The sequence below is a fragment of the Polyangium sp. 6x1 genome, from assembly GCF_029946515.1.
In the GTDB taxonomy this organism is placed as follows: domain Bacteria; phylum Myxococcota_A; class Polyangia; order Polyangiales; family Polyangiaceae; genus Polyangium.
This window is the reverse complement of sequence record NZ_JARZHH010000030.1, coordinates 57,672-114,569: the sequence shown is the minus strand read 5'-3', so window position 1 is coordinate 114,569 and position 56,898 is coordinate 57,672. Positions and strand designations below refer to the sequence as shown.

The following is a 56,898-nucleotide window of genomic DNA, read 5'->3' as shown; positions in this document are numbered from 1 at the left end:
TGCAGAGCGCGTTCGTCGCGGTGTGCTTGGGCGCGCCGTTCTGGCAGACGTCGGTGGTGCAAAGGATGCCGTCGTCGGGGAGGATCGTGTTGTCGACCGTGTTCGCGCAGCCCGTGAGCGCCTGACACGTGTCCACCGTGCAGGGGTTTCCGTCATTGCAAGTGACGGCTGTGCCGCCCGCGCAGGTGCCCGCCTGGCAGGTTTGTCCGGTCAAGCAGAGCGTGGTGGAGCACGCCGCGCCGTTCGGCAGCGTCGTGTAGGTGCACGCGCCGTTGACGACGGTATCGGTGGTGCAGGGGTTTCCGTCATTGCAGGGGGGCGTGTAACACTCGGCCGTGCCGCCGTTGTTCTTGCAGGCCTGGTTCATCGCGAGGCAAGGGTTCGGCTTGCAAGGATCGTCGGTGCAGCCGCCCTGGCCGTCGTCGTGATACCCGGGATCACACGAACAAACCGCGAGCGGGCCGTTCGGCGTGCAGACGGTCTCGTGGGGATCGGCGCACGGATTCGGCGTGCAGGGGTCTTGCGTGCAGCCGCCCATGCCGTCGGGGTGATAGCCCGCGTCGACGTCGCAGTCCGCGCAGGAATCACCGACATACCCCGGATCGCAAGAGCAAACGACGATACCGCCGGCATCCGAGCAGGCGCCGTGCCCGCCGCAGCTCGCGGGCGAGCAGACCTCGTCGACGACGCAGGCGCCGCCCTCGTCGTGATACCCGGCGTCGCAGCCGCACTCCGGCATTCCGCTCGGCGCGCTGCAGACGGTCTGGTTCGGGGTCTTGCAGGGGTTCGGCAAGCAAGGATCTTGCGTGCAGCCGCCTTCGCCGTCGGGGTGGTACCCCATCGCGTCGTCGCACGTCCCGCAATTCGGCGGAGCCCAGCCCGGGTCACAGGCGCAGCTCAGGTTGCCGCTGCCCGCGTCGATACACGTGCCGTGTCCGCCGCAGGTCGTGGGCATGCACGTCGCGTCGGGCACGCAGAACCCGTTCTCGTCGTGCGTCCCGGCGGCGCAGCCGCACACGATCATGCCGCCTTCCACCGAGCACGCGGGTTTGTCCGAGGAGCAAGGGTTCGGCTCGCAAGGGGTATTCGTGCAGCCGCCCTGGCCGTCGGGGATGTAGCCTCCTGCCGTGTCGCAGCCCTCGCAGAAATCGCCCGCGAAGCCGGGATCGCAAGTGCAGACGGGCGCGCCGCTCGATGCGTCGCAGGACCCATGTCCGCCGCACGTGGTGGGCGTGCAGGTGGTATCGGGGACGCACGCGCCGGCCTCGTCGTGATGGCCCGGATCACACGAGCACGTGGCCGCGCCGTTTTCCTCTTTGCATTCGGTGCGATGAGGCTCCGTGCAGGGGTTCGGCGTGCATGGATCGGAGGTGCAGCCGCCGAGCCCGTCGGGGTGCTGCGAGGGCGGGCATTCGCCGCCGGCGTCGGTGCCGGCATCCACGGGCGGTGGAGACGGCGGGGCGTCGTCGCCGCAGCCGGCGTGGAACGTGACGAAGAAAAGGACCCCGAGCAGGGTCCGGAACGATCCCGAGCATTTCATGAATTCGCCTCGAACGGGGAGGGGAGGGACTTGCGGGCGGGATGGTACGGAAACGTTCTGTTCCGTTCAACCGCTTCGTCTGCGTCCCGGTGAGGCGGGGGCGGCGCGGCGCGAGGCGCCGGAAAAAGCAGCAGCTCCGCGCGGCGGGAGGGGCGCCGCGCGGAGCCGCGAAGGCTCGCTCGGCTCAGGGAGACGTGTAGGTCACCGAGAGCTGATACTGGCCCCATTTGTACCCGTACACCGCGAGGAACGCCTGGGTTTGCCCGGCGGGGACGGTCAGGCTGCAGGCCTCGTTCGGGCCGGTCTTGTACGGGCGGCAGGACCATTTCGTGGCCGACGGCTGCGAGCCGAACCGCACGTAAAGATCGGGGTCACCCTTGCCGGTCATCGTGACCTCGAACGTGGTCCCCTCGGCCACGGAGAGCGGGGCGAGCTGCGTGACCTGCCCCTTGTTCACGGTGCCGCTGAAGGTCTGCGTAGAAGGCGTGCCGCCCGGGGCCGGCGGATTGCCGGGGTCGCTCGGATCGCCGGGGTCGCTCGGATCGCCGGGATCGCTGGGGTCACCGGGGTCACCGGGGTCGCCCGGCTGCGGGGCCGGCGAGCCGCCGGGCGCGCCATACAGGGAGACCGCGCCCTGCTTGTCCATGTCGGTGAGCGACAGGGTCTTATCGCCCGTTCCATTGCATTGCGGGTAATGCATGACGGACTTGCTGTCGTAGGGGGTGAGCGCGCGCCACTGGTTGTCCTCGAAGCACGTGCCGGCCTCGGGGCGGGTGTGCTCGTGGCGGAAGCCGAGGGTGTGGCCGAGCTCGTGCCGCAGGATGCCGGTGAGCGTCGTCGGACCATTGTTGCCGAACGCGCCGCCGTCGATGAGCACGTTGCGGCTGCTGCGGGCGTCGCCGGGGAAGAACGCGCGCGCGAGGTACTGGCCGTTGGAATTCGTGGGCCGCACGTCGAAGAGGACGTTGCTGTTCTGCGCGCTGCAGCTCGCATCCTGCGCGGAGACGTGCTTGTATTTGACGTTCGTCACGGCCTCCCAGGCGGCCGTCGCGTCCTTCATGGCCTGGACCGCTGCGTTGTAGTTGTTGCCGAAGGTCGTGCTCACGCAGTACGTGAGGTCGAGCTTCTGCGTGTCGTTCCACTTCGCGTCCTGGCCGCCGTTGCGGTGGACGATGAGCGCGCCGTTGCGAACGTACGTCTCGTAAAACTCCTCCAGCTTCTTGATGTCGTCGACCGGCGTGTCGCCGTCGACGATGTAGATGCCCGTGTCGGGCTCACGATACGTAACGGCCTCGAACGCCTCGAAGCTCGTATACGTGTCGGCGACGGCTTCATCGCCGCTCGGCGCTCCCACGCAGCCGGCGCCGAGAGCGCCGGAGACGAGGACGAAAGCAACCACGGATCGGCTCGCAAAGCCGATGTTCTTCGTACCAGCGCTCATCGTATTTCCTCCATGGCCCCGGCACCCAGGGCGGAGCCATCGGGACATTGATTGTGGATGACGCAAGGAAGCAGAATGCGCAGAGGTGCGTCAATCCAGGCGCACGATTTCGTCCGAGTGCAGACGCACGAAATTCCATTGCGCACCCAAGGGTTCGTCGAAATCATGTATTTATGCGAAAAACTCGTAAAGGCGCGAAGCGGCGTTGCCTGGTCCACATGTTTTGAGGGCGCGAGGCTCTGGATCTCGGGCGTGCGCGGCCGCCACCTCCCGAGGACGACGAGCCCGCCGAGCGTGCGCAGGGACGAGACAAGTCGAGCCCGCGGTTTTACGAGAACGAACATTCGTAGGCAGCTGGCTCCCGTTTTCATCGGGCTCCGTGCCATTGCAATCGTGCGTGCGCCGAGGCTCCCCTCCGGGAAAATGGTTCGAGGTTCGTCGCGTTCACGAGGCAGGCGATGCGGCCTTGCGGGGGCCGCGGAGCGAGGCTAGGGAAGGCGCATGAAGCCCTGGTCCGTGATGCAGAGCCGCCCGATCGTCGCGCGTCGGTGGTTGACCGTCCACGAGCAACGCATCGCCCTGCCGCACGGCGGCGAGATCGACGAGTTCCACGTGATCGAGGCGCCCGACTGGGCGTCGGTGCTGGCCGTGACGGAGGATGGGCAGGTGGTGTTCGTCGATCAGTACCGGCACGGGGCGGCGCGCGTGAGCCGCGAGCTGCCGGCAGGCGTGATCGACGCGGGCGAGACGGCCGAGCAGGCTGCGCGGCGCGAGCTCGAAGAGGAGACGGGATTCGTCGCCGCGACGTGGCTACCGCTCCTCTCGACGAACACGGAGCCGAGCCGGCATACGAACCGCGCCCATTTCTTTTTCGCCGCCGGCGCGCGCCGTGCCTCCGAGCAGCGGATGGATCCCGCCGAGAACATTCACGTGGCGCTGATGGACCCAAAGGACATCGTGCCCGCGATCGAGCGCGGGCAGATCATCCACGGCGTGCACGTGGGCGCGATTTTGCTCGCGGTGCGGCGCGGGCTTTTGTCGCTCGATTGAGGCGAGGGAAGGGCCGGATCACGCCCGGGTGAGCGTGATCCGGCGGGGGAAGGTCACTTCGCGAGGCAGGCTTCGAACTCGGTCTTGCAGACGACCGTCGGATCCTGGCCCGGGCCGAGCCTGAAGAGGCAACGCAGGGCGGCGGACATCTCGTTCGAGACCGTGGGGTCGGAGTTCGTCACGCAGGGCGTCATGCCCTCGAGAGCGCCCATACCCGAGCCGAGGGCTTGCTGCACGCACGAGAAGGATTCGGCACACGTCGCCTTGCCATTGCCCACCCATTCGGCGCCGATGAAGTTCTGCTGGTTGGGGGCGGCCGCCTCGGCGAGGCAGTTCGCGGTCGCCGGCTCGGCCGGGTAATACGAGCCGATGAGCATGCACATCTCGTCGGTCGAGCGCGGCCCCTGGAAGACGTTCCGCATCTCGCCGTTCGAGTAGTCGCACTGGTAATCGAACCACGAGCCGGCCTTGACCTGGAGCCCCGCCCCGAAATCCTTGACCGGCACGTTTTCCCACGTCTCGCTCGTGTAGAAGGGGTCCGCCTCTCCCACGATGGACGCCGCATACCCGACGCCGCGCGCGTGCATGTGCGACTGCACGTTCACGATCGTGATGTCCTTGTGCACCGGGCAGCGCATGCGCGCGCGGCCCTCGCTCATGGCACCGACGTGGATGAACGGGTTGTAGAGGAAGAGGACGTCGCCCTCCGTCTGCACCTCCGTCTCGGGGACCGAGTAGAGGTTCACCCGGACCTCGGGCTCGATCGTGTTCATCGAGGCGTTGATGTAATGCGCGTTCATGAGGAGCACCGCGCCGGGGCGCACCTTCATGGCCACGCCTTCGGGGAAGCTCAGGAAGGACTGGCCGTCGCCGTTCTGCGAGCCCGCGATGAGCTTCTCGACGGCCCAGCCATTCGTGGCGCCGTCGGAGCAGTCGAACACGCCGCTCGTGTCGACGGCCGTGCCGTCCTCTTTCTGGGTCGGGATGTCTTCGTAGCTCGTCTGGTAGAGCAGGAAGTGGTGGCTGCCCTTCGTGAAGCGCACCTGGTCACGGTTCACGTAGAGACCCTCGGCGGGCGCTCGCACGAACATGCAATGCTCGCCTTCGGTGCCGGGATCGAGCTTCGTGATCATCTTGAACTGCACGCCCTCGCCCGCTTCCGGGGGCGCGAGCAGCTCTTCCCCCGGCTGCCCGGGCGGCGCGGGCTCCGAGCCTCCACAGCCCACGAGGGCCGGCAGGGCGAGGGTGAGGGAGGGGATGGCGGTCCTGATTAAGAACGTGCGAAGATTCATGGCCGTTCGTGTTAGTGACCGGCGGTCACAAAGTCAACTCCCGGAAGGTGAAGAATTGTTGCCCGACAGGTGAAGGAATGTTGCCCGCGAGGGGCGCTTGCCTTTCGTGCCCGTTCGCGGTAAAAAGTTCATCGGTCGCGCAACTTCGGGTGTGGGTGGGAATCGGCGGACATGGCGGACCCGACGACGAGTGAGCTCCTCGGGCAGCTCCCCCCGGTGGTGGAGCTTCGTGACATTGGTTTGTCCTTCACGCTGCCCCGCGGGAAGAACCTCAGCCGGACGTGGGTCCGCGCGCTGCGGACCGAGCTCGCGAGCCGCGTGCGCCTCCGGATCGCGCAGGATCGGCTGACCTTGCGGTGTGATCCGCCGATCGTCGTCGACGCATTGTGGCCCGCGAAGAACATGCTGTTCGGGGGCGCGGACGTGCGGTTTTCGGACGCGCGCATCGAGGCGTGGGTCTCTCCGATCGACGGCCCGGGCGAGGGGCTCCTGGATTTCACGGACGAGGCCAAAAAGCAGATCGTGGAGATCATCGCCGCGGGCCTCCGCGGCACGAAGATGGCGAGTCCCGGCTATGATCCGATGCGGGACGAGGCTGCGCTCGCGACGCTCGAGGCCATCGCCGACAATTTCCGAAACGCGCCGTCGAGCGGGGCGTCGGACGTATCCATCGCGGATCTCGGCGATCCCGCGGCCGAGGCGACGCTCGCGCTGCGCGAGGCGTTCGTGCACGAGCAGAACGGCACGGGGCTCTCGGTCGCGGCCGGCGGGGCGATCCAGGTGCAAATCAAGGGGAGCGGGAACCTCGCGGCGATCGCGGCCGAACGCTCGAACCCGGAGCGCGTGCGCGCGGCGAACCTGCAATCGATCACGATCACGAGCGAGGCGCTCTCGGTCGTGCACGGCGGGAGCCCGATCGTGGAGCTCGGGTGCATTCGTATCGATCGCGGCGGGGCCGTGACGCTGTCGCGGCTCAGGCTGCGCGGGACGCTGGAGGAGGTCGCGGGGCTCGAATCACTGGTGCGCGTGGTTGCGGGGGTCGTGCGCTTCGCCGGGTGCGAGGTGTCGCTCGACGCGGGGATCGCGCTCGCGGCCAAGGACCCAGCGTCGGAGGCCTCGATGGTGCCCGGGCTCGTCCGGAGCAAAATCGAGGAGGTGCTGGCCGAGGGCGTGCGAAAGCTCGTGCACGAGCACGCCGAGGCGATCCCGGGGCTCGATCTGCGGGACGTCCTCGCGGTCTGAGCGCTGTCGGAAGTTTTCGCGCGGCCGGGCGATGGTGTACGGTATCGCCTGAATGCAAGCGCGCCGCGCCTCGGCTCTGACGCTCCTCGGGCTCGTGCTCGCGGCGGCGTGGTTTTCGAGCGGCGCGTCGGGCGCGCCGGGCCTTCCGGTCCCGCTCGCGAGCGCGATTCCGAGGCCCGTGGCGCCCCCCGTGTCCCTGGAGGCGCCGCCCGTCGCAGAGGCGCCGCGCGCGACCGTCGCATTCGTCGGCGACGTATCGATGGCGCTCGGCATAGGTTCGGTGATCAAAAAAGGTGAGGAGCCGGCCTTTCCTTTCGCGCACGTGGCCGAGCGGTTGCGATCGTACGATCTGCTCGTGGGGAACCTCGAATGCGTGGTCACGTCGCAGGGGGAGCCCGCGATCCCCGAGCCGCTGGTGGCGCCGCTTTCAGCGCCGCGCTTGCTCCTCGATGCGGGCTTCGACATGGTCTCGGTGGCGAACAACCACACGCTCGACATGTCGGAGGCGGGGTATTTCGAGATGATCGAGCGCCTCGATTCCGCGGGGCTCGGGAATTTCGGGACGACGCAGGCGAGCCCCGGGCGCGAGGCGTTCGTGGTGCGGGAGGTCTCGGGGGTACGAATCGCGTTGATCGGTCACGTGGATCGAGGGATGCCACGGGCGCGGCAGGACGTGCAGCGGGCGCGGGAGCGCGCCGACGTCGTGATCGTGTTCGTGCACTGGGGGATCGAATACGCGCTCACGCCCTCGAAGTACCAGCGCGAGGCGAGCCGCGCGCTGATCGACGCCGGGGCCGACGCGGTGATAGCGGCGCACGCGCACGTGGTGCAGCCAGCCGAGCGGTATCGAGGGCGGCTCATCGCGCACGGGATCGGGAATTTCGTGTTTTCGGGCATGACGCGGACGGGGAGCCACACGGGGACGCTCGTGGAGCTCGACGTGACCCGGGGCGGGATCACCGGGCATCGGTTCCTGCGGGTCGCGATCGACGATCGCGGCGCGCCGCGTTTCGTGGGGGAGCCGAGCGAGGAGCCGCCGCTCGATCCGCCCGGGCCGCGGCCGCTGCCGCCCATCGAGGGGGAATCCGTCCGGTGACGTGGGAGAGCGTTAGCTTCGTCGTCTGAAGCTCCGGGCGAACGCGACGGCGCCGAGGATTGGCAGGAAAAACGAGCGCGCGTCCGCGTTTTCGGGGGCGCCGATCGTGCACGCGCCGCTGGAAGGCTCGGCCGGCGTGGTGTCGCCGCCCTCGCCGCCTTCGCCCCAGCCGCCGCCGCCCGTGCCGCCGGCGCCCGACGTCGACGAGCTCGCGCCGCCGGGGACGACGGGCTGGGGGTCGTCCACGAGATACAGCGCGCCGCGAAGGAAAAGCACAGGCCGCGGGCGGAGCGGCGTTCCCTCGACGAGGGCATACACCTCGGCCGCGGGGCGCACGGCGGCTTTTCCGATGTCGAAGCGCCAGGTCGCCGCGGCGCCCGGCGAGACGAGCCGGCGCACGCCGCCGTCGAGGAGCCAGGTTTGTCCGGTGCCGTCGTCGGCCTGGACGAGCTCGGGTTTGTCGGGGATATCCGGTCCGTCCGGGAGCAGGTCGGCGTCCGCCGCGGGCAGGGGCAAGAGGTCCCAGAATGAAGAGAATCGCCAGGCGTCATATGTGGGGACGCCGTCGACCTTGCGCCGCACGCCCGATTGCGCGGCAGGCGGGCACTGGAGCGTGCGAGGGCTGTTGCCGAGCACCGGATTGCCCTCGCCGCCGGTGTCGATGCCGTAGGCATAGACGTCTCGGGCATTGCCGTCGTGAAAGGCGAGCGGCGAGGGGGCGAAGAAGCCATGCTCGCATGAGCCGATGGCCGCGCAGAGATCGTCGCGATGGACGTTCGCGCGGACGGCGATGGCGGGCGCGCCGGGGGTGCCCGCGGGGACGCCATAATAAACGTGGACGTCGATGGGCTGGTCCGGGACGTCGGGATCCTGGGCCCAGCCGGCGATGGCGTCGCACCCGGCGTTATCGAGGTATCCCGTCGGCTGGACGGCGAGCGCCGCCCGCGGGACGAGGAGCGAGCACGCGAGGAGAGCCGCCGCGGGCCCGAGGGTTCGCAAGGACGAGAGGTGTTGGAATGGCAATGGCACGCGCCTCACACGAGGATGTCGCCGAACGCTTCGGACGTCTCGCCGCCGTTCCAGCCGAAGCTCGGCGTCTCCAGGCCGACGCCGCGAAGCATGGTCACGTGGGCCTTGCTGTAATTGCCGCCGGGGTCGCGGACGTGGACGTTGCGGCGAATTTTTCCATTGGCGCCGCCCGCGAGGACGCAGGGCATCTCGGCGACGCTGTGCTGATACCCTTCGCCGTACTCGGAGAGGCCAAAGACGAGCGCGCGATCGAGCAGCGTGCCGCCCGTCGGCTCGACGACGGCCTGGAGCCGGCCGAGGAACGCCGCGAAGGCCTGCATTTGATACAGGATGCCCGCGCGGGCGTGATCCCAGGCGCCCTCGTGGACGGTGGCGTGAAAATCGTTGGGGACGCCGAGGTTCGAGAAGACGTGGGTCGTCGCGGGCGAGCTCAACATGAACGAGAAGACACGCGTCATGTTGCAGGCGAGCGCCGAGGCGAGGAGCGAGCCCATGATGTCGGTCTTCGCGACGAGCTCGTCGTTCGGCGCGGGTTTGCCCGGGGGCGCGCAGGCGTCGCCCGAGAATTCGAGGCGGCTCTTGACGCTGTGGAGGTGCTCGAGGTGGGCCTCGATGCGCTGCTTGTCGGCCGCGCCGACGCGGGCCGAGAGGCTCTTCGCGTCCTCCATGACCGCGTCGAGCAGGAGCGCACGGCGCTTCATTCCGGCCGTGTCCGCGGCCACGCCGAACAGGAGATCGTAGAGCTGCCCCGGATCGAGGATCGGCGGGTTCAGGTCGTCCGGGCCATTGTACGAGATCGCGTTCCAGTGACCGTAATCGTGGAACCGCGCGGTGCTCGCGCCGAGGATGAGCGAGCGGAAGCGCGGGCTCTCCGGGCCGTAGAAGGCCGGGTGTTTCGCGACGTACTGGTCGAGCGTCGGGCGCAGCGCCGTGAGCGTGTGCGAGGGGTGATCGAATCCCTCGGGGCGAATGCGATCGCCGGTCATGGAGACCATGAAGCCGCGCATGTGCCCGTCGCTCTGGCCCGCCGGGAGATCGGGCACTGCCGTGTGCGGGGTCAATCCCGTGACGACGCTCGGCTGGTAGGGCGCGAGCGGCGCGAGGAGCTCGCTCGGCGCATAGTCCTTGCCTGTCGCGGCGGGCGTCCAGAGGTCGGGGTGGCCGGCCTGGGGCGCGCCGTGGCCGTCGTGCCAGGGCAAACCGCCGCCCCAGAAGAAGATGCCGAAGATCGGCCCCGTGGACGCCGCCTCGGCGTCGCGGGATCCGAGCATCGCTTCGAGCGTGGGCAAGGCGAGGGCGACGGCCGTGCCGCCCACGGCGCCCCGGAGGAAGGTTCGTCGGGAAAGGGGCGTGGTCTTCACGGGCTCTGCTCCTCGCCGATGTAACGGAAGGCGTCGTGCGTGACGAGCTCGATCAGGAGGGTGCGGAAATCGAAGGAGGCGCCGGCGAAGCGCGAGGCGAGGTCCTCGAGCGCGAGCCGTTCGCCCTTCGTTTCGAGGCGTCCCTGCGCGTGACGATAAAGCTGCTGGACCATGCAACGGCCGACGCGGGGCTCGGTCTCGAGGACCGTGGCGAGGCCGCGCGCGTCCGCGAGCGGTTTGCCGTCGAGGTCGCCCGATGAATCGATGGGCAGGTCGCCCTCGAAGACGGTGCGGTAATACCCCGACGAGTCGAAATGCTCGAAGAGGAAGCCGGGCGGGTCCATGAAGGTATGGCACGCGGCGCAGGCGGGGTTCGTGCGGTGCGCCTCCATTTGCTCGCGCACGGTTTTGGGGTCGCCCATCGGCGGATCGAGCGTCGTGTCGACGCCCGGCGGCGGGGCCGGAACCTCCAGGCAGAGGACGCGCTCGCGGACGTATTTGCCGCGCGCCGTGGGCGAGGTGCGGGTCTCGTGCGCATTCATGGTGAGGAACGCGCCGAGCGTGAGCAGGCCCGCGCGCGGGCCGTCCGCGGGCAGCTCCACCGGGACGAACGTGTCCGTCGTCGCGCCGGGCGCCTCGATGCCGTAGAGCGCCGCGAGGTCCGCATTCACGAACGTCTTGCGGGTGCTGAAGATGCTGCGCGCGTCGCCGCGGCTCTCGAAGACGACGTCCTCGACGAGCAGCTCGACCTCGCGGCGCATTGCTTCCCTGATGGTGGGCGTGAAATACGGATATGCGGCCGGGTCGCGCTGGATGCCGTCGAGGCGGCCGAGGTCGAGGTATTGCCGGAAGAATGCCTGCATCGCCGAGCGCGCGCGCGGATCGTCGAGCAGGCGCTCGGCCGCCGCGGCGATGCCATCGCTTTTGTCGAGGTCGCCGTTTTCGGCGGCGTCGAGGAGGGCGTCGTCCGGGCCCTGGTTCCAGAGGAGGAACGAGAGGCGCGTGGCCATTTCGTACCCCGTGAGCTTGCGCCGGCCGGGGGCCCCGTCGTCGGGGACGCCGAGCTCGGCGCGATAAAGGAAATGCGGGGACTGGAGCAGGCCCGAGGTCGCGAGGCGCAGGCCCTCCCACGCGCTCGGATCCGCGAGCGTCTGCGAGATTCCAACCCAGCGAGAGACCTCGTCATTCGTGAGCGGTCGCCGGAAGACGCGCCGGCCGAAGCGGCGCAAAAAGCCCTCGACGCACGCGTCGCCGGGCGCGGCAGGCTCGCAGCCGACGAAGGCGGCGCGCCGGGCCGGATCCGCGAAGACGTAGCGCGTGAGGGCGTCGGCGGACTCCTCGTACTGCTGCACGCCGAACTCGGAGAGCGTCGTGCTCGAAGCGCCGATGTTGTAGAAGAGGAACGGCTTCGTGTCGTCCTCGAGCGGCGCCTTCGGCATGCTCGCGCCGAAGAGCTCGACGAGCGAGCTCTGGTACTGCGCGGCCGTGAGCCGCGGGAGCGCAGGCGCGGCGAGGACGAGCGACTCCGCTTCGGTGGTGTCCTCGTCCGCGTCGCCGATGACGCCGACGCATGCGGTGAGCGAAGCGCCGAAGACGGCGATTGCAGCGGAAAACCCGAGCCACCGCGCTCGGGATCGCCCTGGATGCGGACGTCGTTGGACCATGGCCGTACGCGAAGGGTACAGCGGAGCCGAGGGGCAGGGAAGAGACAAGGTAGGGCCCTCGTCCACGCTTTTCGGGAGGCGCGCGAACACTCCGGTGGAAGAAGTCCCGTACGGCCGGAGGGCTTCCGCGGGGCGCGGATTCGCGTATCGTGCGCGGGTGGCTCCCGTCCCCGTGACGTTTTTCTACCGGCCGGAGCGGCCCGCGGCGTTCGCCTCGCTCTGCGGGGAATGGTCGGCGTTTCGACCGACGCCCATGGCGCGGCGCGAGGACGGCTCGTTCGAGGCGACGATCGAGGCGGCGATCGGGGTGTACGAGTACAAGCTGCACGTGGAGGGCGCGCGCTGGGAGCTCGATCCGGAGAACCCGCGGACGCGGGCGCGGGGCGGGCTGCGGAACAACGTGCTCGTGGTGGGCGGCGCGGACGAGCCGATCCTGCACGCGCCGGTAAGCCCGTTCGTGGGCGTGGAGAAGGAGGGGCGGCTCTGCATTCGCGCGGCGCTGCGTCGTGGGCACGGCAGCGGCCTCGTCGTGCGGTGGGACGAGGGCGCAGGGGCGCGCGAGGAGGCCATGCACGTCGCGGCGGAGGAGGACGAGCACGTGGTGTTCGAGGCGCGGCTGCCGGCGTCGGCGCGTCGCGTCGCGTACGTGTTTCGATTGGAATCGGGGCGGCTCGTCGGGCGCGCGGGCGGGGCGGGGCAATGGTTCTCGATTCCGAGGCCGGACGCGGCCCGAGGCGAGGGGCGGGGCGAGGGCGCGGCGGCGACGTCGATCGAGGGGGCCGCGGGGCCGGGCGCGGCCGGTGACGCGTTTCGCGCGGGCAGCGTGGTCGCGCCGCTGCCCGTGCGGCTTTACGTCACCGTGACCGAGCGGTGCAACCTGCGCTGCGCCCATTGCATCACGGACGCGCCGGAGAAGACGCGGAGCGGGAGCGCACGCACGATGCAGCCGTGGCTGCTCGACGCGCTGCGGGATCCATTCGCGGCGGCCGATTACGTGGGCTTCGTGCACGGCGGCGAGGCGATCGTCGCGCCGATCTTCCCGGAGGTGCTCGCGGCGATCCAAAAGGCCCGCGCGGGTCGTCCGGGCCGCACGGACGTGCATTTGCTGTCGAATGGAATGGCGCTCGACGAGGCGCGGTTCGACGCGCTCTGTGATCTCGGGCTGACGAGCCTCTCTCTTTCGCTCGACGGAGCGACGGCCGGGACGAACGACGGGCTCCGGATCGGCGGGCGGTTCGCGACGATCGTGAAGAACATCGAGGGCATGATCCGGCGTCGCGCGGCGCGCGGGATCGACGTGCGGATCGGGATCTCGGCGGTCGTGACGGCCTCGAATGTGGAGGAGCTCTCCGCGCTCGGGAGGCTCTCCGCTTCGCTTGGGGTCGATTGGTTGAAGGTCGAGGAGGTCTTTCCGTGCACGGCGCGGGCCGAGGTCGAATGGCTCGACCCGCGGGGCGAGCGGATCACGCGCGCGGTCCGCGAGCTCGGGGCGATCCTCGCGCCCGCGGGGGTCGTGCTCGTGGATCACCTCGATCCGCGCGGCGCCTGTCCCTGCATCGCCGGCGACGATCCCGCGCTGGGCGCATTTCGCGCGGCCGACGATTTCGCGAACCGCGCGCGCTTCCTGACGTGTCGCATGGAATGGGAGCAGGCGTGCATCGACCCCGACGGGAGCGTGCATCCCGTGGCGTACGAGGCGTCCGTGATCGGCTCGCTCGCGTCGTCGCCCCTCGTTTCGCTCTGGAACGGAGAGGTGATGCAGGGGATACGTCGCGCGGCGCTCGAAAGGACACCCGCGCCGATCCGGCAGTCCTGCGCCGAGGCGCCTTGCGCCCCGGCCGCGCGGCGTGCCACGATCGCCCCATGAAGCGCTTTGCACCTTTCTATGGGCTCGTGCTCGTTCCTTTCCTCCTTTCGGCCGCGGGCTGCTCCGACGACGAGGGTTCGTCCGGGGACACGAATGCGGGCGAGCCGGCCTCGATGCAAGGGATCACCGCGGCCCACAACGCGGCGCGCGCGTCCGTCGATCCGGCGGCGTCCGAGCCGCTGCCGCCGCTCGTGTGGTCGTCCGAGATCGCCGCCGTCGCCCAGGCCTACGCCGAGAAATGCGTCTGGGAGCACAGCTCGAACGACTATGGCGAGAACCTCTACGCGAGCTCCAATGGATCGAGCGCGGAGCAGGTCGTGTCGAACTGGGTCTCCGAGAAGGCCGATTACATCTACGCGTCGAACGAGTGCTCAGGCGTGTGTGGGCATTACACCCAGGTCGTCTGGGCGAACACGACGAAGCTCGGCTGCGGCAAGGCGAATTGCAGCACGGGCTCGCCGTTCGGCGGCGGGGATTGGGAGTTCTGGGTCTGTAACTACGATCCGCCCGGCAATTTCATCGGGCAGAAGCCGTATTGATCAGGTCGCGGCGAGCACGCGCGCGAAGTCGAGCCCGGTGATCACGCCGACGAGCTCGCCGTTCTCCAGCACGAGCACGCGGCGCGCGCGCGACTCGAAGGCGTGCGCCGCCGCGCGGTAGAGCGGGGTCTTCACGTGCTGCGTGAGGATGCCGTAGTTCATCACGTCCTCGACCTTCGTCTCGGGCGCGAGGTTGCGCGCCGCGAGCGCCTCGACCTGCGTGAAGACGCCGACCGGGTGGCGATACTCGTCGATGATCGCGAGGCCCGTCACGTGCGTGCGGTCGAGCCGCGAGGTGGCGTCAGCGATCGTGGCCGTGACGGGGAGCGAGATCACGGGCTTCGTCATCACGTCGCCGATCGCCCCTTCGAGGCGAAGCGCGCGCACGGAGGAGAGCACCTCCTCGATGCTGAAGACGCCGACGATCTTGCCTTCCTGCTCGACGTACACGCGGTGCACGTGCTCGTCGGCCATGATCCGCGCGGCGGCCGTCACCGGCGCGCTCGGCGCGACCGTGATCACGCCCTTGTGCATGTGCTCCGAGACAGGCTCGGTGGGCAGGTCGATCGGCTGGATGCCCGCGAGCGAGGCCGGCTGCAGCCGACCGATGCGCAGGAGGTCGGTCAGCGAGACGACGCCGAGCGCCTTGCCTGCGGCGTCGACGACGGGCACCGACGAGATGCGCCGCGACGCGAGCAAGTGGTAAGCCTCATCCACGAGCGTGTCGGAAGTCACCGACAGCACGGGGGATTTCATCAGCGTCGAGACGAGGAGGGGAGTGGTCATGGTGGCGGCCCCTGGCAAAACGTTTGCCAAGTCATATACAGGCCCTCCGTCCCCCTTGTCGAGCCCCATCACGCAACCTTTGCGTGCTCGGCGCAACGCGCGCGCGTCCCGAGACCCGGGATCATCGTCGTAATGAGGCTGTGGTCCTCGGTACAGCGGCAGCATTCGAGGGGGATGCGTTGTGGAATGATTTCGAGTCCTCGCATTCATCACGGGCTTCGTTCGTAGCCGATGTCAATGCGCCGACGGTCGTCGGCTCACTCGTTTTTCAAAATGATGCACGACGCTCTCGGAATGGGTGCGGCCCAGATGCTCCGGTGCAGTAACATCGGGCCCGAGTCGCTGGTGCGGCTCGCGAGGGTGTCGGCGTACACGATTCCGTGACCAAGGGCGCGGGGCTCGCTCCGAGCGTCCGCGCGGTGCTCGGTTGGCCGCTCTCGAAATCGAACCAGAGCCGCGACGCGCGCTCGAACGCAGCTGGAGGATCGGACGCATGGCAGGGACGAGGTCCTGGACGGTAGGAAAGCAATTCGGCGCGGTCATCGCGCTCCCCCTCTTGTTTCTGATCCTCATCGGCGCGTATGCCTACGCGACCACCCAGCGTCTCCTCGTGGCCACGGGCGCCGTCGCGCACACGCGCGAGGTGCTGACCGCGCTCGGCGATACGCTCTCCGCGTTCCAGGACCTGGAGACGGGCCAGCGCGGCTACATCCTCACGGGCGACGAGGCGTTCCTCGAGCCGTACCAGAAGGCGAGCCTGACCGTCGACACGGACGTCGCCGAGATCACGCGGCTCACCCGTGACAATGCGCGCCAGCAAGAGCGGCTTTTGGACCTGCGGCAGCTCGTGGAGCGGCAGAAGGGCTACCTCGTGAGCAGCATCGATGTCCGCAAGCGCGAAGGGCTCGAGCCAGCGATCAAGCTGATCGCGGCCGGCGAGGGCAAGCGCTCGATGGACGCCCTTCGCAAGAGCATCGACGAGATGATCGGCGAGGAGCGCGCGCTCCTCGGCACGCGGGCCGCCGTGGTGGACGATCTCGTGCGCACGTTCGCCGCGGTGCTCGTGGGCTCGTGCCTCCTCGCGTTTGTCGTCGTGAGCGGCGCGGGATCGTTCGTCGTCCGCGCGCTCGGCCGCCAGATCGGGTCCGCCGCCGAGCGCATGAGCGCCGCCGCGCGTGAGCTCGAGGCCGCCGCGACGCAACAAGCGAGCTCGACGAACGAGCAGGTCGCGACCTCGCAGCAGGTGTCGGTGACGATCCGCGAGCTGACGGTCACGTCGCGCCAGATCGCCGAGAGCGCGCTGCAGGTGAGTCGCATCGCGGAGGACACGTCCTCGGCCACGCAGTTCGGCGATCAGACCGTGGTCGCGGCGCGCGAGGCCGTCGACGGGACCCGCACCCGGGTCGATCAGGTCGTCACGCACATGCTCGGCCTGAACCAGCGATCCCAGGAGATCGGGGGCATCGTCGACATCATCCGCGAGCTCGCCGAGCAGACGAACATCCTCGCGATCAACGCGACGATCGAGGCCGCAGGCGCGGGCGAAGCGGGGCGGCGCTTCGGCGTGGTCGCCGACGAGATCCGCAAGCTCGCCGAGCGCGTGTCCGGCGCCGCGCGGAACATCCAGCACCTCGTCGAGCAGGTGCGCGGCGCGACGAACGCGACCGTGATGGCGACGGAGGACGGCGCGAAAGCCGTGGAGGCGAGCACGCGCAGGTTCGTGGACGTGGGCGCGAGTTTCGAGCGCATCCGCACGTACGTGGGAGACACGGCGCGATCGTCGCGCGAGATCGAGGCGAGCACGCGGCACCAGACGACGGCGATGGAGCAGGTGAACCAGGCGATGCAGGCCGTCTCGGAGGCAGCGCGCGAGGTGCAGACGAGCGCGAAGCAGACGCTCCAGACGGCCTCGGAGCTGTCTTCCGTGTCGGAAGAATTGCTCCGGCTCGTACGGTCGGCCGAGGATCGCCGGACGGCGCTTTCGTGACGTCAGCGCGCGCGGCGGCGGCCAAGCTGATCTTCGTAGAGCGACGGTGGGTCGAGCAGGTCGCCTTCCTCGAGGCCCTCGACCCAATCGACGGGCATCGTGCCGACGGCCATCGGCAGCGGCGACTCGGTGGTGACGTAGAGGCCCTCGGTCCCGATCACGTACCCCGTGCCGAACTGGAGGGAGCGGAGCGCGCCCTTGCCGCGGTTGTTCCAGAGCACGTTCTCGGTGCCCGTGTGGCCGGCGCCGGTGCTCTCGGCACCGCGGTTCACGATGGAAAAACCGTCGTCGAAGGTCGAGGCATCGATGAGGTTCGCGGTGGCGAGCGAGTGGTGAAACTCGGAGAGCCCCGTGAAGCCGGAGGCGTCGTTCATGTCGGTGAGCGACGCGCCGTTTTTGCTTTGAACACGTAAGAAGACGCAGCCGGTCGTGCCGAAGCCCCAGTTCTGGATGAAGTTGTGCCGCCCGCCGTCGCCCTCGCTGTCCGCGACGAGGATCTCGTTCGAGCGGCGGATCTCGAAGAGGTAGCCGTTTCCGCCGCCGCCGCGGTTCTCCGCGAGGCCGAGCGAGACGCGCTCGATGGTGACGCGCGCCGTCTCTTCGAGGAGGATGCCGCCCGAGGCGAGGTGCGCGCCGCCGCCCGGTCCTTCGGCCGGCGCACCGGGCGAGGGGAACGAGGCGACGTCCTTGATCCAGCAGTCGACGACGCGCCGGAGGTCGATCGCGTGGACCTGCGATTCGGCCCAGGCCTCGGCCCAGGAGACGGCGTTCGACACGCCGAGCGACTCGACGCCGCACTCGCGGACGAGGCCCGTGACGCGCTGCAAGCTCGCGCCGTCGCGGAGCTTGGCCGGGTACCGGAGCGGCACGTCGAGCGTGATTCGGTGCGGGGACGAGGCCTTGTCGACGGCGACGACGGTCCGGCGAAAGAAGGGCTGCCAGGTGTCGTTGAAGGCCGTCCACGTGCCCGTCATGCCGTGCTCCTCGATGAAGGCGGGCGTGATGGTCCAGCCGAGGAGGACGTCGTCGCCCGGCGCGAGGTCCTTGGCGTCGTCGACCTCGACGACGTCGGTGCGCGACGTCGTGTCCGCCGTGAGCGGGAGCTCGAGGTTCGGCTCGGCCTTGCCGAGGAAGGCGAGGTGCGCGTCGTAGCTCATGCCCGCCGATCGCGTGAAGTGGAGCCGCGATTTCGTGGGGCCCGCGCCGCGCAGGACGACGCCGGACGCGGCGACGACGAGCTTGTCGTCCATGCGATAGAGGCCCTCGGGGAACGTGACGATCCCGCCGCCTTGGGCCGAGGCCTCGTCGATGGCGGCCTGCACGGCGAGGGTCGCGTCCGCCTTGCCGGTGGGATCGGCGCCGTGGGCGACGACGTCGAAGGTCGGGGCCGCGGCGGGCGCGCCGGGCGGGGCTTCGGCGTGGTGGTAGCCCGCGTAGGAGAAGTCGTGCAGGAAGTGGCCCTCGGCGTCCGTGAAGGAGGGCGTCCAGTCCTCGGGGTAGAGGGCGCTGCGGAACGAGGAGGGGCCGGCGTCGGTGCCCGCGTCGGGCGCGGGCGGTGGGGTGGCTCCGGGGGGCTCGTCGCTGCACGCGGCGAGGCACGGGAGGAACGCGAGCAAGCCGAGGAGCGGGCGCATGGGCGCCCAGGATAGATCAGGACGTCGGGACGAACGCGCCCGCGATGGAGGCGGCGATCGCGACCGTGACGGGGATGGTGAAGTTGTCGTCGAGGCGTGAGGAGACGAGCTCGGCGATCGCGCCCGCGGCCGCGCCTGCGGAGGCGATGAGCAGCATCGCGGGGAGCGGCATGCCGTGGAAGGCCGTGAGCGTCGCGAGCGCGGCGAGCGTGCCGACGGCGAAGAAGCCGAGCGTGCCTTCGAGCGAGCGGTTCGCGAGGATCTTCGTGCGCCCGATGCGACGGCCGATGAAGCCGGCCGCCGGGTCGGCGAGGCCGAGGACGACGACGCCGAGCTCGGCCGCCTGAAAGGGCGCGAAGAGCGAGAGGCCGACCAGGGCCGTGAGGTACCAGGTGGACGAGTTGATCCGGTGCCGCTCCATCGGGTGGGCGACGCGCGAGAAAAACTTCATCAGCCGCTCGTTGACGGCCGGGCTCAGGCGGCGGGCGATCTCGCAGGACCACGCCCACGCCGCCAGCGATACGCTCGCGGCGATCAGCCAGCCGCGGCTCGGCACGATACGGAGCATGACGAGCGCGAGCAGCCCGGAGGCGATGTGGAAAAGGCTGCGTGTCCAGTTCTCGGGCCGGGCGGGCGGCAAGGGCGCCGGCACGGGCACCGAGGGAAAAGGCACCGCGGGGAGCTCGATGTCGAGCGCGGTCGGATCGACGGTGGACTTGGACAAGGCAACGAAGGCTACCCGTCGCCTCCGCCCACGAGTTTCAGCTTTCTGTCATTTCGGTGGGGCTGGACCCACAAATGGTTCAGGCGCCTCGCGCGAGGCGACGCGCGGCGTCAATGGTGCCAATCGGGATTTTGCTGCTCGACGAGGGGGCCGGGGAGGCTTCCTCGATCAGCCTGCGCACCATGACGTCGGCCACGGTGCTCGGCTCGATCGTGCGGGGCATGACCAGCGCGGAGGCGAGGGCCGCGTTGCGCTTCGGCGCCGCCGCGGGAGGCCAGGTGGCCGCGGGCGAATCGTCGAGCACGATGATGGGCACGCCGCTCGGCTGCTTCGCCCGGAGGAGGCCGAGCACGCGGAGGAAGCACCTCCGGTCGACCACGGCGCCGTCGACGCGCGCGCCATCGAGGTCGAGGAACTGGGCGGCCTGGTCGACGCTCTCCAGCGAGACGACGTCACAGCTGTGCCCGATGCGCAGGACCTTCGCGAGCGCCTCGCGCAGGGCGCTGTCGGCGTCGACGAGCAGCACGCGGAAGGCGCGCGGCGCGGCCTCGGCTTGCGGGCTCCCGGTGAGGGCGTGGGCGCGGCTGATCAGGAACGATTTCGAGTGGGGTTTGCCCACGAAGTCGTCGGCGCCGACGCCGAGGCCGCGGAGGCGCGAGCCGAAGCGCGCGTCGCTCGACAGGATCATGACCGGCAGGCGCACGAGCGCAGGATCGCGGCGAATCTCGCGGAGCAGGTCGATCCCGTCGCCGTCGGGCAGGAGCACGTCCAGGATGGCGAGGTGGAACGGGTCGCGCTCGCGGTGCAGCGCGATGGCGCGCCTTGCCGCGTCGAGCGTGGGCACGGGTGTCACCCGGAAGCCGGCCTCCCGCAGCTCTGCGGCGATGACCATACGAACGGTGGTGCTGTCATCGACGAGCAGGACGTGCGGAGCCATTGGACCTCCCATGAAAACGTACGCAACAGACAGCCTAGCTGGTTTTTACCTTTTGCATAGTCTGTCTCGTCACGTCTACGAGACAATCGGCGAGAAAGTGTACGCCATTCCATTGACCATTCCGTAAGGTCACCCCTCACGTGCGACGAAAGGCTGCGCTCGGGCGTTCAGAGACCCGCGCGACGATGCATGTCCGAAGCAGAAATTCGTCGCACGTGAGGGAAACTCAGACCGTCGGCGCCCAGGGCTTCGGCTGATAGAAGAGGTTCGGCTTGAGCGTGACGTCGGGGTGGAGGTCTTCGTCCATGTGGAACACCGACGTCGCGCTGCCGCCGATCGGCGGGACGACCCAGCTCCAGCGCATGTGCACGCAGCGGCCCTGGCCTTGCTCGGTCTGGGCAAACTGCACGAAATCCTCCGCGGCCGTGTGGTGGTCGACGATCTTGACGCCCGCGCGCTCGAACGAGTGCGTGACGGCCCGGACGAGCTCGATCTGCGCACGATCACGCCAGAGCGAGGAGGCGCGCTGGGTGTCGAGGCCGAGCCGCTCGGCGATCGCGGGGAGCATGTTGTATCGATAGGGATCGCTGAAATTGCGCGCGCCGATCTCGGTCGCCATGTACCAGCCGTTGAAAGGCGCAGCCGGATATTTCACGCCGCCGATGTCGAGCAGCATCTCGGAGACGGCCGGAAGCGCGTACCAGCGGAGCCCGAGCGAGGCGAACCACGGCAGCTCGGGGTGCACGAGCGGTACCTCGCGCACGATGCGGCGAGGGATTTCCATCCAGCGCGGCTCCCGGCCAGGGAGCTTTACGATGAGCGGGAGCAGGTCGAAGCGCGTGCGCGCGCCGCCTTTCCAGCCGAGCTCGAGCGCTTTCGTCGTGAGCTCGACGTTCATCGGATCCCCCGTGACGGTGCCGTCCGGGTTCAGGTAGCCCGCATATCGCAGGAGCTGGCCGTTCCAGATGCGCGGACCCTCGCCGGCGCGGCTCGCCGGGGCGAGCACGGTCATCATGGCGCGGAGGTTTCCGCCGTGCGTGGCGAGCTCGATGTGCTCGACCAGGGCCGAAAGGATTTCGTCCTCGTCCGTGAGATTGCGCATGTCGCGCACTTCGAGGCCGTTCCAGAAGAGGCGCCCGATGCAGCGCGTGGAGTTTCGCCAGGCGAGCTTGGCGCCGAAGGAGAGCTCGTCGTACGTCTGGACATACGTGCCCGTGCGTTCGAGCTCGGCGGAGACCTGGGCCCATCGCACCTCGAAGGCCCGGGGCGCCCCCTTTTCTCGATAAAACTGGGCGAGATAGGCGCGCGCCTCCTCGGCGACGCTCGTGTCCTGCCCCGCGACGACCGGCGGAATGACGCCGAGCCCGTCCTCCCGGTGTGTGCCGTGCGCGAAGGGACAAACCCCGTCCGTCCGTGAGCGGGAGGAGGGCGACGGCGAGGAAGATGGCGCGGAAGACGGCGGCGCGATGGTGCCGGGGGCCGGCGGGAGCATGCCGGAGGCGTGCGGCGCGGGGGCGCTCGGCGGCGCGGAGGGAGGCGGCGCGGCGGGGCGCGCGGACGAGGCCGGCGCATAGGAGATGTTGACGGCCGGCGGTGCTTTCGGGAGGAGGCTCGCGGGGAATGAAGGCGGCAGGTGCAATGGCGGGACGTGCACGGGGGGCGCGAGCGTCGGGGGCGCGAGCAAGGAGGGCCTGCGGCCGGGCTGCGCGACGACGACGCTGCCCGCGATGAACTCCTCGATGTGCAGGTGCGTATCGAGCACGCCTTGTTCGAGCAGGAGCTGGCTCATCGCGCGGAGGTAGGGAATGGGGCCGCAGAGGAACCATTCGGCGTCGGGGTGGGCCTCGACGAGCGAGGCGACCTCCGCGGCGTCGAGCCGTCCCCAGACCTCGGTGAAACGAATGCGGGCCGTGAGGTTCGGGCACGCGGCGGCGAGCGCGTGGAGCTCGTCGGCATAAGGCGCCGAGGCGGGGCTGTGGGCCGAGTAATCGACGTGGACGCGGCGGGCGCTTCCCTTTTCGCGGATCGCGCGGCACGCCGCGATGGCGGGCGTCACGCCGATGCCGGCGACGAGGTAGACGACCGGGCGCTCGTTCGCCGGCATCGTGAAATGGCCGCCGGGCGCGGAGACGCGGATGAGCGCGTCCTCGGGGCGGCGCTCGAAGAGCCAGGTGGAAAACACGCCGCCCGGGAGCCGCTTGACCGTGATCTCGTAATGGCCGCTCGACGTGGGCGCCGAGAGGGTATACGGGCGCTCGATGAGGCGGCCGTCGATTTCGGCCTGGATGACGATGTGCTGGCCCGGCGTGGCTTGGAGGACCTCGCCGCCCCGCGGGACGAGGCGGAACGCGCGTACGCCCGGACAAACGTCCGTGGCGGAGACGATCTCGGCCGAGGTCCATGCGCTCTTGCCGAGCATGTCCGCGATGCGGGGCAGGCACGCGCCGCACGCGCTGCCGGCGCGGGTGCGGTCGCGAATGGCCTCGGGCGTATTGCAGCCGGCGAGGATGGCGCGGCGGAGGTCGCGCCTGCGCACGCGCATGCAGGTGCAGACGATCTCGTCGTCGGGCCGGAGCGAGGGCGGCGATTCGAGGTCGATCGAGCCCGTCTCGGTGAACGCGGCGCATTGCCAGGGCGAGAGGGAGCCGCCTTCGAGGGCGAGCGCGAAGAGCGTGGGCAGATCGACCCAGTCGCCGCGGGCGGTGAACGAGAGGATGCGGCCGTCGTCGGGGGTGACGACGATTTCGCGTTCGAGGCCGCGGCGCGCGTCGATGAACCGGTATTTGCCGCGCTCGCCCGCCGGGCCTTCGAGCCCCGGCTCGCTGACGGCGAGGTGGTGGAGCTCCTCGCCCGGGACGTGGGAGGCGACGGCGTGGCGGCCGCGGGGCAGGTGATACAGCGAGGTGATGCAGGGTTTGCCCAGGAACCTGCCCGCGAAGATGGTGACGAACCCGCGGTGGGGCAGCTCGTACACGCTCTCCAGGCTGTCGAAATACTCGCGCAGCTCGGCGGACTGTTCGAGAATCGCGAGGAATCGATCACCGGGCACGCGGAAGGCCGTGACCGGTTCCTCGGCGACGGCCGTGGCCGCGCGGGACTCGCGGCGCAAGAGGCCGCGCTCGCCGACGCAATGGCCCGCCTCGACGCGGGAGAGGAGCTGCGGGCGCCCGTCTTTGTCGACATACACGCCGACGGCGCCGGAAATGACGACATACACGGCGTCGGCCGGCTCGCCCTGATAAAAAAGCGCCTCGCCGCGCTCGAACGTGACGAGCTGGGCGCCGAGGCCGTCGCCCTCGGATCCGCCGAGCTCCTTCAACGTGCGAAAGAGGCTCGATTGCTGCACGAGCCGGTCGCGGAGCTGCGCCTCGCCGAGGCGCACGAGTGCCTCGCGGCGGGGGTGGTCGGGCGGCAGGGCATTGCGGAAATCCTGGGCGGCGATGCGGGCCACGGCGACGGGGCCCGTCGCGCGTACGGTGGCCGCCCTTCGCCCGCCCGCGCGGCCGAGCAAGGCCTGCTCGCCGAAGAGCGCGCCGGGCTCGAGGCGGGCGAGGCGGATCACGCCGCCGCCCGGCCGCGCGCCAAACACCTGGCAAATGCCCTCGACCAGAACGAAGGCCGCGTCCCCGATTTCACCCTCCCGCACGATCTGCGCGCCGGATTCGTACCGCTGGACGGCGATCCGCTCGAGCAGGCCGTTCGTCGCGTCCTGCCCGAGGCCTTCGAGCAGGCCGGCCTCGCGGATCAAGCCTTCGATCTCGTGGCTCATTATCGGTACGTCCCTTACCATCCATGCGCGCGGCCTCGCAAGACCGCCGAAAATGTGCGACAACACCGCGCGCTCGCGCGGCGCGAGTGTGTCCTCGGCGCGCGTTTTCCGCTACCTCATGTCCGAACCTACCGTTCATCTCCTCGGCCCGTTTCACGTTCCCGGCCTCTCGGCGCGGCACGTGCGCGTGTACGTCCCGCCGCGACGCTCGCCGACGAGGCCGCCTGTGCTCTACCTTTTCGACGGGCAGAACCTCTTTCACGACGAACCCTCGTTCGCCGGCGGCTGGCACCTGCACGACGTGGGGGCGCGGCTCGCGGCCCGCGGCGAACGCGTGCCCGTGATCGTGGGCATCGATCACGGCGGGCACGAGCGCATCGAGGAGCTCTCGCCGTTCCCGACGCGGAGCGGCCCTGGCAGGCTCGAGCTTTTGCTCGACTGGATACGCGGCGGGCTCGGCCCCCATATCGAGCATCATTTCGGGGTGTCCACGGATCCGGCCGACACGGGCGTCGGCGGCTCGTCGATGGGCGGGCTCGCCGCGCTTTACGTGCACCTCCGCGCGCCCGATCGATTCGGGCTGGCGATGAGCATGTCGCCGTCGCTCCAGGTCGGGAGCGGCGCGATGTTCGACTGGCTCGATTCGCAGCCGCGCCCGCGCGCCTCGCGCATTTACCTCGACGCGGGCGCGCTGGAGGCGGGCGGCGGCCTCTTGCGGGCGGCCGAGCGCCTCGCGCATCAGTTCGTCCGGCGGGGCTATGATCCGCATTCGCTGAAGTTCGTCGCGGCAAAGCGCGGCGCCCACAACGAAAAACACTGGCGACGGCGAGCGCCCGGCGCGATTCGATTCCTGTTCGGCCGGAAGTGGCGGCGCTGATCGTATTTCCCCTTGCCGGAGGCGCGTTTCGCCAGTATCCGATGAGCGTCATGCGCTCTGCCTGCCTCGCCTCCGTCCTCGTCACCCTTGCCTTCGCGTCGTCCGCGTTTGCCCAGGCCATCCCGGGCCCGCCCGATTCGCCCGTCACGCCGCCCGGCGCCGCGCCCACGCCGCCCGCGCCGGGGCAGAACAAGGCGTCGCCCGAGGTGCCCGCGGCAGCCGAGCCCACGGCGCCGCCGTCTGGCATTGCGAAGCCCGAGGAATCACCGCCCGCGCCGCCGCCGGCTGCGGAGCCGGCGAAGGAGCCCGCGAAAGAGGCGGCCGAGGCGCCGGCGAAAGGCGCGCCGCGGATTCACATCGAGGTGGACCGGCCGGGGGTGAAGCTCTTGCGGATCGCGGGGGTGGTCTCGGACCGGGCGGGCGAGGGGATCTTCGTGCGGACGGCGTGCGAGGCGCCTTGCGACCGGATCGTGAACGGCCGCAAAAATGAGGTCTTTTTCTTCGGCGCCGACGGAATGGTGCCGTCGCGGGGATTTTTCCTGTCGAACGTGGGCGGCGACGTCGTGGCGCATGTCGACGGGGGGAGCTTCATGGGCCGGCAGGTCGGGTTTCTTTTGGGCGGCTTCGGCGGCGCGGCGGTCCTCGGCGGCGCGGTCATGCTCGGCATTGGTTACAGCGCCGATGGCGCGACGCTGAACAGCGAAGGAAAGGTGACCCAGGGCGAGAACAAATCCCTCACGACGGGCGGCTTCGTCACGCTCGGCGTGGGCGCGGCGCTGGTCGCGACGGGGATCACGCTCGTCCTCCTGAACAAGACGGAGATCAAGCTCGTGCAAGCGACGCCGAAATCGGCGGGCGTGCGGCTTTCGATGGGGCGTATCGAATTCTGAGCGGGTGACGCCACGGGGGGGACGTGGAGCATTTCATCGAGACGTACGGCTACGTCGCCGTGCTGATCGGCACGTTCTTCGAGGGGGAGACCGTGGCGATCCTGGGGGGCTTCGCGGCCCACCAGCGGCACCTGCGGTATTTGTTCGTCGTGCTGACGGCGTTCGTCGGGGCCGTCCTGGGGGACCAGGTCGCGTATTTCTGCGGCAAGCGCTTCGGACCATCCTTCGTCAATCGTCGACCGAAGCTCGTGACGCACATCGGGCGGGCGACGTCGCTGCTCGAGCGGCACCCGGTGCTGTTCATTCTCGGATACCGCTTCATTTACGGACTGCGCAACGTGGCGCCTGTCGCGATCGCGCTGAGCCGCATTCCGACGGCCCGTTTCGTCGTGCTGAACGTGATCTCGGCGGCGTTGTGGGCCGTGGTCGTCACGGGGGCGGGGTATCTGTTCGGGCAAGCCATCGAGGCGATGCGGGGGGAGCTGCGGGCGTGGGACGAGCGGCTCGCGATGGGAGCAGTGCTCGCGGCCCTTTCGGTGTTCGGGTTCAACCTGCTGCGGGAGAGGGTGCGGCGGCGGCAGGCGGGGTCGAAGGGGCGGTGAGGCGGGGCGGGAAGCGAAGGGCCAGGTAGACGACGGAGAAGAGCGCGAAGGCGAAGATGGGGAGGTTGCGGGAGAGGGAAATGGGGGCGTAGGCGGTGCCGTAAGCGTCTTCGTAGCCGCTTTTCAGATGCGTGAAATTCGTGAATGCCGCGAGTGTTGGACCGATGAGGCCCATCGACACGAAGGCTCGCCAGTCGTTTCGTAGTCCTGCGATACCAGCATAGGCCAGAAATGCCGCCGTCATCAATTCCGCATACACCCAAGCACAGGTGTGGTCGTGGGTGCCTTCCTGAGTCAGGTGCCTGCCCACCGTGGGCGCGATGTCAAGCGTGATGGCGATGGCTACGAGGAGGAAGCCTCCTTGCAGCATCCTGAGCGCAGGGACGAGGGACCCTCGGGGGGCGAACCCTTGGACGTCAGGAGGGTATTTCCGATAGAGGTAGGTGAGGATCGCTGCGGAGAGCGCGAAGCTCGCGAAGTTCCAAGCAAGGTACTCCGGGTGGTTCCTGGAGTGAAACATCGAGCTTGGAAGTGCCATCTCGAGGAAGTACACGAACGCGCCGAACGCACTGATCGATTTGTGCACCACCGCAAGCAGGACGAACGCCGACCAGCGGCCACGCCATGCGACCACGCACGCACCCCATACCAGCGGAAGGAGTGTCGCGTTGTAGAGTAGATCGACATGATCGACATTACCGCGAGTCACCCAATACGAACGAACTGCCGAGCCTGTCGTCAGCACCGCAAAGACCACGAAAAGACGACGCAGCCACAGGAGATCTTTCGCCGGTCGCGTATTGACATGACCGTTCACTGGCAACCCTGCGCGAGCTGCACGCGAACCTCCACGACCACCGGTAGCTCGGCCTGCGACGCAGCCGGTGTTCGTCCGTTCTCAGCCAATGCCTCGGTGCCCGGGAGGAAGCAGACTCCACCCAACACCGTCACCATCCCCGCGACCCCGCCACGCACACGTTGCCCGATGTTCCCCATGCCCCACCTCGGGTTGCAAGCCTACTCACGGACGCTCACGCGCAGCAAGCTGGTTCTGCCCGCTTCGGGGTTGTGATCTGGCAAGCCAAAAGGCTTCCCGAACACGTCGGAACAGCCCCAAGCAACCCCATCGGTCTCTGGCGCCCCCTTTCGGATCGGCTCCGGAGGCCTCCTGGCCTCCCGGAACGCCATCGAGGCTGCGTCACCCGCCCGATCGGCCTCCTTGCATACCTTGCGGGAGCTTTGGCCAGACCGATCGGCCTCCGCGGCCCGCCTTCACCCGTTCTCGGGAGACCCCTCGGCCTCGCCGGTCGCGTTGCCGCCCGAGGGCCGCTTCTGCGTGGCTTCCCGGAACGCGTCGATCGGCCGCAGCGCCGTCCGGGCCCGCGTGATCGTCGCCGGCTCGTTTCGCTCCACCGTGGCGAGCACCTTCGTCGCGTAATCGACGAGCTCTTCCCCCATGGCGCGTATGTGCTCGCCTAGATCCTCGGTCAGCGCCGTTTCGCGCTGGAGGAGGCCCGCGACCATCTTCCCATAAGCGACGTGCTGCGTGCGCACGTTGTCGAGGAATTCCTTGCCCGCGATCCGCTCGATATCTGTCGCGAATCCCTCGCCGTCGATGCGCCGGAGCACGGACTCGGCGATGGCGTATTGCTCCGGGTAGGACTCCGTCAGGAACGAGAGGCCGCCTTCGCCGAACAGATCCGCGAGGATCTCGTTCGCGCGTCGCGCGTCCGGATACGTGGCCTCGGGCAGCATCGCATAGGATTGGAGCCGCCCGCGCAGCGCGCTCCATGAATTGTCGCCCGCACGGTCGATGGGCCGCGAATCTTCGTCCGTTCCCTTGCCGAGCGCCTTCTTGCGCGCCGTATGCGCGACCTGCGCGGCTTCGGCCGTCTCGACGAGCCGCTTGGCGGCCTTTTTCACCGAGGAAGGCATACCCGCGGGGCAGGACTCTGCGAGGACGCGGCACAAGGTGATACCGCCCTCGAGGGTCATGATCGGGGCGCGGGCGTAAAGGGCGGGATCGAGGGAGGATTGGGACATGTGAGGGCGCTTAACACGGACGCCGGACAGGGGGAAGAGGCAGCGAGGAGCGGTGTGTATGTGGCGCCCTCCCGCCCCTCAGAACGTCACGCCGAGCCCGAACGTCCCCAGAATCTGAATCGCGCCTTCCTTGTCGTAAAACGTCACCCCGACGCTCGGGAAGCGCGGATCCTTCGACTCCGCAATCACCGTGACCGGGTCGGCCAGGGCCACGCCGATGCCGATGCCGCCGGAGAGCGAGAAGCCGCCGTCGCGCGTGAAGACCGTGGTGTTGCCGATCATGCCGCCGAGGATCATCGAGCTCACGTTCTGCGTCGCGCTGACGTTCGTGAGCTGCGGGTGCGTCACCGTCGCGTCGAAGCTCTCGTAGCCGACGTGGCCCTTCAGCCAGAAGCCGCGCAGCGCTTTGCCCTCGAAATAGACGCCCACGTCGCCGGCCAGCGCCCAGCCGCTCGCGTCGAGGTTCTCCGTGGGCGAACCCCAGATCCACGTCGGCGAGATTTGCAGCGCGATCGGACCCCACACGGCCACCTCCGCCTCGAAGCTCAGGCGCCGGAAGAGCAGGTCGAACGGGTTCACGCGCGCCGACCAGCGACAGCATTTCGGAGGCGGCGGCGGGGGCGGCGGCGTCGGGCCCACGCCCGTCGCATTCGGATACCCGGCCGGCGGCGGATAGCCTTGCGGATACCCTTGCGGATAACCTTGTGGATAACCTTGCGGATAGCCCTGCGGATACCCCTGCTGCTGCGGATATCCGGGTTGCTGCTGCGGGTAGCCCGGTTGCTGCTGCGGGTAGCCCGGTTGCTGCTGCGGATAACCCGGTTGCTGCTGCGGATATCCCGGTTGCTGCTGCGGGTAGCCGGGCTGTTGCTGCGGATACCCTTGCGGATATTGTTGCGGATATCCCGGTTGCTGCTGCGGGTAGCCCGGCTGTTGCTGCGGATACCCTTGTGGATATTGCTGCGGATATCCCGGTTGCTGCGGAGGATACCCCGGCTGCTGCTGCGGGTAGCCGGGCTGCTGCGGCGGCGGTTGTCCTTGCGGTGGCGCGCCCTGTTGCGGCGGCGTGCCCTGTTGCGGCGGTTGTCCCTGCGGCGGCGGGGACGGCGCGGTCGGGGCCGCGCTCGGCGCCGTCGCGGTGGGGGCGGGCTGCTGCGCCGACGCGGCCGCGGTCACGCTGAGCGCCGTCGCGGCCGCGGCGAGCAAGATCCAGGGCGAAGAACGAAGTGCCATCGTCTGCGAATGTACCGGAGCCGCGGCCCGCGCGCCACGACACAAGCACCGCTCCGGCGTGTTCGGGTCGAATCCCTCCGCCGCCTGGGCTACCCTCGCGTCCCCCCATGAGCGTCAGCCTCGTCGAAGACCGCCCTCTGTCCCGCGTGGAGCCGAGCCACGCAGACCTCGACCGCGCCCTCGCCGAGCTCGGCGATAACGCCCGCGCCTTCGCGCGTTTGCCCCCGCGGGACAAGGCCCGGCTCCTGCGCGAGGAGGTCCTGCCGCGCGTCGAGGCCGCCGCCCTGCGAATGGTCCAGGCGAGCTGCCTCGAAAAAGGCATCGACCCCGCCGCCCCCATCGCCGGCGAGGAGTGGCTCGCCGGCCCTTGCACCATCGCCAGCAACGTCGCCGCCCTCGCCGACGCCCTCGACCAGATCGCCACGCGCGGCGCCCCCCGCCTGCCCTTCCGCGCCGTCCGCGAAGTCGACGGCCGCACGAAGGTCCGCGTCTTCCCGATGCGGGGCTCGGACGGCGCGCTGCTCTCGGGGTTTTCCTGCGACGTGCACCTCGAGCGCGGCGTCCGGCGCGCGGATGTCCGCGCCGAGCAGGCCGCGTTTTACCGGCAAGCCGACCCCGAGGGCGGCGTCTCGCTCGTGCTCGGGGCGGGTAACGTCGCGAGCATCGGGCCGATGGATACGCTGCACACCCTCTTCAACGAGGGGCGCGTCGTCCTGCTGAAGACGAGCCCGGTCAACGCGTACCTCGGGCCGATCCTCGAGGACATGCTTGCGCCGCTCATCACGCGGGGGTTCGTCCGGATCGTGCACGGCGGCCCGGAGGTCGGCGCTTACCTCGCGTCGCACCGCCTCGTCTCGCACGTGCACATCACGGGCTCGCAGCACACGCACGACCTCATCGTGTGGGGCAAACCCGGGGCCGAACAGGACGCCCGGCGCGCCGCGAACGATCCCGTCCTGAAGAAGCCCATCACCTCGGAGCTCGGCAACGTGAGCCCCGTCGTCGTCGTGCCCTACCTCTACGCCGAGGACGAGCTCTGGTTCCAGGCGCGCAGCATCGCCACGCAGGTCGTCAACAACGCCTCGTTCAACTGCAACGCCGCGAAGATGCTCGTCCTCGCGCGCGGCTGGGCGCAGCGGGACCTGTTCCTCGACAAACTCCAGCAGGCGCTCGGCGAGGCCCGCACGCGCAAGGCGTATTACCCGGGCGCGGAGCAGCGGCATGCCTCGCTCGTGAAGGGGCACGAGCGCGTCCGTTTCCTGGGCGAGGCGAGCGCCGGGACCTTGCCCTGGACGATGATTACCGATCTCGACGCCGCGGACGCGCGCGAGCCGCTCTTCTCGACCGAGCCCTTCTGCGGCATCGTCAGCGAGGTCTCGGTCGGCTCCCAGGATCCGGCCGAGTTCCTCGCCGCCGCGACGCGCTTCTGCAACGACACCCTCTGGGGCACGCTCTCCGCGTCGATCGTTTGTCCGAGCATTCTGGAGGAGGATCCCGTCGTGGGGGCCGCGCTGGAGCGCGCCATCGACGAGCTCCGTTATGGCGCCGTCGCCGTGAATTGCTGGCCCGGGCTCGTGTACGGCACCGTCACGGCGCCCTGGGGGGGCCATCCGAGCGTGACGCTCGCCGACGTGAAGAGCGGCATCGGCTTCGTCCACAACACGGTCATGCTCGGGCGCATCGAGAAGGCAGTCCTGCGTGGCCCCCTCAAAACGTTTCCGCGGCCACCCTTCTTCTACGATCACCGCAATATGGCCATCACGGCGGAGCGGCTCCTCCGGTATTACGCCCGCCCAGGGTGGGGGCGCATCCCAGCCGTCGCAATGGCAGCGTTACGCGGTTGACGCTTTTTCGCCTCGGCGCGGCTCCGCGTTCGTTTGTCTTGACCTGGACCGACCCCCCGGTTGAGATGGCTCCCGGACGCACTTGCCATTCGCATGACGATGCCATCTCGAGACGCCAGCGCCGAACGTTTTTTCCGGTTCCAGTCTGCTCCCTGCCTCGAGGTCGATTTCGACGGGGGGATCTTCTGCGCGAACCCGGTGTTTTGTCAGGTCGCCGGGCGGAGCGAGGACGAGCTCCAGGCCGCGGGGCTCGTCGCGCTCTTCGCGCCCGACGTCCGCGCGGAGGTAACGGCGGCGCTCGCGCGTGGGGCGACGCGGGACGTCGTCTCCTTCGATCTCCCGCTCGTCCGGCCCGAGGGCGAGCTGCGCTGGCTCGAATGGCGCGGCGTCTCCTTCCCCGAGCATCGGCTTTTCCGCATGGTGGCGCACGATGTGACCGCGCTCTGGCGCGCGGAGGCGGAGGCACGGGAGCGGGAGCGGTTCCTCGGCACGCTGCTCGGAAACCTGCCGGGGATGGTCTACCGGTGCCGCAACGATCCGCATTGGACAATGGATTTCGTGAGCGCGGGATGCGAGGCGTTATGCGGGTACGGCGTCGATGAGCTGCTCGAGAATGCGCAGATCAGCTACGGCGACCTGATCCACCCGGAGGACCGCGACCGCGTTTGGGACGAGATACAGGCCGCGATCGAGGTGCGCGCGTCGTACCATCTCAGCTACCGGATCCGCGCGAAATCGGGCGAGGAGCGGTGGGTGGAAGAGCAGGGGCGTGGCGTGTTCGACACGTCGGGCGTGCTCATCGCGCTCGAAGGGTTCAACACGGATGTGACCGCGCGCATGCTGGCGCAGAAGGACGTCGAGGCGAAGCTTCGCGTGATCGCGGAGCAAAAGGAGCAGATCCAGCACCTCTCGCTCCCGATCATCGAGGTCTGGGACGGCGTGATCACGCTCCCCGTGGTGGGCGCGCTCGACGACCAGCGCGCCGAGCGGATCATGCAGGGGCTGCTCGATACCGTCGTGCGGACGCAGAGCCAGCACGTGATCATCGATCTCACAGCCGTGGAGGACGTCGACGGGGCCGTGGCCGAGCATATCGTGCGAATCCTGCGGGCCGTACGGCTCCTCGGCGCCGAGGGCGCGCTGTCCGGCATTCAGCCGAGAGTGGCGCAGGCGCTCGTCGCGCTCTCGGCCGAGCTCGGCGGCGTGCGCACGTGGCCGGATCTGCGGGCCGCGCTGCGCGCTTGCATGCGCGCGTCGGCGCGGGCGGTCGCGCGGCCGCGGTGATGCATTGAAATGCCGCGCGACCGCGGTCCGGGCCGGCCCGCGGGAGCCTTGAAAAACTCGATTCAGCGACCCGAAAAGGTGGGTTTTCTTTTTTCGCTCGCGGCGCGCAGGCCCTCGCCGAGGTCCTCGCTCCCGTAGCTCACGGCCTGCTCGTAGGCCTCGCGGTCGAGGGCCTCGACGAGCGCGCGGCGGTCGATGCCGAGGGAACGCTTGAGCGCGCGCACCACGAGCGGCGCGGACTCCGCGATCTGGGCGGCGAGCTCCGCGGCTCGGGGGCGCACGCGTTCGCCGGGGAGCGCTTCGAGGGCCATGCCCCAGGCGGCGGCGTCGCGCCCCGTGAAGCGGCGGCCGGTGAGCAAGAGCTCCGCGGCGCGCTCGGCGCCCACGCGGCGCGGAACGAGGTAGGTCGCGCCCATCCCCGGGTGCAGGCCGAGCGAAGCGAAATTCAGCGCGAGTCGGCTGTCCTCGTCGACGACGACAATGTCGGCGGCGAGCGCGACGCAGAGCCCCGCGCCGATCGCCGGCCCGCGCACGGCCGCGACCACGGGCACGTCGAGCTCCGTGATCGACAGATATCGATGGTAAAACCCGAGCATGAAGGCCCGCGCCTCCGCGAAGCTCGCGGCGCGCAGGCGCTCCAGCATGGCGAGGTCGCCGCCGGCGGAGAACGCGTCGCCCGCGCCCGCGAGCACGACGGCGCGCACGGAGGCGTCCCGCGAGATCTCGCGCACGCGCGCGGCGAGCGCGTCCCCGAGCTCCGGGCTCATGGCGTTCTTGCGGCGTGCATCGTCGAGGACGAGCGTGGCGACGGCGCCGTCGCGTTCGAGGTGGACGTCAGGCATGCGAGCCCTCTAACACGATAGAACATGCACCTGGTGTGCAAATAACTACTTGCACTCTGAGTGCAGATAGGTAAAGTGGCCCTCGTGACCCGCGCGAACGAGCCCGCCACGCTGACGCAGGCCGATGGGCGACACGCCCGCGCCGAGCGTACGCGCGAGGCGATCGTGGAGGCGCTCCTCGCGCTCCTCGCGGAGGGGGTCCTGCGTCCTTCGGCCGAGCGGATCGCCGAGCGCGCGGGGGTATCGCGGCGGGCGATCTTCAACCATTTCACGGACCTCGACGACCTGCTCGCGTGCGTCTCGCGCCGGCGGATGGAGGCGGTCCTGCCGCTCTGGCCGAAGCTCTCGCGCGAGGGGACGGCGGCGGAGCGGGCGCGGGCCGTTGCGGAGGGGGTTTGTCGGTTTCACGAGCACGTCGCGCCCGTGCGCCGCGCGGCCGTGCTTTATGCGCACGACTCGGCGTTCATCGCGGGGCAGCTCCGCGAAGCGGCTCGCATGCACCGGGCCGCCATTCTCGCGGTCTTCGAGCCCGAGATCGAGGCGGCGCCGGAGGAGACGCGGACGGCGCTTGCCGGGGGGCTCGCGGCGGCGGCGAGTTTTTCGATGTGGGAGGAGCTCCGGAACAACCAGGAGCTCTCGGTGGACGAGGCCACCCGCGCCGTGCGGATCGAGCTCGAAGGAATGCTCGAGCGCGCGGCGCGGAATCAACCGCGGTGAAGGAGGAGAACATGCTTGCTTTCGACAGCGTCCGGGTCGCGTGCGTGCTCGTGGTGCTCGGAGCTCTTTCGGGTTGCACGAATGGAGGGAGCAGCGGCGGGCCGGGCACGCCCGCGGCAGGGGGACCGACCTACCATCGTGACATCAAGCCGCTCGTCGACACGAAATGCGGCAAATGCCACGCGGAGGGCGGCGTCGGCCCGTTCGCGCTCACGAACTACGAGGAGGTGCACGCGATGCGCGGGGCCGTCGAGGCCGCCGTCGTGTCGAAATCGATGCCGCCCTGGCCCGCGGCCGACGGGTGCAACGATTACCTCGGCGACCGTTCGCTGACGGACGAGCAGATCGACACGATTTCACGCTGGATCGCGGACGGGGCGCCCGAGGGCAACCCCGCGGACGCGCCCGCGTCGGTGGAGGACAACGCGCAGACGCTCTCCCGCGTCGACCTCGAATTGCCCCTCCCCGAGGCGTACACGCCCAAGGTCTCGCCCGACGATTACCATTGCTTCTTCCTCGACTGGCCCGCGGAGGAGACGACGTACATCACGGGCATGGGCGTCGAGCCGGGCGAGAGATCGATCGTCCATCACGTCATCGCGTTCGTCGCGAAACCCGACAAGCTCGCGGATTTCCAGGCGCTCGACGACGCCGAGCCGGGCCTCGGCTGGACGTGCTACGGCGGCCCGGGCGGCGGACCTTCGTCCGCGGGCTGGGTCGGCGCGTGGGCACCCGGCGGCACCGGCGCCGATTATCCGGCGGGCACGGGGATCGAGATTCCCCCGGGCTCGAAGCTCATCGTGCAGATGCATTACAACACGTCGTCGACGGCGCCCATCCCGGATCGGACGAAGCTCCTCGTGCGCACGGACAAGACCGTGGAGAAGAAGGCCGCGATCATGCCGTTCACGAAGATCGCCTGGGTCACGCAGCAGACGATGACGATTCCGGCGCACACGAGCGACGTCATGCACGAGGTCACGGCCGATCCGACGCCGTACCTAGGCATCGCCACGGGCGGCGCCCTGCCGTCGAATACGCCCGTCGACATCTACACCGCCGGCGTGCACATGCACACGCGCGGCAAGAGCGGCTCGCTCCGGGTCGTGCGGGAGGGCGCGGAGGAGTGCCTGGTCGACATTCCCTCCTGGAATTTCCACTGGCAGGGATCCTATGCGTTGAAGGCGCCCACCCGCTTTTCGCCAGGCGATCAACTTCATCTGAAGTGCACCTGGGACAACCCCGAGATGTACGACCTCAACTGGGGCGAGGGGACGAACGACGAGATGTGCCTCGGAACGGTGTACGTCAGCGAATGACGCCAAGGGTCCGGCAGGGGGCGGGTCGGCGCGTGACGCTCGCGGGTCTCACGGCGCGCGGCGTGCCCCCTTCGCCGACACCATACATCTTAGCAAAAACATTCTTGTTTTCAAGTCTTGCTCGAACCGGGCCCCGCCCGTAGTTTCCGCCTCGCCGGGGACCTTTTCGTCCTCCGGCGGGAGGGAGCATGGAAGGTGCGGGCGAACGGCCCATTTCCAGCGAACCCGGGCCCATCGTCGCCGAGGAGCTTCGGCTCCTCGCGCGGACGCACGAGGCCCTCGCAGAGGCGCGTGGCCCTCGCAGAGGCGCGCGGCCGGACGGGGAAGGTCTGCGCGCGCTCCGGGACGAATGGAACACGGCCGGAGAGGAGGATCGGCCTGCGCTGCTCGCGCAAATGCACGAGGAGCACGCTCGGCTCGAGCGGGCGCGCGCGGACAGGCTGCCGGATCCGGCAGCGCCTTATTTCGCGCATCTCCGCGTCCGCGTGGCAGGTCGCGTCCGGGACGTGCTGCTCGGCGCGGCGCCGCTGCTCGACGGCAAGCGCGGCGTGACGATCGTGGAATGGCGAAAATCACCGATCGCCGAGGTGTTTTTCTCGTGCGAGGAGGGCGAGGACTACGAGATCGAGGTGGATGGTCGCGTCATCGAGGGCAAAGTCGAGGAGCGGCGGCTCCTCACGTTCGAGGGCGGCGCGCTCGCGAGCATCACCGTCCCGGGCGGCGTGCTGCTCCGCGAGGGCGATACGTGGCGCTTCGAGCCGCGCGCGTGGGCCCCGAGGCTCGTCGATCCCACGTCCCCGCGGCGGACGCCGGAGACACGCAATCCGTTCATCATGCTCGACGCCGAGCAGCAAGCCCTCGTCGATCGGGAGCCGCGCGCCCCGCTGCTCGTGCTCGGCTCGGCCGGCTCGGGAAAAACCACGGTGGCGCTCCATCGCGTGGCCGCGCTGCGTCGGCGTCATCCGGATGTCTTTCCCGCCAAACGTATGCTCGTGCTCGTCCCCGAGCCAGGGCTCCGCCGTTTGTCCGAGCGGATCCTCGAAGGCCTCGCCATGGAGGGCGTGGAGGTGCGCACGTTCGAGGACTGGATCCGCGCCGAGGCACGCCGCGTGTTCCCATGGTTGCCCCAGCGCGAGGCGCCGGATCCGCCCTTCGCCGCGAGCCGCCTCAAGCGCCACCCGGCGCTCTTTTCGGCGATCGATCGGCTGATCGACGAGGACACGAGCGCCCTCGCGCGCAAGCTCGACCGCCTGCTCGGCTTCCGCGGCGTGCTCCGGAAGGCGCTCGAAGCGCGGGACGAGCCGATCCTCAGGGACCGGCTGCGGGCGATCGAGGCGGGTTTGGCACGTGAAACTCCCGGCGAAAAGGGGCGGCTCCTCCGCGAGGCGCTCGCCGAGGAGCAGGACAAACTCACGCGCGTGCGCGGCGATCACCGGCGGCTCGTGGGGGATCGGGCGCTGCTCGCGCGCGCGATCGAGGCGTCGGACGGGGATCTCCCGGCGGGGATCGTGGAGCAGGTCGCGGCGCACACGAAGCAGCAGCTCGCGATGACGAGCGAGGAGGCGTATGCGCACGTGGACGCGGAGAGGCTCGCCACGCTCGACGGGCGGACGCTCGACGCGGGCACGCCCGAGGAGACGTCGGGCACGGTGGACGTGGAGGATCATGCGATCCTCTTCGAATTGCTGCACCGTCGGACGGGCGCGAGCGCGACGCGGTCCGGGGCGCTCTCCCGGTACGCGCACATCGTGCTCGACGAGGCCCAGGAGCTCGCGCCGATCGAGCTCCGCGTGATAGGGCGCGCGCTCGATCCACGAGGAAGCGTGACCGTGGCCGGGGACGCGGCGCAGCGAATCGATCGGTCGGGCCATTTCCGCTCGTGGGAGGCCGTGATGGAGGCGCTCGCCGTGCGGAGCGAGCCGGCATTCTTGGAGACGTCGTACCGATCGCCGCGGCCCGTCGTCGAGCTGGCCCACGTGATCCTCGGGGCGGACGCTCCCGCCGAAATGCCGCGCGCGCCGCGGGAAGGCGCGGACGTGCTCCGGACGATCGCGGCCGGCGAGGGGCATGCGGCGGCGGTCCTTTGCGAGGCGCTCCGGCAATTGCGCGCCGACGATCCGTATGCGTCGGTGGCGATCCTCGCGCGCGACGAGGCCTCGGCGCGGGCCGTGCACGAGGCCGTCTCCCGGGGCATGCCGTGCCGGCTCGTGCGGGACGGTGATTTCTCGTTCGGGCCGGGGATCGAGGTGGCCGAGGTGGCCGAGGTGAAAGGCCTCGAGTTCGATTACGTGATCATCCCGGACGCGAGCGCAAAGGTTTGGCCGGACGCCCCCGAGCACCGGCGGGCGCTCCACGTGGCCGTGACGCGCGCGATGCGGCGGGTGTGGATCGTGTCGCCGGGCGAGCCGTCGCCGATCTTGCCTTCAGGAGAGGAGCTTCGCCGCCTCTGCGAGCTCGGTCGGCGATAGGACCGGGTTCGTCGGCACCGGCCCGTGGCCGAGCAGGTAATGGAGCGCCGTGCGTCCCTTCGTATCGGCCGCGTACTTGTCGGCGCCTGCGTCGAGCAAGAGCCGGATCATCGGCAGCGACCCGCGCGCGGCGGCGTACATGAGCGCCGTGCGCGCGTCGCTCCCGAGCTTGAAATCCCTTGTCTTGAACGTCGTCCGATCCACGGCGGCGCCGCGCTCGAGCAGGAGGCGCGCCGACTCGACGCGGTTTTGCTGCGCGGCCGCCATGAGCGGGGTTTTTCCGAATTCGTTCGGCTCGTTCGGATCGAGCGCGAGATCGAGCTCGCTCTCCTCTTGGGGCTCGACCGAGATCTCCCAGAGGATCGGCAGCGCCGCGGGATCGAGCACGGCCATGTGCATGAGCGGATCCTTGCCCGTATGGGCCGCGCATTTGTTGAAGGGCGCGAGGCGCGCCGCGTCCTTGTGCTCGCCCTTCTCGATGAACGCACGAATCTCCGCGGCCGGCGCGCCGTCCGTGACGAGCTTGCGCAAGGAGCGGGGCGGAGGCGCGTCGCCACACGCGGCGCCCCAGACGACCTCGAAGAGGCCCACGTGCGCGACGTGCTTCGCCTGCTTCTCGTCGAGACCACGGGTCTGGTAATGAACGACGAGCTTCTTCTCCAGGTCCTCGGCGAGGCGGGAGAGGTTCTCGAACATGACACGGCTCTCGGGCGTCATGTACGACCAGGTCTCGTACGGCGCCATCGCCGGCGCGGGTCTGTCGAGGAACTTCTTCGGGTCGATCAGCAGCGTCTGCTCTTGCAGCTTGAGCGCGGCGGCCAGGCCGAAGCGGCCCGTGCCGCCGTAATTGAGGTAGAAATGGCCGTCCGCGTCTTCGGTCGCCGACGTGTACGCGTTGAGCTCCCGGTCGGGGAAGCCGCGCACGAAGCCGCGGCCCCAGCTACAACCCGAGCGCGGGAGGAAATTGTCGCGGTTGCCCCCGAAAAGCGGCGTCGTAGATTCGAGGAGCTTCGGGCGCGCGAGGAGCACGGCGCAGGGGATGCCATAAAACGACGACGTCGTCGTCGCGCCCTCGCTCGAGGAGGCGACGCGGAGGATCCCGAGCAAGCTCTCGTCCGTGCCGTCGTAGGCGCGGAGGTCGATGGAGCTATCCGAAAGGAGGAACTCGTCCTCGTGTTTTTTCGCCGCGGCGCGGCTCGCCTTCTCGACGTCGCCGAGGAGTTTCTTGATCTTCGCGTCCCGCGCCGCCGATTGCGGTCGGAACGCGTGCAAGAAGAGCGCGTAATCGAGCTTGCCCACGACGTCCTTCTTCGACGCCGCTTCGAGCGGCTTCTCCGCGGCGTCGGGTTTGTCCCCCATGAACCAGATCGCCGCGTCGCGATCCCAGGGCTCGGCGGGCACTTCCGGCTCGGCGGGGGCGGGCCGTTCTTTCGGCGGCTCGGGCTTCTTCGGGAGCACGTCCGCCACGGTCGCGGCCGGGTCCTTGGCAAAACGCTCCATCAGGTCGAAATCGAGCATCCGGTCTTTGGGCGTGGGGCAGCCGAGGACCGGGCCCGCGGCTTTTTCGAGGCGCTTCGCGGCCGCCTCGACGAGGGCGCGCCGCCCGAGGATCGTGCGGCAGGGCAGGCGTAGCCAGTCGCCGTCGCGGAATTGGTCGGTCTCCCGCATGATGAACCCCTCCGAGCGCTTGAAGAGGTTGTACGTCTCGTTTCGGTACGCCTCGTCGATTGCGAGGACGAGCGCGGCGTCGACGAGCCGCATCGTGGCGACGAGCCGGATCATCGTCCCCTCGGGCCCCTCGGCTTTCGCCGCGGCGATCGCCCCGACGCGGCGCGCATAATCGACCGTGTCGCCGTCCTTGGGTTTGACCTCGGGCTTGTTGCCCACGAGCACGTCGAGCTTCGATTGGGCTTCCGTGGCCACCGCGGCGAGTTTGTCCGCGGCGCTCGGATCGCCGTCGAGCACGGCCTTGTACGCCCCGACGAGCGCTTCGAGCGGGTGCGCCTGCACGCCGGCGGGCAATTTCACGGGTTCTTTTCCGGCGGCCACGCGTTCGAGGTTGCCCTGGATGCGCGCGAGGACGCGGCGCGCCTCGTCGTATTCGCCCGGCCGCGGCTCCGGGGGCTTGGCGAGGCGCAGGGGCGCGGAGGCGGACGCGGCCGCGGAGGCCGAACCGGCCGGGGGCGTGGGGCCCGACGCAGGTTTGTCGCAAGCGGCGACGAGCCCCGCCGCGAGGACGAGCGAAGACCACGAGGCATACGCGCGCGCGCGAAGGCCGAAGCGGAGCGACATGGCGGCATCGTACACGCGGAGCCGCGCGGATGTCAGCGCCCGAGGACGAACGCGACGAGCGCGGCGAGGGCGACGGCGATCGTCGCGTACGTCGCGGCCTTCCGGGCGCCGAGGGGCGGCGCGACGGCGCGAGGCTCGGCTCGCTCGATGCGCGGCTCTTCGGGCACGGCGGACGCGCACCACGTGACGCCCGCGCTCGCGGCGGTGCCCGCCCGCACTTCGAGGTGGAGCTGCGCGATCCCCGCGCCGTCGTCGCCGAACGGCCGCAGGATCCGCAGCACGACGCCGCCCTCGAGCGCGCTCGGCAGGCGCGTGCGCACGAGGCGCCCCGTCGGGTCGCCGGGGACGCGGTGGCCTCCGCGAAGGCCGCACCCTTCGCATCCGCCGCCGTCGCAGCGGGCGCAGGCGACGCGCGTGGGGATCACGACCTCGATCACGGCGCCGGCCCAGTCGGCCGGAACCTCGATCACGAGCCGCCCGCGCGGCTTGTCGCAGGCGTCGAGCGCGGCAGGGTCCAGGACGCGGGAGAGGGCCTCGCCCATCGCGTTCATTCATGCCTCGAACCGGCGGCCATGGGAAGTGAAAGATCCTGCCGGTGGTCGGCCGAGCCGATGTATGCTGCGCGCGATGAAGGAAGCCGCCGCTGTTTCGATGGTCGCGCTCGGGTTTGCGTTCGCCGCGGGGTGTGGCGCGAAGGTCGTCGTCGACACGCCGGGCGAGGGGACGGGCGGCGCCGGGGGGACGAGCCAGTCCTCGTCCGACGGCCCGGCATCCATTACGTCGAGCGTCGGGCCCGGCCCCATGGTGTCGAGCGTCGGCCCCGGCCCGAGTCCCGGCCCGAACACCGTGAGCAGCAGCGTCACGACCGGCCCCATGATCTGCGACAGCCAGGGCGATTGCGGGGGTTGTATCGATTGCGCGACGAACGGGCCGTGTGAAGGGCTCTGGCTCAAGTGCACCACGACCCCGTCCTGCCAGGGCCTCTTGAGTTGCCTCCCGAACTGCCAGGACCAGCTCTGCTTCGACAAGTGCCTGCAGGCGTTCCCCGACGGCATCGATCTCTACAACGAGACCGCGGTCTGCCTCGTCTGCCAGGCCTGTTACAACGATTGCGACGGCGCGGGCCAGGGCTGCCCCTGAGGGCGCCGCCAGACCGGGTTTTCCTTTGAGCTTCGAACTGCCTCAGCACGTCCTCCATACCCTCGGCGCGGGCGCGATCGGCATTGGCATCGGCGCGGCGGTGCTCCTGCTCTGCGCGCTCGCTCTGCCGCGCGCCGAGCGAAGAGCCACGCTGCGCCCGCCGCTCGTCCTGCTCGGGCTGCATACCCTCACGGTGCTCGCCCGGCTGCCTCTGCCGGAGGGGAAGATCGACCGCGGGCTCGAGGTCCTCGGCCTGTTCTTCCTGCTCTTCTCGCTGGCCCGCGCGCTCTTCGTGCTCGTCGTCGACGTGGTCATCAGCGCGCGCCTGTCGAAGCCGCTGCCGCGGATCATCCGCGACATCGTCCAGGGGCTCGTGTACCTCGGGGCGCTGGCGATCGTGCTGCGGGACGTGGGCGTCGAGCCCGGCTCGCTCCTGACGACGTCGGCGCTGCTCACGGCCGTGATCGGTTTGTCGCTCCAGGAGACACTCGGCAACCTCTTCGCCGGGCTCGCGATTCAGGCACAGACGCCGTTCGAGGTCGGCGACTGGATCGGCATCGACAGCGATCCGAAGCTCATCGGCCGCGTGGTCGAGATCAACTGGCGCGCGACGACCGTGCTCACGCTGGAGCAGGTCGAGCTCATCATTCCGAACGGCGTGCTCGCGAAGACGTCGATCCGCAATTTCACGAAGCCGACGCACATCGCGCGGCGCACGGTGACGGTGACGGCGCCCTACGAGATTTCTCCGCGGCGCGTCGAGCAGGCTTTGCTCGAAGCGGTGCAAGGCGTGCCGGGCATCCTCGCGCAGCCGCCGCCCGCGGCGCAGACGCGTGGCTTCGCCGATAGCGGCATCGAGTACGTGGTGAACTACTTCATCGAGGATTTCGCGCTGCGCGACCGGATCGACTCCACGGTGCGGCACCGGATCTGGTACGCGTTCAAGCGCGCCGAGATCTCCATTCCGTACCCGATGCGCACGGTGCACACGCACGCGGTGACGCCGGAGTCACGCGCGGAGGAGTCGAAGCAGGACACGGCGCGGCGGAAGGCGGCGCTCGAGGCGGTCGATTTCCTCGCGCCGCTGCCCGAGGCTTCGCTGTCGCGGCTCGCGGGGCTCTCGCGCTCGTGCCATTTCATGCCCGGCGAGGCCGTCATCCGGCAAGGCGAGACGGGCAGCGAGCTCTTCATCGTGCAAAAAGGCGAGCTCGCGGTGATCGTGGGCCGCGGCGAGGGCGGGAGCGTCGCCGAGGTGGCGCGGCTCGGCCCCGGGCAGTTCTTCGGGGAAATGTCGCTCATGACGGGCGAAAAGCGCGTCGCGACGGTGAAAGCGACGACGGACTGCGAGCTCGTCGAGGTGAGCAAAGCCGCCTTCCAGGAGGTGCTCGCCGGGGATCCGCGCCTCGTCGAGCAGATCACGCGCGCCCTCGTCGATCGCCAGATCGCCCTGGAAGAGAACCTCTCCGCGCGCGCGACCCGGAGCTCGCGGGCCGAGGCCGACGCGAAGAGCTCGGCCCTGCTCGCGAAGATTCGGCAGTTTTTTCAGCTATGACATTGCATTGAAGGACGGGCCCGGCCGCCCGTTCGTCGTGGTACGCGGTTTGCCCCTCGATAGCCAGGGAGGGAGCCGTGGCGCGATTTCTACACGGGCGCATGTCGCGGGTTTCCGCGCTGGCCGGGCTTTCGGTGCTGGGGTTGACGTTGGGCTGGCTCGCTCGTCGGGCGCGCGCCATCAGCCTTCAGGGAAAGGTCGCGGTCGTGACCGGCGGCTCGCGCGGGCTCGGGCTGCTCATGGCGGAGGAGCTCGTCCGAAAAGGGGCGCGCGTCGCCATTTGCGGGCGCGACGCGGAGGCGGTGGACCGCGCGACGCGTCTTTTGCTCAGCCGGCACGGCGCGGACGTGCTCGGCGAGGCGCGCGACCTCGGCAATGCCGCGGACGCGGCGGCGTTCGTGGAGAGCGTGGTGTCGCGGTTCGGGCAGATTGACGTGCTCGTGAACAACGCGGGCGTGATCCAGGTGGCCCCGCTCGACATGCTCGACGTGGCGAAGCTCGACGAGGCGATGCGCTCGAATTTCTGGAGCGCGGTGCACATGACGTTCGCGGCGTTGCCGCACCTCGGACCAGACGCGCGGATCGTGAACGTGACGTCGGTCGGCGGCCGCGTGCCGCTGCCGCACATGCTCGGGTACACGGCGTCGAAATTCGCGATGGTGGGTTTTTCGGAGGCGATCGCCGCCGAGCTCCGCGCGCGCGGGACGAAGGTGACGACGGTGGTGCCCGGGCCGATGCGGACGGGCTCGTTCTACAATGCGGAGTTTCTCGGGCGGCAGCGGCAGGAGTTCGCCTGGTTCAGCGTGCTGTCGTCGCTGCCGCTCTTGTCGATCGACGCGCACGTCGCGGCGGCGCGCATCGTGCGCGCGGCGCAGGAAGGGCAACGCGAGGTGCACCTCGGGCTCGTGGGGCGGATCTTGCCGGTGCTGCATGGCCTGATGCCGCGGCTCTTCGGGGTGATCTCCACGGCGATCGCGCGCATGTTGCCGCCGCCGGGCCATAGCGAGGAGCGGTGGCGGGGTCGGGAGATCAATTCGACGTTGCCAGGGTCGGTCCTGCTGGAGCTCGGGAACCGCGCGGCGCGGGAGACCAACGAGGAGCCGCCGGTCTGAACGGTTTCCCCGCCTCGCGTCCTCGACGGTCGTTTCGTCCAGGGGGACCATGAGGGAAACCAAGAACGCGTAGGAAGGCGACACGACGAGCTTCCACGCGCGTGCCACGATCCTCGATTCGATGGACCTCCCGCGTGGATTTGAGGCAAAGGTCGTACGGCGTGGCCGTGCGCTCCAGGGCTAGACTGCGCGCATCGGTCAGCGGTGCCAGGGCTCCGCGCATTCGCGCGTTGCGCGGGCGTTGGCTTCCTTGGGCATCGTGCTGCCGACAGGGAAGGGAAACGATATGCGAGCCAAGTTCCGGTCTCACCTCCTCGCGCTCGGCGCAGCCCTCGGTTGGGTCGTGCTCGGGACGCCGCCGTCGATGGCGGCCCAACCCGAAGGAGGCTGCGCCCCGGGATGGGAAACGTGGAGGGTCCAGAAGCTCGTCAACTTCGCGCAGCCGCAATTCGAGGACACCATCCGAAGTACCGACCGAAACGATGACGGCTTTCTCTGTGTCAAGTTCGACAAACGCGAACCCAACGTGTTCACCTTCGTCGACAACAACCTTCAGGTAGAGGGAGACTCGTAGCCTTCCACGTGCCCCGGGCGGCTCTTCTGCCTTACCCCCGTCTGGCAGCTCCCGCCCGGGTGGCTGGGCACAGCCGCTCACGCAAGCGCGCTGTCGTGGGTCATTTCGGTTGCGGCTTTGCCCGCGCCTTGCGGCGGGCCACGACGATGCCGCCGACGGCATCACGTCGCTCGAGGCGGCGCTCGGCCATCCAGCGCGTTTGGTCGGTTTTCGAGGTGGTCTTTTCAGACATCGTCAGCTCCCGATCCGCCGGTCTGCGTCTTTTTCGTTCGCCGCTTCGCCCGCGCCTTGCGGCGAGCCTCGTAACGTTCCATTTGCTCGTAAAAGGGCCGCATGCGCTCCAAGATCGCCGCGTCGATCGCGTTGATCACCTCTTCCATCCGGCGATCAAATTCGACCCCGTAGCCCGTGGGCACTTGTACGGGGAAACCAAACGTCTCCTCCTGGGTCCTTTCCCAGCGAAGGGGGGTGCCGTGCCTCTTGAGGAGCACGTGGATGCTACGGAACGCGTTTCTCAGCGCATCCATCGAGTCGACGCCGTATCCGAAAAGCGGAGCATCCTTATCAAGACGAAGGTCTTCGATCTGGGTCAGATCAAGCCCCTCGATTTGAAGTGGGCATCTCCAAACTTCGCCATGGGCGCTTTTGATGGGGTCGGGTTCCGGGCACCCAATGCGAACGACAACCCGGCCCGGTACGTCGAGTCGCGTGTATTCACGCTCGGCGATCCACGAAGGCGGCAGGTTTTTCACAGGGGTCTTCGACTTGGCTTTCATGCGTTTCACCATCTCCTGAACTTGGCATAACACCAGCCTCTTTTGTGTTGTTCGCTCTCAGGCCCCTCTCCCCAGCACGGGCTGCCGGGATGTCCCTCGCCGATCGAGCGACAAAATTCCTCCCACGTATATTTGCCCCCCGCAGCGGCGTCGAGGCAGCGATTCAAGTTTGGCTTGCGCCGCCTCGGAGCCGTCTCCGCAATATCCGACTTGCCGATCTCCACCGACGCGGCGATCACGACGACGATGGGGGCCGCTTCGATGATGAGGTCGGCGAGGGCGACCGCCACGGCCACGAGCACCGCGGGGTGCCCGACGAGCCCACGCTCGGCCGGCGTCTGACCGTTCGCAGGCGCGGGCGATGCGGACAGGCGCAGCTTGGGCAGCCCGAGCAGCTCCTCCGGCACCGTCATGCCCCGCAGCGCGATCCGCATGCATACCGCAAGGTCCGTATGGGGCACACCTTTGCTCTCCACGTCCACGACGTGGCCGTCTTCGTCGACCTCCACCGTGACGTCGAACGTGTAGTACCCGACGTTGAGGTCACCGGCGAACTGATCGACGCACGCTCGCAGGCGCTCTGCGGTGGCATCTGGCACGCGCGGGCGCTCGTCCTGCTGCGCGTGGTGGACGATCTTGGCCGACGAGCAGCCGAGGGGCACGAGCGCCGCCGTCGCGCAACCGAGGAGCCCGAACGAGAGGAGGCTACGCAGGCGTGGCGACGTCACCGCCAAAGGCGATCAGACAAACCGGATGCTGTCAACGTGGCCCGTGTCCGCCCTCACGTCCGACGGGCTGGACATGGCCGGCCTGAAGCGCGTACGCTGCCGCACCTATGTCCCGTACGTTCACCCCTGTCGATCTCGTCCAGCTCCCCCGCGTTGATTCGAATGGCGCCATCGCTTTGGCGAGCGCCGTCGAGTCGGCCGCCTCCAAGCACAATGACCTCCCTGCGAGCGTGCTGGAGGCCGTCGCTCAAGTCGTCGCCGATCGCATCGTCCTCCAGCAGGCCATGGCGAAGGCGCCTTCCGGGCTCGTCACCGTCAAGGAGGCGGATCGCCGCGTCGATAAAGTCGGCGGCGCCTTCCACGACATTTGCGCGGCGTGGGCCTCGCTCGCGGAGTTCCTGCCGGCGGGGCAGGACGCGCTCGTCCTCATGGATCGCGTCTTCCCCGATGGCCGGAAGTTCGTGAACCTGAAGGTGAAGGAGGAGTGGGCGGCGATCGAGACCAAGCTTGCGACCATTGACCGGGAGGGGCTCATCCCGCGTATCGACGCCATTGGCGCGCACCCGGTCCTCGGGCTGCTCAAGGAGATGCAGGCCGTGTATGGAGCCGTCATCGGTACGACGGAGGTCGCGGTGGAGGCGCCGGAGGTGCGCGACAGCAGGGACACGCTGCTCGATTCGATTCGCGCGTACGTCATCCAGGTGGCAGGCACGGTCAAGCGCGGCAAGCCCGAGACGGCCACACGCGCCGACGCTTTGCTCCGGCCCATCCGCGAATGGGAGAGCACGAAGCCCAGCAAGGACAAGGCAGGCAGCGCGGAGGCGCCCGCGGGTGCGGCGTCCGGCTCGATGACGAGTGAGGGCTGAGCTTCGGAAGGGGCCACATTCCTCCGTCCCAACGCTCGCCCTTCCATGGTCGTTGCGCTGAGCCACAGTGCATTTCGATGGCTCTCGCGGCTGGCGTCAATCCCGCTGGGGGCATCATGACGGCGGATCGTGTGCGAGCGCCCGGACGTGCAAATCACGGGACCACAATTCCGGCGTGTGCTACCTGTGCGAAGCTTCAAGATGCATTCGGGATGAAGTCAGGGAACAGAGCGCGATATGTTCAATGCGCCGGAATGGTCTGCACAAACCGAAGCGCAACTGATGGCCGCCGGATGGCACAAAGGACGCAGAGATACGGGGCGGGTTGCACAGTGGCGGCGAAAGCTGGAAAAACCAGCCGGGTTTCGAATGTCGATGGCGGCCGAGAGAGCTCTGGAGGAGTTTGGCGGCATTCGTGTGGACTGCCAAGGGCCCGGTCTCGAGTGCGCCCGGGGGGGCTTCGACCTGGACCCGGAGCTTGCGAGCGGCGAAGAGGGCCGGCTCGGCGCCTTCCGGGATCAGGTTGGGAGTGATCTCTTCCCGCTGGGGGAGGCATACAGCGGTGAGGCGTTTCTTGCAATGGATGGCATAGGCCGCGTCTATCTTCTCGGTGACAGAATTCAACTCCTTGGGACCAATATCCATAGCGCGCTGGACTCCATCGTGGTGGGGCGCTTACCGAAGGAGATCGCTGGGACATGACTGCGTCACGCGGCTTCACGGGTGGCGAGGTTTCCTGTGGATGCTCCGCACCCGCACCCCCGGGGTATTCACCCGCGGCATGGGGAGATTGCAAAATGGATCGCGAATATCCAGATGGCCTCGATTGTGTGTGGACTGCGTCCGATCGAAACGGCAACATCGGCGCGTTTTTCACCGCGTGCGTCGTTCCCATCCCGACGCAAGCCGCTCTTGCCTTGGAAGACATCGAGGGGCGGCTTTGGGAACGACCGACCACGTCATCCGGTCGTGAGCGAGGTGGTCTTCGCTCATGAACGGCGGGTGGATGTCCGCAAGTACCTTGTTTGCCGCGAGGCCGCATGAAGCAATACTTCAAGCATTATGCTGAGTCCGAGCTCGGAGAGGGAACCGCATACATGGAGATCACCGACGGCTGGCCGAGTCGCCAGATCGAGGTCTACGGTGAGACATGGCGGTGGGGAGACGACGCTCATAATAAACATCTCGCGGATCAGCCGTTCGAGGTCCTCGAGCTTGGTGAGGAACACGAGATCTCAGTGGAGGAGTTCGAGCGAGCGTGGCTGGAGGCGCTGAAGCGATGCCCACCGTCTTCCTGAAAGGCGACCTCTTCCACCACGAAGGACTGCAAGCTCTTGCCCACGGCTGCAACTGTGCAGGCGCGATGGGCAAGGGCATCGCGGTGCATGACCCCATCGAGGCCCCTCTCCCTCTCTCGGAAGCCATCGCCCACCCTGGATAGGGTCCTCTCTCCCGGAGCCTCCCAATGCCGAGGCCCCGCGTCGGGGTTTCCTTTGGGAGACTCCGCCCCAACACCAACCAAAGCCTGCCGGACCTCGTTCAATCGACAGCGCATGACGGCCCACCTGTGAGATAGGACCGATGACCCTCACTCGACTCGAATCAAGTCATCCCTTGCTGATGGCGGCTTATCGCAACGCCTCGCCCGAGCAGCAGAGGTCTGCGGCGTTGCGCGCGTTTGAGGGCGCTCTTGCGGCGGTCGGCATGAGCGATGCTGATGTGGATGCCGCGCGCGCTTGTCTCCGTGAGGAGAAGCTGGCGGATCCGTCGATGATCACACGCCTCAGGCAGCGGGTGGAGGCGCTCGATTCCAACGATCTGAGTGCCGAGGCCGGCGCGGACGGTCGTACGGAGGAGTCGCTGGCCTTGTTCTCCCAGGCGCGTGCCCTGTCGGCACTCCTCTACCTCGTGGCTCCCGCGCCATCCGGCAGCCTCCACGAGTCGATATACGAGTCGCTGATGGCGGTGGAGGACCCTGCGCCGCTATGTGCAGAGATCATGTCAGTGCTGCGTGTGCGACATTGATCGAAGCTGCTCCCGACGCATGACCCCATCGAGGCCCCCTCTCCCTCTCTCGAAAGCCATCGCCCACCCTGGATAGGGTCCTCTCTCCCAAAGCCTCCCAATGCCGAGGCCCCGCGTCGGGGTTTCCTTTTGGCGACTCCGCCCCAACACCAACCAAAGCCCGCCGGACCTCGTTCAATCGACAGCGCATCACGGCCCTGGGGGTGGCTCCTGCCTCTCGGGTGAGAGAGCCGAGGCACCCAGGGCCGGCCGGCCGTCCCTCCATGCAGAACGTCTCGCCACCCTGAGGCGGGTCCTTCGTGCAAGACCGACAGAGGGAGAGCCGCCCCTCCCAGGCTCCGCGAGGGAAGTGCAGAGCGGGAAGCTACCCCGGGGGTGGTCCTCCGGGCCGAGGACGGAGCGGTCGCGGGGGCCCGGGGCGGGTGCGGGCGCGAAGCGAGGAGAGGCCCCCCACCCACCTCCTGCCTCGCGCACCTGAGGATCTAGACCCAGCGTGCCCACGCTCGCGTCGGCCTTCGCCTGCGCCTGCATGCGCCGCATGCAGAGCCTCAGGCCCTCGCGCAGGCTCGCGCACGTGTTGACGCGCGCGAGGTCGAGCCCCAGGCTCACGCCCCAGCCCCATGAGAGATGAGATTCCGAATGAGCTACGAGAGTGAGATCGAAGCGTTGGAGTCGGAATGGTCGCTCGAGGACGGCTTTCTGGGGCAAGTTCGCCAGGGCCGGTTCTCGGCGGAGGACTTCCAGCGGGCTCTCGGGAGGCTCGCTGCGATGTCGATCGAAGAGGACGCGGAGGTTCCTCGACGCCTCGTCTCCTTGCTTTGGTACATTCCAATCTTCATGCAGTGGCAGGTCGAACGGGTCCGCGAGCTCGGTGGCGACGTGGCAACCTACACGAGTGCAATCCAGCTCATGACGAACGAGGTCGAGCGGCTGCTCGGTGTTCCGTAAGCCCGCAGTGACCGCAACAAGAACGGTCGTCGTATCTGCGAGAGCTGCCGATCTAGCCCGGCGCACCCACGCTCGTGCCGCCCTTCGCCTGCGCCTGCATGCGCCGAATGCAAAGCCGGAGGCCCTCGCGCAGGTTCGCGCACGTGGTCACGCGCGAGAGGTCGAGCCCCAGGCTGACCACGGTCTGCGCGACGGTCGGCCGGATGCCGGTGATGATGCCCTCGGCGCCGAGCAGGCGAATGGCCGAGACGAGCGAGAGGATGTGCGCCGCCGTCGCCGTGTCCACGATTTCGACGCCCGTGAGGTCCAGGATCGCATAACGAGCGTTCTGCCGGGAGACCGCCGTGAGCAGGTCGTCCATCACCCGCGCCGCGCGCGCGCTGTCGACGATGCCCACCATGGGGAGCGTGATGACGTGATCCCAGACCTCGATGATCGGCGTTTCGAGGTTTCTGATGACCTCCTGCTGCCGATCGATGAGGTGGAGCTTGTTCTGCAGCTCCTGCATGGACCGCTTCGAATCACTCTTGTCGAGCGTCACGCCGAGGGCCGCGACGACCTCGCCGCGCGCGTCCTTGATCGGGGAGAACCAGTTTTCCCAGAGCATGTCGTGCGCGTCGGCGATGTAGTGGCGCGCCTCGCCCCGAAGGCCCGCCTGGAGGTTTTCCTTGATGGTGGGGTCGGACTCGTAAAGCGCGAGCAGGTTCTTGCCGACGAGGAAGTGGCGGCCCAAGCCGCTCGTGTCCGCGCTTTTCCCGTCGTGGAAGGTACAGGAGCCGTCCGGATAAACAATCCAGGCCGCGATCTCCAGGCTGTCGAGGATGTGGCGCAGGATCACCGCCGGATCCTCGGGGCGCGGCACGGCGGCGGGAGCCGCGGGCGCGGCGGGGAGGAGCACGGCGTGAATGCCGGGACCCTCTTTCACGCGGCGCGCGCTGAAGGTGTACGCCTGGTATTGACCGTCCGTCCCCCGGAGCCTGCTCACGGCGGAGAGCGCCTCGCCGTCCTCCGGCATGCGCGCCCAGAGCGCACGGAAATAACCCCGATCCTCGGGGTGAACGGTCTCCCAGAGCGATCGACCCTCGGCGCCCTCCTCGCCGAACGCACGCGCGGCCGCCTGGTTCGCCATGGTAATGACACCCTCGGGGCTCGTCACGAAATGGAGCCCCGGGCAGGCGTCGATGAATGATTGCAGCATGATCTCTCCCGTCATGATTCGTGCGTACCCTGCAAATCGAATCAGACCAGCGCGCCCATGTTCGCGTCCGCCGTCGCCTGCGCGTGCATGCGCCGAATGCAAAGCCGGAGGCCCTCGCGCAGGTTCGAGCACGTAATCACGCGCGAGAGGTCGAGCCCCAGGCTCACCACGGTCTGCGCGACGGTCGGCCGGATGCCGGTGATGATGCCCTCGGCGCCGAGCAGGCGAATGGCCGAGATGAGCGAGAGGATGTGGGCCGCGGTCGCCGTGTCCACGATCTCGACGCCCGTGAGGTCCAGGATCGCATAACGAGCGCTTTGCCGGGAGACGGCCGTGAGCAGGTCGTCCATCACCCGCGCGGCGCGCGCGCTGTCGACGACGCCCACCATGGGGAGCGTGACCACGCGATCCCAGACCTCGATGATCGGCGTTTCGAGGTTCCGGATGACCTCCTGCTGCCGCTCGATGAGATGGATGCGGTTTTGCAATTCCTGCATCGCCCGCTTCGACTCGCTCTTGTCGAGCGACAAGCAGATGGCGCCGATGATCTCGCCGTTTTCGTCCCGGGCCGGCGAAAACCAGTTTTCCCAGAGGACGCCGTGCGCTTCGACGACGTAGTATTTGTCCTCGCCTCGAAGGGCGCCCTCGACGCCCTCCTTGATCACAGGATCGTTCGCATACTCCTTGGGTAGGTTCTTGCCGAGCTGGAAGTTCGGGCCGAGGCCGCTCGTGATCAGGCTCTTGCCCTCATTCCAGGTGCAAACGCCCCTCGTATCCACGACGGTGACCACGAGCTCCAGGTTGTCGAGGAGCATGCGCAGGACGAGCTCCGGATCCTTCTCGGTGCGCCGCGCAGGCGGCGGGGCGGGGAGGAGCACGGCGTGGATCGCGGGGCCCTCGTTCACGCGGCGCGCGCGGAAGGTGTACGCCTCGTATTGCCCGTCCTTCCCCCGGACCCGGCTCACGGCGGAAAGCGCCTCGCCGTCCTCCGGCAATCGCGCCCAGAGCGCCTGGAAGGAGGCCCGATCCTCGGGGTGAACGAGCTCGAGGAGCGATCGGCCCTCTGCGCCGTCCTGGCCAAAAGCGCGCGTCGCCTCCCGGTTCGCCAGCGCAATGACACCCTCGAGGCTCGTCACGAGATAGATGCCCGGGCACGCATCGAGAAATGACTGCTGCATGACCTCTCCCGCCATCATCCGTGAGTACCACCGTGCGCTACATCATTGCAATGGTGCAATCTGACTTTCGTTGCGTCATTGGGTTGACGGCGAATGTGTCATTTTCAGGGGGTATCATGAGTTTTCACCATGAAATCCCGGCGAGCGTCAGAACCCCGTCGGCACGTCCTCCTCGTGGTGCCCCTTCCCACGCGCCCGCCCTTTCGCTCTCATGGGGAGGTGCGTCCCCAAGCCTTCACCTTCCTCGCGCGTGTCACGGCCGGGGTCCTGTTTCCCCTCGTGCTCGGCGCGTCGGGGTGCTGCGGGTGCCCGGTGGGCCTGTGCACGTCGCTGATGAAGAGCCTGCCCGGGCCAGGATCGTCGCCGCCGCCCCCGCCAGGGCCGCTCGTCGGCGCAGGCGGCGGCGCGGGCGAGGCCGAGGAGGGGGCGTCGGCCGCGCCGCTCGCGCCCGAGACGGGGCAGGCCGAACGAGCGCCCATCAGCGGGGACGCGAAGCGGCCGAGCTTGCTGCTCGATCCCCGGGTCCCGATCCGCGGCGCGATCCAGGCGCAGGCGGGCAAGACGGTCTTCGTGCCGCACACGGCCGAGGTCGCGGCGCCCGTCGGAGATGGCTCCTCGTTCGTCGTGGCCGGCGCGACCGGGATCTGGCTGCACGACACGAAGACCCTCGCCAAACGCTCGCGCCTCGTCTCCACGCGCGCGATCGACGTGACCGCGCCGCCGGACGGGACACGTTTCGCGTACGCGAGCCCCGGCGGCGCCGTGCGTGTCATCGAATACCCGAGCCTCAAGCAGCTCGCCGCGGCCACGATCGACGTGCCCGTGCGCATCCGGTTCTCCGCGGACGGCAAGCGCGTCGTGTCCGGCTCGGAGAGCGACGACGTGACCCTGCTCGACGTCGCCACGGGCAAGACGACCGAGTTCGACACGGACGACGACGTGAACGACGTCTTCCCCATGCCCGATCGTCCTTCCGAAATCGCGTACGCGGGCGACGATGACGAGTTCGCGATCGCCGACGTGGCGAAGGGCCGCAAGGTCTTCAGCTCGGAGCCGCTCGTCGAGGGCTGGCGCAGCAGCAGGTCCTTCTTCACGATGCGTGATCAGCAGGCCGTCGCCTTCGATCCGGTGACGAAGGTGCTGCTCGGCGGCGGGGACGACAACATGCTCTGGCGCGTCGACGACCTGCGCGGGAGCCCGACGATCCGCGCGCCCATCGAGCTCGGCGGGAACGTCGTGGAGATCGCCTGCTGCGCGGGACAAACCGCGGCGGAGCGCGCGGCGTACGTGGCCGTGGACGATCTCCAGGTGCGCGCCGTGGCCCTCGACGGGCGGCTCGGGCCGCAGTTCGGGCCGCTCATGGGCAGCGTGGGCTCGTTCAAGATCCGCATCGCGCTCCTGCCCTCGGGGGACGTGCTCATCGCGCTGCGACGCGCGCTCTTCCGCTGGGATCCACGCACGGGCGAGGCGCTGCGCTCCACGGACTACGCCGAGCCGCCCATGCTCGGGGCGAGCGTGCTCGACGCGGACACGGTGTACGTGTTCTGCGACGGGGGGACGTGCATGGTGCACCGCGCGAAGCACGGCGCGCCGGCCCCGGACGTGGAGACCTCGATCCTCGGGGAGCTTCAGGGCGACGGCGTGCGCTCGACCCTGGCCTTCGAGGACGGGACACGCGCGATCGTGACCTCGAAGGACGGCAAGATCCGGCTCGTGTACCTCCCGCCCGGCGGCGGGCTCGAGGCGCCGATCGATACGCCCGCGGATGCGTCGCTGGGCGGGCCTTTCGCGAAGCGGGACGGCAAGACGCACGGATACGTCGACGCCGCGGGCGAGGTCTACGAGATCACGGCGAGCCCGCGCGGCGCGCGGAAGGTGGGCACGGCCGCGGGCAGCGGGAGCGTGGCGTCGCTCGACTGGGACACGGCCTCGAAGCGCTGGCGCGTGAATCGCGCGGGGCACGGGTTCGTGTACGTCCCGTGAAACCCTCAGCGCCGGCCCCTCTTCCTCGCGGGCGAGGGGAGGGGATCAGCCGCGTCGCTTGAAGAACGCGTCGATCGCAGCCTGATGCGCCGGGCCGGCCCAGACCTCGGCGAAGATGGCTCGCTCGCGCGAGATGGCGTCGCCGCGCATCGCGTTGCGGACCGCCATGAGCGCGCGTTTCTGCGCACCGACCACATTGCGGGCGCTGCCGGCGATGCGCTCGATGCGCTCGAGCGCCCGCTCGCGTGACGTTCCCTTGGGCACGACCTCGTTCACGAGGCCGATGCGCGCGGCCTCCTCGGCGCCGATCTTCTCGGCCGAGAACAAGAGCCGCGGCGCCTCGATCGGCCCCACGCGCTCGACGAGCCGCGTGAGCCCGCCCCAGGCCGGCGAGAGGCCCATGCGGGAATGCCGGAACGCGAGCGAGGCGTGGGCCTCGACGAGCACCATGTCGCAGAGGAGCAAGAGCTCGCAGCCGCCGCCGTACACGTCGCCTTGCACCGCGGCCACGACGGGCAGCGCGCTCGTCTCCAGGACCACGAGGTCGTCGTACATGTCGAGCACGCCGGACGGGCCCGCCTGCTCCCGCACGGCGCGGCTGATCTCGTGGAGATCCCCGCCCGACACGAACGTCTCTTCGCCCGTCGCCGTGAGCACGATGCCGCGGACCCGAGGGTCGGCCTCGGCCGCGCGGACGGCCTCGGCCATGCGGCGGGTGAGGTCTCGGTCGAGGGCGTTGCGGGTCTTCGGTCGGTCGATCGTCAGGACGAGCGCGTCGCCTGTGGGCTCGATCCGCAGGCTCAAGTCGGCGCCCCGCGGACGCGGCCATTCAGGCGGCCGTTCAGGCGGGCGGGGATCGGCGGCATGCGCCGGGGCGGCGGCATGCGCTCGTCGTGGATCACGTTCGTGATGCGCAGGTCGACCTCGCGCTGCGAGATGCGGCCGTGCGTCGCGGCGTACTTCTCGGCGTGCTCGATGATGGCCGAGGCCACGTCGATGCCGCTCGCGCGCTCGACGCCTTCGAGCCCGGGGGAGCTGTTGATCTCGAGGATCTTCGGCTTCTTCTTCGACTCGAGCATGTCGACGCCGGCGACCTCGAGGCCCATCACCTTGACCGCGCGGATGGCCGCGTTGCGGTAGGCGGGCAGGAGCTTGACCTTGTCGCCCTTGCCGCCGCGGTGCAGGTTCGAGCGGAATTCGCCGGGCTTGGCGACCCTGCGCATCGAGGCCACGACCTTGCCGCCGACCACGATGATGCGGATGTCGCGGCCCTTCGACTCGCGGACGTACTCTTGCAGCACGATGTCCTGGCCCATGGCCCAGAGCGTCTCGAGGAGCGAGTGCACGGCCTGGGGGGTCTCGGCGATCATGGTGCCGATGCCCTGCGTGCCCTGCTGGAGCTTGACGATGGCGGGGCAGCCCACGAGCTCGAGGGCCGAGTCGACGCCGGCGGGGCTGCGCGCGCAGATCGTCGCGGGGACGTCGATGTTCTTGCGGTTCAAGAGCTGCAGGGCGCGCAGCTTGTCGCGGCTCCGGGCGATGGAGACCGCGCTGTTCAGCACGGGCACGCCCATGAGGTCGAACTGGCGCACGACGGCGAGGCCGTAGTTCGTGATGCTCGCGCCGATGCGGGGGATCACGAGGTCGAACCGAGGGACGGGGTTGCCCTCGTGGAGCAGGCTCGATCGGCCCTTGGAGACGACGATCTGCAGGTCGAGCGGGTCGATGACCGTGACCTCGTGGCCACGCGCGCGGGCCGCCAGGACGATCCGGCTGGTCGAGTAGAGGTTCGGGTTGCGCGAGAGGAGGAGGAACCGCATCCGGGGGGACCGAGGCTAGAGCATCGACAGGGTCGATGCTCGGAAGATCGCATGGCGATCTTCCCTCCGGGGGGTGAATCGGCCGGGCTCCGCCTGGCCGAGAGGGGGACGCGAGGCGTCCCCCTCGGGACGAAAGAGCTTGGGAGCCGGGGCGCGCGCTTCCCTCGGCTTCCCCGGCCTGGATACGGCCTCACATTTCTTCCTCTTGCGTTCGCGAATGTTTCGTGTACGAATCATTCTCGAAACGCCGGGAAATCGTGGGGTGGAGGCGCCCTTGCGGCCGGCGAAAACCGAGGAGTTCGTGGCCATGTGGCAGCCCTTCACCGAGGAGCACGAGCAGTTCCGGAAGACCGTCCGCGCGTTCGCCGAGAAGGAGCTCGCGCCGCACGCGGAGGAATGGGAGGACGACGAGTGCTTCCCGAATTGGGTGTTCAAGCGTGCCGGTGAGCTCGGCATCCTGGGCGCGCATTTCCCCGAGGAGCACGGGGGCCTGGGGCTCGACTACTGGTTCAGCGCGGCGAAGGCGGAGGAGCTGCCGCGCTCACGCCTGGCCGGCGTGACCATGGGCCTGCTCGTGCAGAGCGACATGGCGACCCCGGTGATCAGCGATCTCGGGACGAAGGAGCAGA

Annotated in this window: 49 protein-coding genes and 1 pseudogene (2 of these 50 running past the window's edge); 26 read left to right on the top strand and 24 right to left on the bottom strand. The window is 69.0% G+C overall.

What is annotated here, in order from left to right:
• Both QHF85_RS26500 and QHF85_RS26495 read right to left on the bottom strand, forming a co-directional pair.
• On the bottom strand, window positions 1-1,540 hold the beginning of the coding sequence (locus tag QHF85_RS26500) for a hypothetical protein (protein ID WP_281330108.1). Its footprint begins 2,345 nt before the window's first position; the window shows 1,540 of its 3,885 coding nt (coding positions 1-1,540); its start codon is at window positions 1,538-1,540; its stop codon lies off the left edge, out of view.
• A gap of 184 nt (window positions 1,541-1,724) precedes the next feature.
• The gene (locus tag QHF85_RS26495) at window positions 1,725-2,981 is read right to left on the bottom strand and encodes a matrixin family metalloprotease (protein ID WP_281330107.1); all 1,257 of its coding nucleotides are present in this window, start codon (window positions 2,979-2,981) and stop codon (window positions 1,725-1,727) included.
• A gap of 501 nt (window positions 2,982-3,482) precedes the next feature.
• Between QHF85_RS26495 and QHF85_RS26490 the strand changes: the two genes are divergently transcribed.
• The gene (locus QHF85_RS26490) at window positions 3,483-4,031 is read left to right on the top strand and encodes an NUDIX hydrolase (protein WP_281330106.1); all 549 of its coding nucleotides are present in this window, start codon (window positions 3,483-3,485) and stop codon (window positions 4,029-4,031) included.
• Window positions 4,032-4,084: 53 nt separating this feature from the next.
• Here QHF85_RS26490 and QHF85_RS26485 read toward each other — a convergent pair whose 3' ends face one another.
• Window positions 4,085-5,323 (bottom strand): hypothetical protein, encoded by a 1,239-nt coding sequence (locus QHF85_RS26485; RefSeq protein WP_281330105.1) that lies wholly within the window; start codon window positions 5,321-5,323, stop codon window positions 4,085-4,087.
• Window positions 5,324-5,494: 171 nt separating this feature from the next.
• Here QHF85_RS26485 and QHF85_RS26480 point away from each other — a divergent pair, with 171 nt between their 5' ends.
• On the top strand, window positions 5,495-6,565 hold the full coding sequence (locus QHF85_RS26480; protein ID WP_281330104.1) for a hypothetical protein: 1,071 nt from the start codon (window positions 5,495-5,497) through the stop codon (window positions 6,563-6,565).
• A 52-nt stretch (window positions 6,566-6,617) separates the two neighbouring features.
• Window positions 6,618-7,661, top strand: a complete 1,044-nt coding sequence (locus QHF85_RS26475) for a CapA family protein (protein ID WP_281330103.1) — start codon at window positions 6,618-6,620, stop codon at window positions 7,659-7,661.
• A gap of 12 nt (window positions 7,662-7,673) precedes the next feature.
• Here QHF85_RS26475 and QHF85_RS26470 read toward each other — a convergent pair whose 3' ends face one another.
• The 3 genes from QHF85_RS26470 to QHF85_RS26460 are packed head-to-tail and all read right to left on the bottom strand — an operon-like array spanning window position 7,674 to window position 11,715.
• Window positions 7,674-8,660, bottom strand: coding sequence for a hypothetical protein (locus tag QHF85_RS26470; RefSeq protein ID WP_281330102.1), 987 nt, complete (start codon window positions 8,658-8,660; stop codon window positions 7,674-7,676).
• Window positions 8,661-8,695: 35 nt separating this feature from the next.
• Window positions 8,696-10,051: a DUF1552 domain-containing protein gene (locus QHF85_RS26465; RefSeq protein WP_281330101.1), complete on the bottom strand. Its 1,356-nt coding sequence runs from the start codon at window positions 10,049-10,051 to the stop codon at window positions 8,696-8,698.
• Entirely contained in the window at window positions 10,048-11,715 is a 1,668-nt protein-coding gene (locus QHF85_RS26460; protein WP_281330100.1) for a DUF1592 domain-containing protein, read from the bottom strand. Before QHF85_RS26460 ends, QHF85_RS26465 begins: the two co-directional genes overlap by 4 nt.
• A 157-nt stretch (window positions 11,716-11,872) precedes the next feature.
• On the opposite strand from QHF85_RS26460, the gene QHF85_RS26455 reads away from it, so the two are divergent.
• Together QHF85_RS26455 and QHF85_RS26450 are read left to right on the top strand one after the other, a co-directional pair.
• Window positions 11,873-13,582, top strand: coding sequence for a radical SAM protein (locus tag QHF85_RS26455; RefSeq protein ID WP_281330099.1), 1,710 nt, complete (start codon window positions 11,873-11,875; stop codon window positions 13,580-13,582).
• Window positions 13,579-14,121, top strand: coding sequence for a CAP domain-containing protein (locus tag QHF85_RS26450; RefSeq protein WP_281330098.1), 543 nt, complete (start codon window positions 13,579-13,581; stop codon window positions 14,119-14,121). The genes QHF85_RS26455 and QHF85_RS26450 overlap by 4 nt, the downstream gene beginning before the upstream one ends.
• Here QHF85_RS26450 and QHF85_RS26445 read toward each other — a convergent pair whose 3' ends face one another.
• Entirely contained in the window at window positions 14,122-14,907 is a 786-nt protein-coding gene (locus QHF85_RS26445) for a CBS domain-containing protein (RefSeq protein ID WP_281330097.1), read from the bottom strand.
• Window positions 14,908-15,400: 493 nt separating this feature from the next.
• Between QHF85_RS26445 and QHF85_RS26440 the strand changes: the two genes are divergently transcribed.
• Window positions 15,401-16,894, top strand: a complete 1,494-nt coding sequence (locus tag QHF85_RS26440) for a CHASE3 domain-containing protein (protein ID WP_281330096.1) — start codon at window positions 15,401-15,403, stop codon at window positions 16,892-16,894.
• A 2-nt stretch (window positions 16,895-16,896) separates the two neighbouring features.
• Here the strand turns inward: QHF85_RS26440 and QHF85_RS26435 are convergent, their stop codons facing one another.
• From QHF85_RS26435 to QHF85_RS26420, 4 genes are all read right to left on the bottom strand, one after another.
• Complete coding sequence (locus QHF85_RS26435; RefSeq protein WP_281330095.1) at window positions 16,897-18,528, bottom strand: glycosyl hydrolase family 28-related protein; 1,632 nt, start codon at window positions 18,526-18,528, stop codon at window positions 16,897-16,899.
• 16 nt (window positions 18,529-18,544) lie between these two features.
• Complete coding sequence (locus tag QHF85_RS26430) at window positions 18,545-19,252, bottom strand: hypothetical protein (protein WP_281330094.1); 708 nt, start codon at window positions 19,250-19,252, stop codon at window positions 18,545-18,547.
• Window positions 19,253-19,331: 79 nt separating this feature from the next.
• The gene (locus QHF85_RS26425; RefSeq protein ID WP_281330093.1) at window positions 19,332-20,189 is read right to left on the bottom strand and encodes a response regulator; all 858 of its coding nucleotides are present in this window, start codon (window positions 20,187-20,189) and stop codon (window positions 19,332-19,334) included.
• 226 nt (window positions 20,190-20,415) lie between these two features.
• Window positions 20,416-23,958: a nitric oxide synthase oxygenase gene (locus QHF85_RS26420; RefSeq protein ID WP_281330092.1), complete on the bottom strand. Its 3,543-nt coding sequence runs from the start codon at window positions 23,956-23,958 to the stop codon at window positions 20,416-20,418.
• A 118-nt stretch (window positions 23,959-24,076) separates the two neighbouring features.
• Between QHF85_RS26420 and QHF85_RS26415 the strand changes: the two genes are divergently transcribed.
• From QHF85_RS26415 to QHF85_RS26405, 3 genes are read left to right on the top strand one after another with little or no spacing between them, the layout of a single operon-like run.
• Window positions 24,077-24,835: an alpha/beta hydrolase-fold protein gene (locus QHF85_RS26415; RefSeq protein ID WP_281330091.1), complete on the top strand. Its 759-nt coding sequence runs from the start codon at window positions 24,077-24,079 to the stop codon at window positions 24,833-24,835.
• Between the two features lie 50 nt (window positions 24,836-24,885).
• Entirely contained in the window at window positions 24,886-25,725 is an 840-nt protein-coding gene (locus QHF85_RS26410) for a hypothetical protein (RefSeq protein ID WP_281330090.1), read from the top strand.
• A 23-nt stretch (window positions 25,726-25,748) separates the two neighbouring features.
• Window positions 25,749-26,327, top strand: a complete 579-nt coding sequence (locus QHF85_RS26405; RefSeq protein ID WP_281330089.1) for a DedA family protein — start codon at window positions 25,749-25,751, stop codon at window positions 26,325-26,327.
• On the opposite strand, the gene QHF85_RS26400 is transcribed toward QHF85_RS26405, so the two are convergent.
• The 3 genes from QHF85_RS26400 to QHF85_RS26390 all read right to left on the bottom strand — a co-directional run bounded on the left by QHF85_RS26400 (window position 26,272) and on the right by QHF85_RS26390 (window position 29,603).
• Entirely contained in the window at window positions 26,272-27,144 is an 873-nt protein-coding gene (locus QHF85_RS26400; protein ID WP_281330088.1) for a hypothetical protein, read from the bottom strand. The two genes, QHF85_RS26405 and QHF85_RS26400, sit on opposite strands and share 56 nt — an antisense overlap.
• A 455-nt stretch (window positions 27,145-27,599) precedes the next feature.
• Entirely contained in the window at window positions 27,600-28,370 is a 771-nt protein-coding gene (locus tag QHF85_RS26395; RefSeq protein WP_281330087.1) for a hypothetical protein, read from the bottom strand.
• Between the two features lie 78 nt (window positions 28,371-28,448).
• Complete coding sequence (locus tag QHF85_RS26390; RefSeq protein ID WP_281330086.1) at window positions 28,449-29,603, bottom strand: hypothetical protein; 1,155 nt, start codon at window positions 29,601-29,603, stop codon at window positions 28,449-28,451.
• A gap of 107 nt (window positions 29,604-29,710) precedes the next feature.
• Here QHF85_RS26390 and QHF85_RS26385 point away from each other — a divergent pair, with 107 nt between their 5' ends.
• Entirely contained in the window at window positions 29,711-31,447 is a 1,737-nt protein-coding gene (locus QHF85_RS26385) for an aldehyde dehydrogenase family protein (protein ID WP_281330085.1), read from the top strand.
• Window positions 31,448-31,546: 99 nt separating this feature from the next.
• Complete coding sequence (locus QHF85_RS26380) at window positions 31,547-32,731, top strand: PAS domain-containing protein (RefSeq protein WP_281330084.1); 1,185 nt, start codon at window positions 31,547-31,549, stop codon at window positions 32,729-32,731.
• A gap of 62 nt (window positions 32,732-32,793) precedes the next feature.
• Here QHF85_RS26380 and QHF85_RS26375 read toward each other — a convergent pair whose 3' ends face one another.
• Window positions 32,794-33,573, bottom strand: a complete 780-nt coding sequence (locus tag QHF85_RS26375; protein WP_281330083.1) for an enoyl-CoA hydratase/isomerase family protein — start codon at window positions 33,571-33,573, stop codon at window positions 32,794-32,796.
• Between the two features lie 84 nt (window positions 33,574-33,657).
• Here QHF85_RS26375 and QHF85_RS26370 point away from each other — a divergent pair, with 84 nt between their 5' ends.
• From QHF85_RS26370 to QHF85_RS26360, 3 genes are all read left to right on the top strand, one after another.
• Window positions 33,658-34,290: a TetR/AcrR family transcriptional regulator gene (locus QHF85_RS26370; protein WP_281330082.1), complete on the top strand. Its 633-nt coding sequence runs from the start codon at window positions 33,658-33,660 to the stop codon at window positions 34,288-34,290.
• Window positions 34,291-34,301: 11 nt separating this feature from the next.
• Window positions 34,302-35,609 carry a monooxygenase gene (locus tag QHF85_RS26365; RefSeq protein WP_281330081.1) on the top strand — a complete coding sequence of 436 codons (1,308 nt, stop codon included), beginning with the start codon at window positions 34,302-34,304 and terminating at the stop codon, window positions 35,607-35,609.
• A 188-nt stretch (window positions 35,610-35,797) separates the two neighbouring features.
• Window positions 35,798-38,077, top strand: coding sequence for a 3'-5' exonuclease (locus QHF85_RS26360; protein ID WP_281330080.1), 2,280 nt, complete (start codon window positions 35,798-35,800; stop codon window positions 38,075-38,077).
• Here QHF85_RS26360 and QHF85_RS26355 read toward each other — a convergent pair.
• Together QHF85_RS26355 and QHF85_RS26350 are read right to left on the bottom strand one after the other, a co-directional pair.
• Window positions 38,033-40,369: an ankyrin repeat domain-containing protein gene (locus QHF85_RS26355; RefSeq protein ID WP_281330079.1), complete on the bottom strand. Its 2,337-nt coding sequence runs from the start codon at window positions 40,367-40,369 to the stop codon at window positions 38,033-38,035. The genes QHF85_RS26360 and QHF85_RS26355 overlap by 45 nt on opposite strands.
• Window positions 40,370-40,401: 32 nt before the next feature.
• On the bottom strand, window positions 40,402-40,920 hold the full coding sequence (locus QHF85_RS26350; RefSeq protein ID WP_281330078.1) for a hypothetical protein: 519 nt from the start codon (window positions 40,918-40,920) through the stop codon (window positions 40,402-40,404).
• Window positions 40,921-40,996: 76 nt separating this feature from the next.
• Here QHF85_RS26350 and QHF85_RS26345 point away from each other — a divergent pair, with 76 nt between their 5' ends.
• The 4 genes from QHF85_RS26345 (at window position 40,997) to QHF85_RS26330 (ending at window position 44,747) form a co-directional block, all read left to right on the top strand.
• Window positions 40,997-41,509: a hypothetical protein gene (locus tag QHF85_RS26345; protein ID WP_281330077.1), complete on the top strand. Its 513-nt coding sequence runs from the start codon at window positions 40,997-40,999 to the stop codon at window positions 41,507-41,509.
• A 25-nt stretch (window positions 41,510-41,534) separates the two neighbouring features.
• A complete protein-coding gene (locus QHF85_RS26340; protein ID WP_281330076.1) occupies window positions 41,535-43,061 on the top strand; it encodes a mechanosensitive ion channel family protein in 1,527 nt (508 codons plus the stop codon).
• A 77-nt stretch (window positions 43,062-43,138) separates the two neighbouring features.
• Complete coding sequence (locus QHF85_RS26335; protein WP_281330075.1) at window positions 43,139-44,173, top strand: SDR family oxidoreductase; 1,035 nt, start codon at window positions 43,139-43,141, stop codon at window positions 44,171-44,173.
• Between the two features lie 250 nt (window positions 44,174-44,423).
• Window positions 44,424-44,747, top strand: a complete 324-nt coding sequence (locus tag QHF85_RS26330) for a hypothetical protein (protein ID WP_281330074.1) — start codon at window positions 44,424-44,426, stop codon at window positions 44,745-44,747.
• Between the two features lie 100 nt (window positions 44,748-44,847).
• Here QHF85_RS26330 and QHF85_RS26325 read toward each other — a convergent pair whose 3' ends face one another.
• Genes QHF85_RS26325 through QHF85_RS26315 form a run of 3 tightly spaced genes read right to left on the bottom strand, consistent with a single transcriptional unit; the run spans window position 44,848 to window position 46,251 of the window.
• On the bottom strand, window positions 44,848-44,979 hold the full coding sequence (locus QHF85_RS26325) for a hypothetical protein (RefSeq protein WP_281330073.1): 132 nt from the start codon (window positions 44,977-44,979) through the stop codon (window positions 44,848-44,850).
• Window positions 44,972-45,523: a hypothetical protein gene (locus QHF85_RS26320; RefSeq protein ID WP_281330072.1), complete on the bottom strand. Its 552-nt coding sequence runs from the start codon at window positions 45,521-45,523 to the stop codon at window positions 44,972-44,974. Before QHF85_RS26320 ends, QHF85_RS26325 begins: the two co-directional genes overlap by 8 nt.
• 5 nt (window positions 45,524-45,528) lie before the next feature.
• Window positions 45,529-46,251: a hypothetical protein gene (locus QHF85_RS26315; protein ID WP_281330071.1), complete on the bottom strand. Its 723-nt coding sequence runs from the start codon at window positions 46,249-46,251 to the stop codon at window positions 45,529-45,531.
• 107 nt (window positions 46,252-46,358) lie between these two features.
• Between QHF85_RS26315 and QHF85_RS26310 the strand changes: the two genes are divergently transcribed.
• The 6 genes and pseudogenes from QHF85_RS26310 (at window position 46,359) to QHF85_RS26290 (ending at window position 50,090) form a co-directional block, all read left to right on the top strand.
• The gene (locus QHF85_RS26310) at window positions 46,359-47,117 is read left to right on the top strand and encodes a hypothetical protein (protein ID WP_281330070.1); all 759 of its coding nucleotides are present in this window, start codon (window positions 46,359-46,361) and stop codon (window positions 47,115-47,117) included.
• Window positions 47,118-47,354: 237 nt separating this feature from the next.
• On the top strand, window positions 47,355-47,819 hold the full coding sequence (locus QHF85_RS26305; protein WP_281330069.1) for an SUKH-3 domain-containing protein: 465 nt from the start codon (window positions 47,355-47,357) through the stop codon (window positions 47,817-47,819).
• A 338-nt stretch (window positions 47,820-48,157) separates the two neighbouring features.
• Entirely contained in the window at window positions 48,158-48,415 is a 258-nt protein-coding gene (locus QHF85_RS26300) for a hypothetical protein (RefSeq protein WP_281330068.1), read from the top strand.
• Window positions 48,397-48,501: pseudogene (locus QHF85_RS49825) on the top strand (phosphatase); the annotation flags it as partial. The gene QHF85_RS26300 and the pseudogene QHF85_RS49825, both read left to right, overlap by 19 nt.
• 197 nt (window positions 48,502-48,698) lie before the next feature.
• Entirely contained in the window at window positions 48,699-49,142 is a 444-nt protein-coding gene (locus tag QHF85_RS26295) for a hypothetical protein (protein WP_281330067.1), read from the top strand.
• 639 nt (window positions 49,143-49,781) lie between these two features.
• Window positions 49,782-50,090, top strand: coding sequence for a hypothetical protein (locus QHF85_RS26290; protein ID WP_281330066.1), 309 nt, complete (start codon window positions 49,782-49,784; stop codon window positions 50,088-50,090).
• A 52-nt stretch (window positions 50,091-50,142) separates the two neighbouring features.
• Here the strand turns inward: QHF85_RS26290 and QHF85_RS26285 are convergent, their stop codons facing one another.
• Entirely contained in the window at window positions 50,143-51,303 is a 1,161-nt protein-coding gene (locus QHF85_RS26285; RefSeq protein WP_281330065.1) for an STAS domain-containing protein, read from the bottom strand.
• A gap of 26 nt (window positions 51,304-51,329) precedes the next feature.
• The gene (locus QHF85_RS26280; RefSeq protein ID WP_281330064.1) at window positions 51,330-52,466 is read right to left on the bottom strand and encodes an STAS domain-containing protein; all 1,137 of its coding nucleotides are present in this window, start codon (window positions 52,464-52,466) and stop codon (window positions 51,330-51,332) included.
• Between the two features lie 219 nt (window positions 52,467-52,685).
• Between QHF85_RS26280 and QHF85_RS26275 the strand changes: the two genes are divergently transcribed.
• Window positions 52,686-54,449 (top strand): hypothetical protein, encoded by a 1,764-nt coding sequence (locus tag QHF85_RS26275; RefSeq protein WP_281330063.1) that lies wholly within the window; start codon window positions 52,686-52,688, stop codon window positions 54,447-54,449.
• Between the two features lie 45 nt (window positions 54,450-54,494).
• Here QHF85_RS26275 and QHF85_RS26270 read toward each other — a convergent pair whose 3' ends face one another.
• Complete coding sequence (locus tag QHF85_RS26270) at window positions 54,495-55,253, bottom strand: enoyl-CoA hydratase/isomerase family protein (protein ID WP_281330062.1); 759 nt, start codon at window positions 55,251-55,253, stop codon at window positions 54,495-54,497.
• A complete protein-coding gene (locus QHF85_RS26265; RefSeq protein ID WP_281330061.1) occupies window positions 55,250-56,269 on the bottom strand; it encodes a RimK family alpha-L-glutamate ligase in 1,020 nt (339 codons plus the stop codon). Before QHF85_RS26265 ends, QHF85_RS26270 begins: the two co-directional genes overlap by 4 nt.
• Window positions 56,270-56,576: 307 nt before the next feature.
• Here QHF85_RS26265 and QHF85_RS26260 point away from each other — a divergent pair, with 307 nt between their 5' ends.
• A protein-coding gene (locus QHF85_RS26260; RefSeq protein ID WP_348652766.1) for an acyl-CoA dehydrogenase family protein crosses the window boundary here: on the top strand, window positions 56,577-56,898 show its 5' end (the start). Its footprint extends 848 nt past the window's final position; 322 of the gene's 1,170 nt are visible here — the first part of the coding sequence; its start codon is at window positions 56,577-56,579; its stop codon lies beyond the right edge, outside the window.

Bases quoted from the DNA above. Each gene is read 5' to 3' on its own strand.
- QHF85_RS26485 (WP_281330105.1), bottom strand. From the start codon at position 5,323: ATGAATCTTCGCACGTTCTTAATCAGGACCGCCATCCCCTCCCTCACC.
- QHF85_RS26365 (WP_281330081.1), top strand. From the start codon at position 34,302: ATGCTTGCTTTCGACAGCGTCCGGGTCGCGTGCGTGCTCGTGGTGCTC.
- QHF85_RS26285 (WP_281330065.1), bottom strand. From the start codon at position 51,303: ATGACGGGAGAGATCATGCTGCAATCATTCATCGACGCCTGCCCGGGG.
- QHF85_RS26415 (WP_281330091.1), top strand. From the start codon at position 24,077: ATGTCCGAACCTACCGTTCATCTCCTCGGCCCGTTTCACGTTCCCGGC.
- QHF85_RS26450 (WP_281330098.1), top strand. From the start codon at position 13,579: ATGAAGCGCTTTGCACCTTTCTATGGGCTCGTGCTCGTTCCTTTCCTC.
- QHF85_RS26420 (WP_281330092.1), bottom strand. From the start codon at position 23,958: ATGAGCCACGAGATCGAAGGCTTGATCCGCGAGGCCGGCCTGCTCGAA.
- QHF85_RS26460 (WP_281330100.1), bottom strand. From the start codon at position 11,715: ATGGTCCAACGACGTCCGCATCCAGGGCGATCCCGAGCGCGGTGGCTC.
- QHF85_RS26360 (WP_281330080.1), top strand. From the start codon at position 35,798: ATGGAAGGTGCGGGCGAACGGCCCATTTCCAGCGAACCCGGGCCCATC.
- QHF85_RS26435 (WP_281330095.1), bottom strand. From the start codon at position 18,528: ATGCGCCCGCTCCTCGGCTTGCTCGCGTTCCTCCCGTGCCTCGCCGCG.
- QHF85_RS26305 (WP_281330069.1), top strand. From the start codon at position 47,355: ATGTTCAATGCGCCGGAATGGTCTGCACAAACCGAAGCGCAACTGATG.
- QHF85_RS26385 (WP_281330085.1), top strand. From the start codon at position 29,711: ATGAGCGTCAGCCTCGTCGAAGACCGCCCTCTGTCCCGCGTGGAGCCG.
- QHF85_RS26295 (WP_281330067.1), top strand. From the start codon at position 48,699: ATGACCCTCACTCGACTCGAATCAAGTCATCCCTTGCTGATGGCGGCT.
- QHF85_RS26290 (WP_281330066.1), top strand. From the start codon at position 49,782: ATGAGCTACGAGAGTGAGATCGAAGCGTTGGAGTCGGAATGGTCGCTC.
- QHF85_RS26350 (WP_281330078.1), bottom strand. From the start codon at position 40,920: ATGAACGCGATGGGCGAGGCCCTCTCCCGCGTCCTGGACCCTGCCGCG.
- QHF85_RS26325 (WP_281330073.1), bottom strand. From the start codon at position 44,979: ATGTCTGAAAAGACCACCTCGAAAACCGACCAAACGCGCTGGATGGCC.
- QHF85_RS26355 (WP_281330079.1), bottom strand. From the start codon at position 40,369: ATGTCGCTCCGCTTCGGCCTTCGCGCGCGCGCGTATGCCTCGTGGTCT.
- QHF85_RS26480 (WP_281330104.1), top strand. From the start codon at position 5,495: ATGGCGGACCCGACGACGAGTGAGCTCCTCGGGCAGCTCCCCCCGGTG.
- QHF85_RS26375 (WP_281330083.1), bottom strand. From the start codon at position 33,573: ATGCCTGACGTCCACCTCGAACGCGACGGCGCCGTCGCCACGCTCGTC.
- QHF85_RS26310 (WP_281330070.1), top strand. From the start codon at position 46,359: ATGTCCCGTACGTTCACCCCTGTCGATCTCGTCCAGCTCCCCCGCGTT.
- QHF85_RS26445 (WP_281330097.1), bottom strand. From the start codon at position 14,907: ATGACCACTCCCCTCCTCGTCTCGACGCTGATGAAATCCCCCGTGCTG.
- QHF85_RS26390 (WP_281330086.1), bottom strand. From the start codon at position 29,603: ATGGCACTTCGTTCTTCGCCCTGGATCTTGCTCGCCGCGGCCGCGACG.
- QHF85_RS26440 (WP_281330096.1), top strand. From the start codon at position 15,401: ATGGCAGGGACGAGGTCCTGGACGGTAGGAAAGCAATTCGGCGCGGTC.
- QHF85_RS26320 (WP_281330072.1), bottom strand. From the start codon at position 45,523: ATGAAAGCCAAGTCGAAGACCCCTGTGAAAAACCTGCCGCCTTCGTGG.
- QHF85_RS26300 (WP_281330068.1), top strand. From the start codon at position 48,158: ATGAAGCAATACTTCAAGCATTATGCTGAGTCCGAGCTCGGAGAGGGA.
- QHF85_RS26410 (WP_281330090.1), top strand. From the start codon at position 24,886: ATGCGCTCTGCCTGCCTCGCCTCCGTCCTCGTCACCCTTGCCTTCGCG.
- QHF85_RS26380 (WP_281330084.1), top strand. From the start codon at position 31,547: ATGCCATCTCGAGACGCCAGCGCCGAACGTTTTTTCCGGTTCCAGTCT.
- QHF85_RS26475 (WP_281330103.1), top strand. From the start codon at position 6,618: ATGCAAGCGCGCCGCGCCTCGGCTCTGACGCTCCTCGGGCTCGTGCTC.
- QHF85_RS26265 (WP_281330061.1), bottom strand. From the start codon at position 56,269: ATGCGGTTCCTCCTCCTCTCGCGCAACCCGAACCTCTACTCGACCAGC.
- QHF85_RS26495 (WP_281330107.1), bottom strand. From the start codon at position 2,981: ATGAGCGCTGGTACGAAGAACATCGGCTTTGCGAGCCGATCCGTGGTT.
- QHF85_RS26280 (WP_281330064.1), bottom strand. From the start codon at position 52,466: ATGCAGCAGTCATTTCTCGATGCGTGCCCGGGCATCTATCTCGTGACG.
- QHF85_RS26490 (WP_281330106.1), top strand. From the start codon at position 3,483: ATGAAGCCCTGGTCCGTGATGCAGAGCCGCCCGATCGTCGCGCGTCGG.
- QHF85_RS26425 (WP_281330093.1), bottom strand. From the start codon at position 20,189: ATGGCTCCGCACGTCCTGCTCGTCGATGACAGCACCACCGTTCGTATG.
- QHF85_RS26395 (WP_281330087.1), bottom strand. From the start codon at position 28,370: ATGTCCCAATCCTCCCTCGATCCCGCCCTTTACGCCCGCGCCCCGATC.
- QHF85_RS26345 (WP_281330077.1), top strand. From the start codon at position 40,997: ATGAAGGAAGCCGCCGCTGTTTCGATGGTCGCGCTCGGGTTTGCGTTC.